Source organism: Planctomyces sp. SH-PL14 (genome assembly GCF_001610835.1).
In the GTDB taxonomy this organism is placed as follows: Bacteria; Planctomycetota; Planctomycetia; order Planctomycetales; family Planctomycetaceae; genus Planctomyces_A.
In genome coordinates, this window is the sequence record NZ_CP011270.1 from 6,077,255 (window position 1) to 6,134,925 (window position 57,671).

Annotated in this window: 37 protein-coding genes and 1 tRNA gene (1 of these 38 cut by a window edge); 22 read left to right on the top strand and 16 right to left on the bottom strand. The window is 66.1% G+C overall.

The window, feature by feature from the left end; translation table 11 throughout:
- A protein-coding gene (locus VT03_RS23275) for a PQQ-binding-like beta-propeller repeat protein (protein WP_075095219.1) crosses the window boundary here: on the top strand, window positions 1-852 show its 3' portion. Its footprint begins 402 nt before the window's first position; only the last 852 of its 1,254 coding nucleotides appear in the window; the start codon falls outside the window, past its left edge; its stop codon occupies window positions 850-852.
- Window positions 853-1,362: 510 nt separating this feature from the next.
- Complete coding sequence (locus VT03_RS23280; protein ID WP_075095220.1) at window positions 1,363-2,415, top strand: alpha/beta hydrolase family protein; 1,053 nt, start codon at window positions 1,363-1,365, stop codon at window positions 2,413-2,415.
- Between the two features lie 353 nt (window positions 2,416-2,768).
- Here the strand turns inward: VT03_RS23280 and VT03_RS23285 are convergent, their stop codons facing one another.
- Complete coding sequence (locus tag VT03_RS23285) at window positions 2,769-4,355, bottom strand: sialate O-acetylesterase (RefSeq protein WP_075095221.1); 1,587 nt, start codon at window positions 4,353-4,355, stop codon at window positions 2,769-2,771.
- Between the two features lie 223 nt (window positions 4,356-4,578).
- On the opposite strand from VT03_RS23285, the gene VT03_RS23290 reads away from it, so the two are divergent.
- Both VT03_RS23290 and VT03_RS23295 read left to right on the top strand, forming a co-directional pair.
- Window positions 4,579-5,481, top strand: coding sequence for a ThuA domain-containing protein (locus VT03_RS23290; protein WP_075095222.1), 903 nt, complete (start codon window positions 4,579-4,581; stop codon window positions 5,479-5,481).
- Window positions 5,482-5,643: 162 nt separating this feature from the next.
- A tRNA-Leu gene (locus tag VT03_RS23295) sits at window positions 5,644-5,729 on the top strand.
- A gap of 19 nt (window positions 5,730-5,748) precedes the next feature.
- Here VT03_RS23295 and VT03_RS23300 read toward each other — a convergent pair.
- Window positions 5,749-6,213, bottom strand: coding sequence for a hypothetical protein (locus tag VT03_RS23300; protein ID WP_075095223.1), 465 nt, complete (start codon window positions 6,211-6,213; stop codon window positions 5,749-5,751).
- 208 nt (window positions 6,214-6,421) lie between these two features.
- Between VT03_RS23300 and VT03_RS23305 the strand changes: the two genes are divergently transcribed.
- Window positions 6,422-6,664: a hypothetical protein gene (locus tag VT03_RS23305; RefSeq protein ID WP_156514709.1), complete on the top strand. Its 243-nt coding sequence runs from the start codon at window positions 6,422-6,424 to the stop codon at window positions 6,662-6,664.
- A 51-nt stretch (window positions 6,665-6,715) separates the two neighbouring features.
- Here VT03_RS23305 and VT03_RS23310 read toward each other — a convergent pair whose 3' ends face one another.
- Window positions 6,716-7,630 (bottom strand): DUF6528 family protein, encoded by a 915-nt coding sequence (locus VT03_RS23310; protein WP_075095225.1) that lies wholly within the window; start codon window positions 7,628-7,630, stop codon window positions 6,716-6,718.
- A 563-nt stretch (window positions 7,631-8,193) separates the two neighbouring features.
- Between VT03_RS23310 and VT03_RS23315 the strand changes: the two genes are divergently transcribed.
- Together VT03_RS23315 and VT03_RS23320 are read left to right on the top strand one after the other, a co-directional pair.
- Window positions 8,194-9,594, top strand: a complete 1,401-nt coding sequence (locus VT03_RS23315) for a prolyl oligopeptidase family serine peptidase (protein ID WP_082846459.1) — start codon at window positions 8,194-8,196, stop codon at window positions 9,592-9,594.
- A gap of 211 nt (window positions 9,595-9,805) precedes the next feature.
- Window positions 9,806-11,662, top strand: coding sequence for a diguanylate cyclase (locus VT03_RS23320; RefSeq protein ID WP_075095227.1), 1,857 nt, complete (start codon window positions 9,806-9,808; stop codon window positions 11,660-11,662).
- Window positions 11,663-12,002: 340 nt separating this feature from the next.
- Here the strand turns inward: VT03_RS23320 and VT03_RS23325 are convergent, their stop codons facing one another.
- From VT03_RS23325 to VT03_RS23340, 4 genes are all read right to left on the bottom strand, one after another.
- Entirely contained in the window at window positions 12,003-14,201 is a 2,199-nt protein-coding gene (locus VT03_RS23325) for an arylsulfatase (RefSeq protein ID WP_075095228.1), read from the bottom strand.
- Between the two features lie 98 nt (window positions 14,202-14,299).
- Entirely contained in the window at window positions 14,300-14,824 is a 525-nt protein-coding gene (locus tag VT03_RS23330; RefSeq protein WP_075095229.1) for a hypothetical protein, read from the bottom strand.
- A gap of 169 nt (window positions 14,825-14,993) precedes the next feature.
- Window positions 14,994-16,658, bottom strand: a complete 1,665-nt coding sequence (locus tag VT03_RS23335; RefSeq protein ID WP_075095230.1) for a sodium:solute symporter family transporter — start codon at window positions 16,656-16,658, stop codon at window positions 14,994-14,996.
- A gap of 599 nt (window positions 16,659-17,257) precedes the next feature.
- On the bottom strand, window positions 17,258-17,620 hold the full coding sequence (locus tag VT03_RS23340) for a hypothetical protein (RefSeq protein ID WP_075095231.1): 363 nt from the start codon (window positions 17,618-17,620) through the stop codon (window positions 17,258-17,260).
- A gap of 910 nt (window positions 17,621-18,530) precedes the next feature.
- Between VT03_RS23340 and VT03_RS33755 the strand changes: the two genes are divergently transcribed.
- The 8 genes from VT03_RS33755 to VT03_RS23375 all read left to right on the top strand — a co-directional run bounded on the left by VT03_RS33755 (window position 18,531) and on the right by VT03_RS23375 (window position 29,652).
- On the top strand, window positions 18,531-18,704 hold the full coding sequence (locus tag VT03_RS33755) for a hypothetical protein (protein WP_156514710.1): 174 nt from the start codon (window positions 18,531-18,533) through the stop codon (window positions 18,702-18,704).
- A gap of 239 nt (window positions 18,705-18,943) precedes the next feature.
- Window positions 18,944-20,920 carry an acyltransferase family protein gene (locus VT03_RS23345; protein WP_075095232.1) on the top strand — a complete coding sequence of 659 codons (1,977 nt, stop codon included), beginning with the start codon at window positions 18,944-18,946 and terminating at the stop codon, window positions 20,918-20,920.
- Between the two features lie 330 nt (window positions 20,921-21,250).
- Window positions 21,251-22,342 carry a redox-regulated ATPase YchF gene (gene ychF / locus VT03_RS23350; RefSeq protein ID WP_075095233.1) on the top strand — a complete coding sequence of 364 codons (1,092 nt, stop codon included), beginning with the start codon at window positions 21,251-21,253 and terminating at the stop codon, window positions 22,340-22,342.
- 554 nt (window positions 22,343-22,896) lie between these two features.
- Window positions 22,897-23,433 carry a formaldehyde-activating enzyme gene (fae, locus tag VT03_RS23355; RefSeq protein WP_075097253.1) on the top strand — a complete coding sequence of 179 codons (537 nt, stop codon included), beginning with the start codon at window positions 22,897-22,899 and terminating at the stop codon, window positions 23,431-23,433.
- A 53-nt stretch (window positions 23,434-23,486) separates the two neighbouring features.
- Window positions 23,487-24,599, top strand: a complete 1,113-nt coding sequence (locus VT03_RS23360) for an RluA family pseudouridine synthase (RefSeq protein ID WP_231870498.1) — start codon at window positions 23,487-23,489, stop codon at window positions 24,597-24,599.
- On the top strand, window positions 24,596-25,471 hold the full coding sequence (locus VT03_RS23365) for a fumarylacetoacetate hydrolase family protein (RefSeq protein WP_075095234.1): 876 nt from the start codon (window positions 24,596-24,598) through the stop codon (window positions 25,469-25,471). Before VT03_RS23360 ends, VT03_RS23365 begins: the two co-directional genes overlap by 4 nt.
- 245 nt (window positions 25,472-25,716) lie before the next feature.
- Window positions 25,717-26,094 carry a BlaI/MecI/CopY family transcriptional regulator gene (locus VT03_RS23370; protein WP_075095235.1) on the top strand — a complete coding sequence of 126 codons (378 nt, stop codon included), beginning with the start codon at window positions 25,717-25,719 and terminating at the stop codon, window positions 26,092-26,094.
- A gap of 120 nt (window positions 26,095-26,214) precedes the next feature.
- Window positions 26,215-29,652, top strand: coding sequence for a M56 family metallopeptidase (locus VT03_RS23375; RefSeq protein WP_075095236.1), 3,438 nt, complete (start codon window positions 26,215-26,217; stop codon window positions 29,650-29,652).
- A 299-nt stretch (window positions 29,653-29,951) separates the two neighbouring features.
- Here VT03_RS23375 and VT03_RS23380 read toward each other — a convergent pair whose 3' ends face one another.
- Window positions 29,952-31,262, bottom strand: coding sequence for a condensation domain-containing protein (locus VT03_RS23380; protein ID WP_075095237.1), 1,311 nt, complete (start codon window positions 31,260-31,262; stop codon window positions 29,952-29,954).
- Window positions 31,263-31,486: 224 nt separating this feature from the next.
- On the opposite strand from VT03_RS23380, the gene VT03_RS23385 reads away from it, so the two are divergent.
- Both VT03_RS23385 and VT03_RS23390 read left to right on the top strand, forming a co-directional pair.
- Window positions 31,487-31,927, top strand: a complete 441-nt coding sequence (locus VT03_RS23385; RefSeq protein ID WP_075095238.1) for a MarR family winged helix-turn-helix transcriptional regulator — start codon at window positions 31,487-31,489, stop codon at window positions 31,925-31,927.
- Window positions 31,928-31,998: 71 nt separating this feature from the next.
- Window positions 31,999-33,333, top strand: coding sequence for an SCP2 sterol-binding domain-containing protein (locus VT03_RS23390; RefSeq protein ID WP_075095239.1), 1,335 nt, complete (start codon window positions 31,999-32,001; stop codon window positions 33,331-33,333).
- 8 nt (window positions 33,334-33,341) lie between these two features.
- Here the strand turns inward: VT03_RS23390 and VT03_RS23395 are convergent, their stop codons facing one another.
- The 3 genes from VT03_RS23395 to purH form a co-directional block, all read right to left on the bottom strand.
- Window positions 33,342-35,348: a tetratricopeptide repeat protein gene (locus tag VT03_RS23395; RefSeq protein WP_075095240.1), complete on the bottom strand. Its 2,007-nt coding sequence runs from the start codon at window positions 35,346-35,348 to the stop codon at window positions 33,342-33,344.
- Window positions 35,349-35,920: 572 nt separating this feature from the next.
- Window positions 35,921-37,564 carry a PQQ-binding-like beta-propeller repeat protein gene (locus VT03_RS23400; protein ID WP_075095241.1) on the bottom strand — a complete coding sequence of 548 codons (1,644 nt, stop codon included), beginning with the start codon at window positions 37,562-37,564 and terminating at the stop codon, window positions 35,921-35,923.
- Window positions 37,565-38,046: 482 nt separating this feature from the next.
- Window positions 38,047-39,624, bottom strand: coding sequence for a bifunctional phosphoribosylaminoimidazolecarboxamide formyltransferase/IMP cyclohydrolase (gene purH / locus VT03_RS23405; RefSeq protein ID WP_075095242.1), 1,578 nt, complete (start codon window positions 39,622-39,624; stop codon window positions 38,047-38,049).
- A gap of 344 nt (window positions 39,625-39,968) precedes the next feature.
- Between purH and VT03_RS23410 the strand changes: the two genes are divergently transcribed.
- Complete coding sequence (locus VT03_RS23410; protein ID WP_075095243.1) at window positions 39,969-41,303, top strand: PQQ-binding-like beta-propeller repeat protein; 1,335 nt, start codon at window positions 39,969-39,971, stop codon at window positions 41,301-41,303.
- 21 nt (window positions 41,304-41,324) lie between these two features.
- Here the strand turns inward: VT03_RS23410 and VT03_RS23415 are convergent, their stop codons facing one another.
- On the bottom strand, window positions 41,325-41,891 hold the full coding sequence (locus VT03_RS23415) for a hypothetical protein (RefSeq protein ID WP_075095244.1): 567 nt from the start codon (window positions 41,889-41,891) through the stop codon (window positions 41,325-41,327).
- Window positions 41,892-42,217: 326 nt separating this feature from the next.
- Here VT03_RS23415 and VT03_RS23420 point away from each other — a divergent pair, with 326 nt between their 5' ends.
- On the top strand, window positions 42,218-46,723 hold the full coding sequence (locus VT03_RS23420; RefSeq protein WP_156514711.1) for an amidohydrolase family protein: 4,506 nt from the start codon (window positions 42,218-42,220) through the stop codon (window positions 46,721-46,723).
- 71 nt (window positions 46,724-46,794) lie between these two features.
- On the opposite strand, the gene VT03_RS23425 is transcribed toward VT03_RS23420, so the two are convergent.
- Entirely contained in the window at window positions 46,795-46,941 is a 147-nt protein-coding gene (locus VT03_RS23425; RefSeq protein WP_156514712.1) for a hypothetical protein, read from the bottom strand.
- Window positions 46,942-47,652: 711 nt separating this feature from the next.
- Between VT03_RS23425 and VT03_RS23430 the strand changes: the two genes are divergently transcribed.
- On the top strand, window positions 47,653-48,603 hold the full coding sequence (locus VT03_RS23430) for a hypothetical protein (protein WP_075095247.1): 951 nt from the start codon (window positions 47,653-47,655) through the stop codon (window positions 48,601-48,603).
- A gap of 813 nt (window positions 48,604-49,416) precedes the next feature.
- On the opposite strand, the gene VT03_RS23440 is transcribed toward VT03_RS23430, so the two are convergent.
- Window positions 49,417-52,941 carry a hypothetical protein gene (locus VT03_RS23440; protein WP_231870499.1) on the bottom strand — a complete coding sequence of 1,175 codons (3,525 nt, stop codon included), beginning with the start codon at window positions 52,939-52,941 and terminating at the stop codon, window positions 49,417-49,419.
- A gap of 280 nt (window positions 52,942-53,221) precedes the next feature.
- Between VT03_RS23440 and VT03_RS23445 the strand changes: the two genes are divergently transcribed.
- On the top strand, window positions 53,222-55,090 hold the full coding sequence (locus VT03_RS23445) for a hypothetical protein (protein WP_075095249.1): 1,869 nt from the start codon (window positions 53,222-53,224) through the stop codon (window positions 55,088-55,090).
- 354 nt (window positions 55,091-55,444) lie between these two features.
- On the opposite strand, the gene VT03_RS23450 is transcribed toward VT03_RS23445, so the two are convergent.
- Window positions 55,445-56,284, bottom strand: coding sequence for an alpha/beta fold hydrolase (locus VT03_RS23450; protein ID WP_075095250.1), 840 nt, complete (start codon window positions 56,282-56,284; stop codon window positions 55,445-55,447).
- Window positions 56,285-56,592: 308 nt separating this feature from the next.
- On the opposite strand from VT03_RS23450, the gene VT03_RS23455 reads away from it, so the two are divergent.
- Window positions 56,593-56,868, top strand: coding sequence for a hypothetical protein (locus VT03_RS23455; protein WP_075095251.1), 276 nt, complete (start codon window positions 56,593-56,595; stop codon window positions 56,866-56,868).
- 109 nt (window positions 56,869-56,977) lie between these two features.
- On the opposite strand, the gene VT03_RS23460 is transcribed toward VT03_RS23455, so the two are convergent.
- Window positions 56,978-57,643 carry a sigma-70 family RNA polymerase sigma factor gene (locus VT03_RS23460; RefSeq protein ID WP_075095252.1) on the bottom strand — a complete coding sequence of 222 codons (666 nt, stop codon included), beginning with the start codon at window positions 57,641-57,643 and terminating at the stop codon, window positions 56,978-56,980.
- Window positions 57,644-57,671 lie beyond the last annotated feature (28 nt).

The window sequence follows — 57,671 nt, forward strand, 5'->3', positions numbered from 1 at the left end:
CGGGTCTATGTCAGCTTCCTCAACGAGAAGCGGATGCACGTCGCCGCCTACGACTTCGCCGGCAACGAGCTCTGGACCGCCGAGCCCGGCGGCTTCTCGAGTGTCCACGGCTACTGCAGCTCGCCGGTCGTCTTTGAGGACTCGCTCATCGTCAACGGCGATCACGACGGCGACGCCTACATCGTGGCCCTCAACCGCGCGACCGGCGAGACGAAGTGGAAGACCCCCCGCGAGAACAAGACCCGCAGCTACTGCACGCCGATCATCCGCGATGTCGCCGGGCGGACGCAGATGATGCTCAGCGGCAGCAAGAGTGTTGCCAGTTACGACCCGCGGTCCGGAGTGCAGCAGTGGGTCGTCGACGGCCCGACCGAGCAGTTCGTCGCCTCGCCGGTCTACGGCCACGGCCTCTTGATCATCACGGGCGGCTTTCCGGACAAGCACATCGTCGCCTTCGACCCGACCGGGACCGGCAATGTGACCGGTGCGCGGGAGACGTGGCACCATGAACGGAGCGGCGTCTCCTACGTCCCGTCGCCGATCCTTGTCGGCGACTACTTCCTTATCGCGTCGGACAACGGGTTCGGGACGTGCTTTGAGGCGAAGACCGGAAAGATTGCGTGGCAGGAGCGGATGGGGCGGCATTACTCCGCTTCGCTCGTGGCGGCGAACGGTCTCGTGTACTTCCTTGATGATGATGGGATCACGAAGGTGGTGCGGCCGGGGGCGAAGTATGAGCTCGTTTCGACGAATGAGCTGAACGCGGAGTGTTACGCCTCACCGGCCTTCTCGGGTGGTGATCTGTTCGTCCGGACGAAGGACGCCCTCGTCTGTATTCAGGGGATGGAATAGTGGCGCGTTGGTGGAATGGTCGTCCCCCAAACCGGGGTCCAGGGGGTAACCCCTGGTGGGGGATGCAAGGGGGCTGTGAGGGAGGCGGAAGGGGTTCAGGCTGAAGGCGGAAGGTAGAGCAGCGCAACTCAGGGTCATTTGGCTCTCATCGGGTCCAGGGGCACCCTGGTCGGGGAGTGCAGAGGGGAGAATCCCCTTTGCCCGCCGGAGGCTTGGCCGTCGAGAGATGTCTGAAGGAGATCGTATCCAAACGCGGGCGCCGTGCCGGATGCCCCCTCACTAACCCGCAGAAATTCCAAAGCGAGCGGTGAGTCCTCAACGCCGGTTCCACAAAGCGGATGTCCGTTGTTTGCCCCGGCAAGGGGGCGGTCCGTGCCAGCGGGACGAGACATTTCGCCTCAGAGGGGAATGCAGGATCGGCGCTTCGTGCGGAAACCGACGGCGTTGGAACGGGGTAAAGCGGACGCCGCCGCTCGTGCGGCGATGTTTCGGCCATCAGCGGAGTCACAGATGTCGGACGTTCGTCTTCCTCGCCGGGCCTGGCTCTATCGTGTCGCTCTGATTGCGATGGCGGTCGGACTTTCGGATGTCCTGGTTGCCGCCGAGCCGGTTGCTCAGCGGGCCGCCGCGCGGGACTCCTTTACGGAGTGGAAGGACGCGAATCCCGACGCTCAGACGATGCTCGACACGATCGTCTGGAAGCCCGTGGCGTTTGAGGTCACCTGGACCGAGTGCGAGGGGCGGGAGTACGAGCGGCTGGTTCGTTTTCCGTCGCCGTGGGAGAGCGGGAGTGCGATCAATGACTCGGTCGCGCTGGCGTGGTATCGGCCGGAGGAGGCGAAGCGGGACGGCGGCGCTATGAAACGGCCTGCCGTGGTCGTCATTCATGAGTCCGGCTCGGCGATGCCGGTGGGGAAGGCGGTCGCGGAGGGGTTTCGATCGCGGGGGCTCAATGCCTTTCTGATTCATCTCCCGCGGTACGGTGAGCGGCGCGAGCCGGGGATCCGTCGCGATCCGGCCGAGATGCTCAAGATGATGCGGCAGGGGGTCAGTGACGTTCGCCGCGCCTATGACGCGGTTCGGGTTCTGCCCGAGGTCGATCCGGAGCAGGTGTCGCTGCAGGGGACGAGTCTGGGGGGCTTCGTGGCGGCGACGGCTGGGTCCCTTGATGGCTGCTACCGGCAGGTGCATATCACGCTGGCGGGAGGGGACCTCTACAGCATGATTCAGAATGGCGAGAAGGATGTCGCCAAGGTTCGTGAGGAGCTGGCTCGGGGGGGCTTTACCGGGGAGGCGCTTCGGGACCTGTTGCGGCATGCGGAGCCGTTGCGGGTGGCGCATCGGCTGGACCCGCAGCGGACCTGGATGTACTCGGCCCGGCAGGATGAGGTGGTGCCGATTGCGAACTGCCGGAAGCTGGCGGCGGCGATTGGTCTTGATAAGTCGCACCAGGCGGAGCTGTACGCCGGGCACTACACGGGCATTCTGTACCTGCCTGCGATTCTCGACATCATGGCGGAGCGGGTGAAGGCTACGGTTTCTGACTCACCCGTGAAGCGGTAGCGATCAATCAACGGTCCTAGCCGGCGCAGCTCTGGCAGCTCAAACCCAACGTGCTACGGCAGCCGGGGTCAAGGGGGCCTCGCCCCCTTGCCGCCGGAGGCGCTTCCATGAGGAACCGTGGTACACAACGGATGTCCCCTTTGTGGTACCCGCTATGAGGACTCCCTCAATCGACACCGCTGGCTTTGCAATCCTCGCGGGTTGGTGAGGGGGGCATCCGACACGATGTCCACGTTTGGACACGCATTCCTTCAGACAGTGTCCGACGGCCAGGCCTCCGGCGGGCAAAGGGGCGTTGCCCCTCTGCACTCCCCACCAGGGTGCCCCTGGACCCGGTGACCCGTCATGGTGCGCTACTTCTTCGGCTTCGCCACTTCCTCCACCAGCGGCCAGTCGTCCGTCCGGAACGGCGATGCCGGCAGGCCATTCGTCCCAAACAGATTCGCCTCGGGATTCTCGCCCCACGCATAACGGACCGCCGTCGGGCTCGGGACCGCTCCGCTCTGCACCACAATGTGGTCCCCTTCCATCTTCGCCTCCGCCCGATGCCACTGCTTATCGGCCCCGGCGATCGCAAACCCCTTCACAAGACCGTTCGGAACCTGCATTCCGTCCGCCGCGTAGCGGAACCGGATCGTCACCTTTCCGCCCTCAATCTGATGGCTCTCATACAGCGGACCGCACGCCTGCGGACCCTTGCGGTGGTAGATCGTTCCAAGAGCCCACATCGCCAGCCGCATCCCCACATCCTGCTTGTTCGTCGGGTGGATGTCCTTGGGGTCGCCGACATCGAGCGTCACCGCCATCCCGGTGTTGGGAAGCGCGAGCGTCTTCCGCATCTCGTCGCGGACAATCACCCAGCCGGTCGTCTGGACCGGCGTGTCGACCTGAATCCGGTAGTTCGGCAGCTGCACCCACGCAAACGGCAGGTCCGCCACGCCCCAGCGGCTCCGCCAGTCTTCGATCAGAGTCCGGAGCTGCAGACCATAGTTCTCCGGCTGCACGCTCGCCGCGTTGTTCTCCCCCTGGTACCACAGGATGCCGCGGATCGTGTACGGAACGAGCGGCGCGATCTTGGCGTTGAACAGGACCGCCGGATGATGCGAGTCGAGCGTCGGATGGACCGGCTTCTTTGGCGCCCGCGGAGTCTCCTTGCCGGTCGCCTTGGCCGCCACCGCCCGCTCCTTCCACTTCGCGAGGGCCGCCTCGTACTCCTTCTGCGCCGCGTCCGGATCGTAGGTCTTCGCCTTCTCGTCCCAGCTCGAGAACAACGGGGTCAGTTCCGGCTTGTCCTTCTGCGCGTCCCAACTCGTCCAGGCCTCAACCGGCGTCCCTCCGACCGACGAGTTGATGAGGCCGACGGGAGTCTTGAGGACACGATGGATCTCCTTGCCGAAGAAGTACGCCGTCCCGGAGAACGTTCCCACGGTCACCGGAGAGCAGATGACCCACGCCCCTTTCCCAACGGACTGCGGCTCCGTGGCGGGACCGGACTCCTCGCGGAACGTGCGGATCAGGGGAAGATTGGCCGTGGCGGTCTCCGCCTTGAAGTCTTTGCAGCGGCTGACCGCCATGGCCATGTTGGACTGGCCCGACCCAAGCCAGACTTCCCCGTACAGGACGTCCTGAACCGTGAGGGTGTTCTTCCCCTTCGCGGTCATGACGTGCGGTCCTCCCGCCTTGTGGGCCGAGAGCTTCACCTGCCACTTCTTGTCGTCCCCCGCCGTCGCTTTGGCCTCCTGGCCATCGAGGGCCACGGTGACTTCTTCGCCCGGCTCCGCCCAGCCCCAGACCGCCACCTCCTGGTCCGCCTGGAGGACCATATGGTTCGAGAAGATGGCCGGAAGGGTGACGTCGGCCTGCAGGGACGAGCCGGACATTCCCGGCAGGGCGGCGACCGCCGCGGCGCCAAGGATAAGCGTGAAAATCGGTCGCGACATGCGTCTCTCCGGTAGGGGGCCAGGCACGCGCCCCGTTGTATCGCCGCCCGGGCGACAATTCGACCGACCGGTCGAGCGCGGACGCCCGGAGCCCGCCGGCCGGGACGGATGTTCGCCCCGCCGATGTGAACCGGTTTTTAACGGCGGACTTTGTCAGGAGTGTGGGATTTTGGTTAACTCCGTGTTTCGATCTCCGATGTTCTCTCTCCCTGCGAGGCGCTCCATGCAACGACGTTCGTTCCTGGCCGGTCTGACGGCCGTCCTGATCGGTCTGACCAGTCCGGCGGCAGAGGCCCAGGACAACGCCGCCGTCAAACCGCTGCGGATGCTGTTCGTGACGCAGAGCGTCGGCTTCAAGCACAGCTCGGTGACCCGCCGGGACCCGGGAATGCTTTCCCCCGCCGAGATCGCCCTCACGGAGCTCGGCCAGAAGACTGGGCTCTTCAAGGTCGACTGCACGCAGGACTGCGCGAACGACTTCAAGAAGGCGATCCTCGAGAAGTACGACATCGTCGGCTTCTACACGACCGGCAACCTGCCGATCGCGGACGAGGACAAGGCGTACTTCTTCGGCGAGTGGATCAAGCAGAAAGGGCACGGCATCCTGGGCTTCCACTCCGCCGGCGACACCTTCCACGACTACGAGCCGTACTGGGACCTGATGGGGGGGACGTTCATCGGCCATCCGTGGGGCTCGGGGAACGTCGTCACGTTCACGGGGCATGATCCGGAGAACCCGATCGCGAAGCCGTTCGGGAAGGAGTTCACGATCAAGGACGAGATCTACATGTACCGCCACTGGCAGCCGGAGAAGTGCCGCGTGCTGCTGAGCCTCGACTACTCCAAGAGCCCGACGGGCTCGGACGTGAACACCGGCTTCGGCTATCACGTCCCTCTGGCGTGGGTGAAGAAGGTGGGGGAGGGGAAGCTGTACTACAACAACCTCGGCCACAACGAGACGAGCTGGACGAATGCCGCCTACCTGGAGTCGATCACGAACGCCGTGAAGTGGTTCCGCGGCGAGATCGAAGTCGACGCCACCCCGAACCCGGAGGTGTCCAAGGCCTATGAGGAGAAGTCGAAGAAGGACTTCGAGGCAGGCGAGTTCAAGGGGAAGGCAAAGTAGGAGGGACGAGGTCTCAGGGGCCAGGTCTCAAGTATTCAGTCAGAGGCCGGCGGAGTCGGTGACTCTGGTCTGGCGAAGAGTCTGTGGGACTCGAACGGCTGAACCGTTCGAGCCCTCCCCTTGAGACTTGTCACTTGAGATTTCCGACTTCCCGCTATCCAGGGTCGCGTGGCGAAACAGGCAGACGCAAGGGACTTAAAATCCCTCATCCCGAAAGGGGTATACGGGTTCGATTCCCGTCGCGACCATTGTCCGTGTTTGGGTTGTTCACTTCATCGGGGCGGGCTCGGTCTTCGTCGGTACTGGTGACGGCGCGGGGTATTGCTTCGGTCCGGCGGGTTCAGAGAACCGCATTCCCCAGTTGCCGTCGTCCCACGTGAGGGGCTGTCGTCTCGCTTCCGTGAACCGCTGGAGCCATTCCGCCTCCGTCATCTTCGGTTCCGACGGCGGCCGTCCCACTGGCAGATTCAGGTGCATCTCGACGACCTCTTCGTCCTGGCAGACCGCTGCGGCGATGAGCGCGGCGTCGGCGCGGCTGGAGATCTGGCCGGTGATCGTGACGTTCCCGTCCTTGACGGCGACTTCCATTTCCCGCGTCCTGATCTTGCCTACTCGCTCAAGCTCCTCGAACGCCGTCGCGAGCCGTTTCGCCAAGGCCAGGTTGTCGGCCGCGGCGCTCTCCTGAAGACCCCAGGCGAGCGAGAACAGAATCAGGATCGTTGTGCGAAGCATGGGCGGCCTCCCTGTGGACTGCCGAAGAGTCTCCGCGAGCCAACCGCCGGGTCAAGAGCGACTTCGCGTCTCCAGCGACTCTGTCTGACCGTCGACGGGTTTCCGGCTCGTTCGGCCCGCTTGGCGTTCTGGCCCTCGGGATGCGCTTTCCGCACCATCGTGTCGGTAAGATGGAGTCCGCAGTCTCCCCCTCACCGAGGACAGTCCGATGATCCCGAGTGCCAAAGCGTTCCCTTGCTGGCTTCCCATGGGTTTCTGTGCGGCGCTGTCGCTGATCGCGCTCGTCACGCACGTCGTCAGTTCGGACGCGTGGGTCACTCCTTTCCTCGCGTTCCTGCCGATGGCGTTCTTCATGTCGGGGGAGAGTGACCGGCAACTGCAGCTGCGGATCAGCGTTCTCGAAAAGCGGCTCGAGGAACTGGAAGGGGCCAAGTCGGCTGCGGCGATGTGAATCCGCGCGGTGGTGGCCATCCGAGGTCCCAGGGACGCAGCGCGGCCGGTCTTACTCTTTGGCCGCGGGGAGCCAGCGGACCTTGTAGAGCCGCTCTCCCGGGACGTCGGTCGTAGTCGGAGGCGTGAGGGACTGGAGGGATGCGGACCACCACTGTTCTTCGCCCGCCTGGATGAAGAAGGTCTTGCCGGAGGCGGGATGGATGGCGACCGCTTTCACGTGCGGCCGGTCTTTCAGTTCGGGGTGCGGGCGGAACTCGCGGGTGTCGCGATTGAACAGCGAGACCGTCTTGTGTGACGTCACCACGAGGTCGGCGGTGCCGGGGACCGGTTGCAGGTCGTGGCCCCCTTCGTCCGGCAGGGGCCAGGTCTGCTCCTGCTTCAGCGACGGAGTCTTCGAGTCCCACGCGTCGAGGCGATAGCGCCGCAGCTCATTGAGCCCGATGGCCCAGAGCGAGTCCCGATCGGCGTCCCAGACGACGCCGTGGGCGGAGAGGAGCGGGGTGGAGCCGATCGGTTCCTCGGAGCGGGAGAGATCGAACAGGACGAGACGGTTCCCTGCCGCGTTCGTCGAACTGGCGACGACGACGCGGTCGGCCGGCAGCAGTTCGATCGAGTGGGCGTTCGGGACGCGGGCGGACCAGCGGACCGCGCCGGAGGGATAGTCGACCAGCGCGCAGCCTCCTCCCGACGAGGTGATGAGGATCTGCCGGCCGTCGCGGATCGGCTTGCAGTCGTCGGTCGTCCCGAACGCTTTCACGAGCGCTGCGGGAAGCGTCTTCTGATCGCGGGCCCGCCAGCTCCATCGCTTCTCCAGCTTCTCCGATGCGGTCGCCTCCGGAGCGATCACGAAGACCTCGTCCATTCCGCAAAGGAGGATGAGGTCGGCGTGCGCCGGTGAGCCGAGCAGGAGCAGCGGAACGAAGAGAACAAGAAACGGGAGAGGGAGGGGGAGGAACCGACGCATGCGAGAAGTCCTTGGGGATCGCTCGGCCGGGCCGGTGAGCCAACGGACGGAGTCGATACCGGATTTCTGCGTCTCGCGGCCGCGTTTGCAATCTCGACCGCCCAAATTTGATCGGGCACCGTGTCCGCCGAAGGGGCGGTGCGGCATCGCGGGCGGGATCAAAACGGAAGGACCTGCCGATCAGATCGGGACCGGACCGGCGGAAGCGAAGGAGAAACGACGCCCGGAGACGGGAACAGAGCGTGTAGGGCCAACCACAGCTCCGCTCAACCATCCCCGGGCAGCTTACACTATCGACAAAACGGGGTCCGGGAATCACCTGATGAACACCCGGACCCTCACAAACGGACAAACCGACCAACCGGTATGCCTGACGGACACGGCCCTCCGGACCGCGACGGTTCCGTGGGGCCGCTGGCCCGCGTGCCGTCAGGCATTCATTGCGGATCGGTAAGGTTTCTCATAGGTTGCTCGCTAATCGATGGGCCGCTCGACAACCCCGGCTTGGGGAGTCCGCTTCGCCCGCCGATCCCCTCTTCTGCTCCTGCGCTCGCGGCCTCTCCATGTCCATCTCTGTCTCCTGCGGCGATTGCGGCCGGGCGTATCGCGTGAGCGACTCCCTGGCCGGACGGACGTTTCGCTGCAAGTCCTGCGGCGCGGCCGTGGCCGTCCGGTCCGGCGATAAGCCTCCTCTCGAAGAGACGGACTTCTCCTCCGACGAGTTCGAAGACATCCCCGCTCCCGCGCCGCCCCCTCGCAAGACGGTCTCGCGGAAGACGTCCAAGAAGGGGAAGAAGTCCGAACCGGCTCTCACCGTCCCGGTGCGGGTGGCGCTGGGATTGATCGGGGGCGGCCTGGGGGTGGCCGTCCTGATCGGCGTGCTGAACGGCCACGGCTCGTCGAACCGTCCGATCTTCGGTCCGGCTCCGTTCGCCACCGTGAACGCCCCGCCGCCCCCCCCGCCGGTTGCGGCGGGACCGGGACCGGGGGCGGTGGCCGCAGCGGTCCCGCAGTCGCAGTTCCGGGCGTTTCCCGAACTGGGGCCCGCTGGAGCGATCGGCGGATCGCCGGTCGGACTCCACCGCGTGGACTTCGCGAGCGTTCCGCAGACCCCCGGCGCGCCCGCCAGGACGATGAAGCTGCGGGTCTATCTGCCGGCGGGCGAGCTGGCCCCGCAGTCGATCCCGATGGTGCTCATCGCTCCCGCGGGGACGCCGATGATGTATGGCAACGACGTCGAGCTCGACAGCGACTATCACAAGGAGACGCTGCCGTACGCCGAGGCGGGGATGTGCGTCGTGAACTATTCGCTCGACGGTCCGCTCAACACCGACAACCCGACGGGCTACCAGTTCCGGGCCGCCCACCAGCAGTTCGACGCGGCCCAGGCGGGGGTCCTCAACGCGCGGAACGCGCTGGAGTTCGCACTGGCCCGCATCCCGGCGGTCGATCCCCGCCGGATCTATTCGGCGGGGCACAGCTCGGCGGCGACCCTCTCGCTGCTGGTCGCGGCGCACGAGCCCCGTGTCGCCGGCTGCATCGCGTACGCGCCCTGCACCGATGTCGCCCTGCATTGCCAGGAGGCCCTGCAGGACCCGGTGATCCGACGAGCGGTCCCCAACCTCGAGGCGTTCCTGGTCCGGTCGTCCCCGAAGACGCACGTCGCCGCGATCCGCTGCCCGACGTTCCTGTTCTACGCGAACGACGATTCGATCACGCCGCTGGCCCGGAACCGCCCGTTCATCCAGGAGCTCCAGGCGAAGAATCCTCAGACGACCTTCGTCGACGTCCCCGTGGGGAACCACTACGACTCGATGATCGACGAAGGGATCCCGCGGGCGATCGCCTGGCTGACCGAGAAGACGCCCGCCCTGCCGGCTCCGCCGGAGGCTCCCGCGTCGATTCCCCCTTCCGCTCCCGCGACCACGACGGCACCCACCCCGGCCGCCCCGGCCGGTTTCTGACGCGATTCCGGGCGTCCCGGGACCGTAGCAATTTCATGCGGCGGCGGTCCGGACGGATGCAATTCCCGGTCTCGGAATGGGTTGCGTCGTAATGTCTCTTCTTTCACTTCTGTAAGATATTGGCCTCGCGGCAAGGACCTGCGAGCTAGGCTTGAGGGCCGTGGGAACGCGGCGTTGCGCCTCTGCGCGTCAACACTTCCTTGAGCGTCGCATGAACCTTCCACTCCCGACTTCCGAAGCCGAGGTTCTCCCGGTTTCGCCGATCACACGGACTGTCGTCGTCTGGTTCCTGGCGGCGACGGTCGTGATGTGCGGCCTCGGCCTGCTGATCCATCGCGGGGTTCAGCACCTGCTGGACGAGGCGGACCAGATTGCGAAGACGCACGAGTTCATTGCGCTCGTCAACGACACGATGTCGCACGTCAAGGATGTCCAGTCGGCCCAGCGGGGTTACCTGCTGACGGGCGAGCGGGAGTATCTGGAGCCGTATCACGTCGCCTTGCCAGTGATTCTCCGCAACCTGGACCGGCTCCGCGAGAAGGCGGGCGGGGATCCGGTGCTGCTCGACATGCTGGCCAAGTGGCGGACGCTGATCGACGATCGCGTCATCGTGGCCCGGAACATTCTGGAGACCTTCCGCGAAGACGGGGCCGAGGCGGCCGTGGCGGAGCTCCGTCTGGGGCAGGGACGGGCCAAGATGGCCGAGGTCCGGGCGATGGCGGCCGAGATCGAGGCGGCGCAGAGCAACCGTCTGGCGGAAGGGATCGCCACGACGGCGGCCTCGACCCGGATCACCTTTCTGATCTCGGTCGGCGGGTTCATCATCTGCCTGGGGATTCTAGGGGGCGTCTTCTGGGTCGTGCGTCGGGAGACGCTGCGGCGGACGCAGACCGAGGAGGTGCTGCAGCAGTCGCACCAGGAGCTCGAGGACTCCCTCGCCGACCTCCGCCGGCTGACGACCGAGACCGCCGTCGTCACGACGATGGCCGACTTCCTTCAGACGTGCCAGAGCCCTAAGGAGGCGTATGCGATCATCGGCCGGAACATCCCGCGGCTGCTGCCGGGGGTGTCGGGCTCGATCGGGATCATCAGCAACTCGCGGAACCTCGTGGAGATCGTTTACTCCTGGGGGGACGACACGACGTTCAGCGGCGACTTCCATCCGGACGACTGCTGGGGGCTGCGGCGGGGCCGGCTGCACAACGTGTCGGACACCGAAGGCTGCGAGCCGCTCTGCGGTCATCTTCTGACGGTCCCTCAGGGATACCTGTGCCTGCCGATGGTGGCGCATGGCGAGACCCTGGGAGTGCTGTCGATCACCTCCACCCGCAGCGGCGGATTGACGGATGAGGAGCAGAAGGCGGCCAGGACGATCGCGGAGCAGGCGTCGCTGGCGCTGGCGAACCTGCGGTTGCAGGAGGCGCTGCGGGTCCAGTCGATCCGCGATCCGCTGACGGGGTTGTTCAACCGGCGGTACCTGGAGGCGTCGCTGGAGCGGGAGCTGATCCGGGCGCGGCGGCAGGACCAGTCGGTGGCGGTGGTGATGATCGACATCGACCACTTCAAGCAGTTCAACGATACGCACGGCCACGAGGGGGGGGATGCGCTCCTTTCGAACTTCGGGAAGCTGTTGTCCCAGACCGTGCGGGGCGAGGACATTCCGTGCCGGTATGGCGGGGAGGAGTTCTGCCTGATCCTGCCGGGGGCGAACGAGAACGTGGCGGTTCAGCGGGCGGAGACGATCCGCGAGGCGCTGAAGAAGATGACGGTGCGGTATCGCCAGAAGCCGCTGGGGCCGGTGACGTTGTCGGCCGGCGTGGCGGTGTTCCCGGAGCACAGCGAGTTCGGGGATGCGATCCTGCAGGCGGCGGACATGGCTCTGTATCGGGCGAAGAAGCTGGGTCGCGACCAGGTGATCGTGGCCGGGACGGAGGACGTGAAGCCGGTGGCGGCATCGGTGTCGCCGCCCGCTCCGAACGATCTTGAGAACGTGCTGCTGGCGGTCATGGGCCCGAACGGAAACGCCTGCTGCCACCACGAGGAGCTCACGGCAACGACGGCGGAATAACCGTCCTTGCCGGCGCAGCGTCTTAGCTCAAACCCAACGTGCCACGGCCGCCGGGGTCAAGGGGGCAACCCCTTGCCGCCGGAGGCACTTCCCTGAGGAACCGTGGTACGCAACGGACGGCCCCTTTGTGGGACCGGCGTTGAGGACTCACCGCTCGCTTCGCACTCCCCGCGTGTTGATGTTAGGGCATCCGGCATGGCGTCCGCGTTTGGATACGGTCTCCTTCAGACATCTCTCGACGAGAGGGCCTCCGGCGGGCAATGGGCATTCTGCCCCCTGCACCCCCTGACCAGGGTGCCCCTGGACCCGGTTCTTGGCGCGGACGCGATCGGCACTTTGCCTACTTCTCCTCCGCCTGAGGCAACACCTCAATCACCACGGACTCGATCCGACCCGAGAACGGATTCGGCGCCTCATACAAACCCACCGCCCCCCCGGCATCGCGGCCGACCTCAAGGCCATCCAGCGGCTTCCTGTCGATGAGCGTCGCAGCGACCGGACCACCCACTTCCTGACCGTCGATCGACAGCGTCAGGCGCCCCTTCGTCGTCAACAACCCCTCAAGCGTGTGCGGACCCTTCAGCGTCTCCGCCCCACTGACATCGAACGCCTGATTGTCCGCCCGGACACGGAACACCGGCTTGCCGTCCACGAGATAGAGGGCGAAACCGATCGCCGCGCCCCCTTGAGCGACAATCACCCCCTGGCCAGGCGCCTCCGCGACCTCGACCTTCGCGGTGACGCGAAGGCCCCGATTGCCGACGGCGGGCGAAGCGGCGCGGTTCAGCTTGTCCCCCGCCTTGAGCTCGAACCGCCGCCGCGAGGGGCCGGTCTCCTCCGCCGACTGCGCGCCGCGCCAGGTGCCGAGCGGCAGGACGTTGGCACGGGCCGCATAAGCATCCCACTGGGCCGCCATCGTCCGGGCCCGCTCCGGCTCCGCGGCCGCGAGGTTGTTGGACTCCGTCCGGTCGCGGTCAATGTCGTACAGCTCCCACGGCTGGTTCTCCTTGGCGACCAGCTTCCATCGGCCGTCCCGGACGGCGCGGTTCCCTTCGTGCTCCCAGAAGAGCGGCTGCGGTCGGTCAAGGGACCGGCCATGGAAGGCGGAGACGAGGCTCACGCCCTCGCGAGGCTTGATCGCATGCCCGTCAAATCCCGCGGGGTAAGCCGCGTTCGCGACATCGACGCAGGTGGCCATGACGTCGATGAGGTGGCCGGGCTGACGTTCGAGCGCCCCCTTGCGGTCCGCGGCGACGGCGGCGGGCCAGCTCATGACGAGCGGGGTCGAGATCCCCCCTTCATGAACCCAGCGCTTGTACTCCCGGAACGGCGTGTTGCTGACGTTCGCCCAGCCGCGGCCGTAGGCGATGTAGGTGTCGGCCGGGCCGGGAAGGACGCCGGGGCCGGTCTTGACCCAGCGGCCGTCCCGGGTCTGCATCGGCGGGAGGATCTTGGGCTGGAGCCCGTCGTCGCCGAGCGGCTTGAGGTCCGACGGCCCGTTCCCGTTGGCATTCCGGCCGATGACCTCCGCGCAGCCGCCGTTGTCCTGCAGGAAGAGGATGATCGTGTTGTCGAACTCGCCGGTCTCCTTGAGGTGCGAGACGATCCGGCCGATGCCGGCGTCCATGTTGTCGACCATCGCGGCGAAGACCTCCATGCAGCGGGCCTCCCACGCCTTGTCGGAGACCGCCGACCAGTCCTCGGCCGGGGGGCTGAGCGGGGTCTCCTGCGGGACGAGGCCGCTCGCCTTCATCCGCTCCAGCCGGGCCGCGCGGTGCGGCTGGTAGCCGTCGTCGAACCGGCCGCGGTACCTGGCGATGTCCTTCTCCAGGGCATGCATCGGCCAGTGGGCGGCGGTGTAGGCGAGGTACAGGAAGAACGGCTTGTCGGCGGACTCGGCGTGGTGCTGGGCCAGGTAGCGGACCGCGTTGTCCGAGAGGGCGTCGGTGTAGTAGTAGGTCTCGGGGCGGTACTCGGGATCGTTGACCGGCGTGACGTACTGGTTCTGGCGGCAGAGGGTCGTGGGGTCGTAGAAGCTGCCGGCGCCGGTGATGGTGCCGTAGAACTTGTCGAAGCCCCGCTGGACCGGCCAGTTCGACTTGTCCCCGTTGGGGGCGATCTGCTCGGTGACGTGCCACTTGCCGCACATGTAGGTGCGGTAGCCGGCGGTGCGGAGGACTTCCGCGATGGTGACCGACTCGCGGTTCAACGTGCCGCGGTAGCCGTCGTGGCCGCGGTCGTTCGTCATGTGCCCGATCCCCGCCTGGTGGGGATAGAGTCCCGTCAGGAGGGAGGCGCGGGTTGGGCAGCAGCGGGCGGTGTTGTAGAACTGGGTGAAGCGAACACCCCCGGCGGCGAGGGCGTCGAGGTTCGGCGTCTGGATCTCTCCGCCGTAACAGCCGATGTCCGAGTAGCCCATGTCGTCGCCGAGGATGACGATGACGTTGGGCCGGCGGGGCGGGGCGGCGGCGGCGGCGTTGGCGATCGGGGCGACGGCTGCGATCAGGGCGAGGCAGATCGTCGGAAAGGGAATTCGCATGGCGGCGCTCGTGGGGCGTCGGGAATCAAAAGTGCGTTCCGCGTCAGGATGATTCCTGGCGGTTCGGGACGCCACCGTGGAGGGAGAGGATCGCCCCCTCAACCCTCGTCGGGATACTCGATCATCGCGAGCTCCCGCGTGTCCCCTTCGATCAGCACCTTGAGATAGATGTACTCCTTGAGGAGCCGGCCCCCTGGCAGCATGCGGCGCATCACGTTCGGAGTCGCAAAGTAGACCTCTTTGCCCTGCGTGATCCGATTCGGAATCCGCAGCGGGATCTGCCCGGCGGTCGTCTGCTGCTGGAGCGCCGCGCCGATTTTCAACTCGTCCTCGTCGTCGCTCTGCGGCTGGAAGCCGTCCAGGCGTTCGCAGATCGTGCGGAGGGACTCGAGGTGCGCGGGAGAGGTGTCGGCGCTCATGGTGAAGACGACGAAGGCGGCCGAGAACGTCGCCCCGTTGTTCCGGTCATAGAGGACCGGATCGGCGAACAGGATACGGGCGACGACGGTCCGTCCCCGCTCCTTCAGCCGCGCCTGCTGCCGGCCGAACTGCCAGGTGATGTAGGCCAGGAAGGCGGCCAGCGCGGCCGGGAGACCGAGACAGACCCACCCCCAGATCGGCATACGTCACCCCGAGGCACTCAGGTTTCGTTCGATCGCCCGACAGCACGCACCAGAACTACCGGAGTCGGCGCGCGGTTTCCAGTGGGTTGACGACGGGGCTCGCTTCGTGGACTCATTGTTGTTCATCGCCGGGTTCAGAAGGGCGGTCGGTGATCCAGGGGCGCGGCTGTTACGAGCGCTCCGGCGGGAGCTTCACGTCGCGGAGGATCGATCGCCAGGTGTAGGCCTGGCCGAGGTGCGGGCGGCCGTCTTCGACGAACAGGCTCAGCAGGGCTGCCGTGAGGAATGTGGTTACGCAGGGGAGGGGAATCGAGAGCAGGATCGTCGGGCCGCGCGGCATCTGGAACGACTCGCTTGTGATGCCGAACAGTTCGCGGGCCACGGCAACCAGTTCCCGCGCCCAGCTCCATGAGACCGAGACCGCGAGGCCCACGGCGACCGCGATCGCGACCGATCGGCTCGTGCACCGCGGCAGGAACATCCCGATGAAGAACATCGCCGCCAGAGGGCCGACGAACAGATTGAAGAACTTCGGCATCATGTCGATGATTGTCAGGTTCTGCGACTGCGAGATGTAGGCGATGAACCCCGCGTTGAGCGACACCGCCAGCGCGATCCACAGGCTGAGCTGCCGTACGAAACCGAGCTGACGCTTTTTCCCCTCGTTTCCTTCATCGCCGGTTTCGTTCGATCGCAGGAGGTCGGTCGTCACGACGGCCGTGATCGAGTTCGCTCCCGACTCCAGCGTCTGGATGGCGTCGCACAGGAAGGCCGAGATGATGAGGCCGGCGCAGCCGACGGGGAGGTGCGTCGCCAGGAACGTTGGAAAGAGCTTGTCGGCTGAGCTCTCGAGCGTCCATCCGCTTGGCAGCTGCCCGGCGTTCATTCGGTAGTACTGCAGCAGGGCCAGACCGCAGAGCGAGAGGAGCAGGATCATCAGGAGGTCGGTGGCGACGTTGATGTAGTAGCTCCGTCGGGCCGCCCCGAGAGAGGGGGTGGAAAAATATCGCTGGAGCACGACCTGGTCGGAGCCGTGCGTGCAGATGGTCCAGAAGAAGTTGTGAAGCATCGCCGTCAGGAGCGTCACTCGGACGGTCAGGTCCATGCTGTAGAGCGGCAGCGGCGGGTGGTGGATGCCGTTCGAGCGGGCGGTCTGGATCCAGTCGACGGGGCTGGTCCCCGTGGCGGCAATGACGCCGCCGATGACCATCAGGGCTCCCAGGACCAGGAGGCCGCACTGGAGGACGTCGGTCCAGATCACCGCCTGGATCCCGCCGACGGCGGTGTAGACCGCGGCCACGATCCCGACGCAGCCGATCCACCAGTAGAGGTCGGGACCGGGGAGCCATTCGAGGTCGGGCCCTTTCACGCGGTCGAGGGCCATTGAGGCGGCGTAGACGACCATGCTCATCCAGCCCATCCGCAGCAGAACGAACAGCGTCGCCCCCAGGGTCCGCAGCCGGCGGCTGAAGCGCCGTTCCAGGTACTCGTAGGCGCTCGTCAGCCCCAGTCGCATGTAGAACGGGATCCACAAGCGCGTCACGACGAGGAGCGAGAGGGGGAGGGCGAGGTACCCGGCGTAGAAGCCGATGCCGTTCTTGATGACTTCTCCGGGCGCGCCGAGGTAGGAGAGCGTGGAGAAGAGGGTTGCCAGGATGCTCAGGCCGACGGCGAACCACGGGATCCGGCGGCCGCCGACGAAGAAGTCCTCGGCCGATCCCTGCCGGCGGCTGAACCAGACGGCGATGCCGAAGGTCACCGCGAGGTAGAGCACGATGGCCGCGAAGTCGAGTCCCCGGAGACCGGTCTGAAGCGGGAGTTCCGACTCCGGCATGCTGACGCTCTCTTCGGAAGAGTGTCCCTTCCCGTCGGCGTAGGGGAGAGGGGAGGGCAGGATACGGCCGCGGCAGACGAGCGAGCTGACGCAGGGGCGATTCTGACGAGTCGCTGCCGATTTGCACCTCTGAAGGGGAACCTCCAGTCGGCGGGGGGATTGGCCGAGGCGGGGGTGGTGAGGGCAAAGTCTCTCGTCGCGCTGGCTCGAACCGCGTCCTTGCCGGCGCAGCGTCTTAGCTCAAACCCAACGTGCCACGGCAACTGGGGTCAGGGGTCAAGAAAACAACACAGGCCCCCTTGCCGCCGGAGGCGCTTCCATGGGGAACCGTGGGACACAACGAGCGTCCCCTTTGTGGTACCAGCACTGAGGACTCCCTCAACCGACACCGGTTGCCTTGCACTCCCCGCGTCATAGGTGAGGGGGCATCCGGCGCGGTGTCCGCGCTTGGACACGATCTCCTTCAGACATCTTCCGACGGCCAGGCCTCCGGCGGGCAAGGGGGTGTGACCCCCTTGCATCCCCTCACCAGGGGCTGGGCCCCTGGACCCCGGTTCGGCTGGGCACGGATGTGAGGCCCCTGCAACGGTCGCTTTGGATCAACGAGAGATGCGCTGAACCGAATACGAACCGGACGACGACGGCGACCACTCCCTCACCGTATGAGGCGTCGGCAGGAGCGGCGGCTCGGCGATGAACGTATCCAGCCGCCGCTCGACCAGAGTCTTGGTCGCATCCGCCTGCCGCGCACGCTCGATCCGGATCACACGGCTCCGGTATCCATAAAACAGCAACCCGATCGCCCCCGCGCTGCCCGAGAGCAGCTCCAGGGGCTCGGGGAGCGGGTCCCCCAGACTCATCCCGACCAGGACGCTGGAGACCAGCGCAATACTGAAACGGGAGACCAACGGGCCGTCCGGGGCGCCATCGGCAGCGGCATGGGACGAGGCGGTTGAGATCATGGACTTCCTCTTCGGGGGGCAGGGGGAAGGGGGCGGGCGGGGCGGAACATCGGCGCGGAACGCAGGGACGGCGCAGCGAAGGAGACAGGCCGGCGATGCTCACCGGTCTCTTCGAACGCGGAATCTGGGCTGGCCGTCGGCGCGCAACGGGAGCGCCGGCACGATTCTCATCGGACTTCAGGAATCCTGGGACAGGGCCGCGGGCCGGTCACCAGCGATCAGGGGGATTCGGATCCTTCCGAAATCGGCACGGTCTCCCTCGCCACGGCACAGAGTCCGCGGTCGGCGAGAAAGGAGGCCGGCGGGTCAAACGCGATCCAGGTTCGCTCCTTGAACGGGATGGCAGGACGATCGCAACGACCGTCGCCCGGGTGGAGGCTGTCGGCATGCAGCCTGACGACAGGAATGAGCGATCGGAATCAGGCCCACTCCGTCCCCGAGCGGAAACCTCTCAGGATTTCCGTCGGCTTTCCCTTGCTTCAAGGAGAACACCTCCAACGTAGATCCTGTTTGAAGTCGATGTCGCGGCGTCTAGCACAATTCTTCAAACCGGGCCAAAAAATCCCTCCAGAATTTCCCGGAGGTTCCGGGTCTTTACGGATTCCCCGGCTCGCACGAGTGAAGGTTGGAGAGTCGGCCGTCACCTCCTCCCGGCCGATGTCTGGGCCCGGGGCGTGAAGGAGCCGCCGCGGATGCCTGCCGACGACCTGCCGGAGGGGCCACCGGCGAGGGATCGGCAACTCCGAATCCATCGACGCGGGGTGCCGCTCCTCTGGGCAGCGGTGCTGAAAAGAGGGGGGACGGCGGACAGCCCCGGCGTCTGCGGCGAGAAGAATTGCAGGGTTCCGGGAATGTTCCTCCGGCGGCGCGGGGTTTGCTTCTCGCGAGGGCGACCCTTTGGAGTATGGGAATGAATTGGCGAGTCCTGACCTGCGGAATCCTGCTCGGCCTGATGGTCTGCCGGGTCGACACGCGGCTCGGCGCCCCCTCTCCGACCTGCATTGAGATCAAGATCGACGAATCGCTGTTCCAGGGCGATCCGCTGGACCCCGCCCCGGTCTATGACCTGTGGATGTGGGTCTGACGAGGCCTGGGGCCCGGCTTCTTCCGGAGCCCCGCTGTTCTGTCTTCCGCAGTCGCGGGGGCCGCCTGTTCTCGCGATTCTCCGACCGGATTCCGTCGTCAACGCCCCGAGGAGGCGAACCGCTCCCCCGACGGCCAGCTCGTTCTTGCCAAGGGTGGAAGGCCGGGGTATGACAAACGCGGGTCCACCGATGCCGACGGCCGACTCCAGGCATACCCGGTCTCCGCGCGCAGGAACCAGTGACCTACCGCCCTGACATCGACGGCTTGCGGGCAATCGCCGTTCTTCCTGTCCTCCTGTTTCATGCCAAGCTCGGCTTTACGGGGGGGTATGTTGGCGTCGACGTCTTCTTTGTCATTTCCGGGTATCTGATTACGTCCCTGATCCTGGCGGACCTTCGCCAGGACCGGTTCAGCTTCCTGACGTTCTGGGAACGCCGCGTCCGCCGGATCCTCCCGGCTCTGGCGGTGATGATTGTCGCGACCGTCGCCCTCGCCTGGCCGATCATGCTGCCGGACGACTTCAAGGAACTGTCGGCGTTCGTCGCCGCGCAGGCGGTCCTGGGGGCGAACTTTCTCTCCTGGGCGCGGACCGGGTACTTCGGCGGGACCGCGGAGACGAAGCCGCTCCTGCATCTGTGGTCGCTCGCCATTGAGGAGCAGTTCTACCTGCTCCTGCCGATCGTGGTCGCCCTCGTGTGGGGCCGCCGTCCCAGGGCGGTCGGCCCGGTCCTGGCGGCCTTCGCGGTCGCGACCTTCGGAGTCAGCGTGTTCCTGACGCACCTCGACCGGGGGGCGAGCTACTTCCTGATGCCGAGCCGGGCCTGGGAACTGCTCGCCGGCTCGCTGCTGTGCTTTGTGCCCGCCCCCTCGACGTCGCGACGGTGGCTGTCGGAAACGGCCGCGGCCATCGGGCTGGCGGCCATTGCCGTTTCGGCCTGGACCTACTCTCCCTCGACTCGCTTTCCCGGTGTCGCGGCGCTTGTGCCGTGCCTGGGGACGGTCGCCCTGATCTGGAGCGGGGCCGATCCGCGGAACCTCGTGCGGCGGCTGCTGGCGTGGGCTCCCTTCCGGGGGATCGGGTTGATCTCGTACTCCCTGTATCTCTGGCACTGGCCGCTCCTGGCGCTCGCCCGGTACTACGCCCTCGAACGGCCCGAGCCCGCCGTTCGCGCGGCGGTCCTGGGGGTGAGCGTTGTGGCGGCGATTGCCTCGTACTTCTTCGTCGAGCTGCCGTTCCGTCATCGCCGGGTCTTTGCGACGCGGCGCTCCGTCCTGCTGGCCGGCGCGGGTTGCCTCGCCACGATGATCGCCGCGAGCCTGACGGTGATCGGGTTGGGGGGGCTTCCGGGACGGTTCCCGCCGCAGGTGGTGGCTTACGCGAACGGCATTGGCGACACCGAGTTTCTCTGGGACCAGGGGCGGGGGGACATCGAGCGGGACGACCTGTTCGAGATCGTTCCGGAGTACCGCAGTCAGCCGGTGCACCTGCTGGTCTGGGGGGACAGCCACGCGAAGTCCATCGTCCCGATGATCCGGACGCTCTGTCGCGAGCACGGCAAGCGGGGGGTGGCGGCGACCTGTGCTTCGACCGCTCCGGTCCTCGATTACGTGAGCGACAATCCGTATTCGCTGCGGGAGCAGGCGCCGGCGTACAACCGCGCGGTCGTCGAGTACGTCGAGCGGAACCGGGTGCCGAATGTCCTCCTGGCGGCGTTCTGGGGGACGTACCCCGTCGCCTTCGACCCGGCGAACCCGAACGCGGACGAGATCCAGTGTCCGCTGGACGAGGGGCTCATGAAGACCGTCCAGCAACTCCAGGCGGCGGGGGCGCGGGTGTGGATCATGCGGCAGATCCCGACCTACATGGCGAACGTGCCGCAGGTGCTGGCGATTGCGGCCCTGAAGGGGGAACCGCCGCATCAGGTCGACCATCCGCTGCAGTGGCACCGCGACTGGCTGGTCCGGCACGACGCCCTGTTTGACACGCTGGAGACGAAGGGCGTGGTCAGCCTCGATCCCGTCGACCTGCTGCTCGACAACGAGTCTTACTGCCGGAATGAGAGCGGGGGGCATTCGCTGTACAGCGACGCGTACCACCTGTCGATCCGGGGGGCGGAATACATCCGGCCGCTGTTTGAGCCGATTTTCCAGGAGCCGGCGGTGGCCGAGGGGAGCCGGAGCGGCGCTCGGCGAGCGACGGCGATCACAAATTGAGAGCTGGGGGCAATCGCTCCGTTACACCTGACCGCTGGCTTTGGAATCCGCGCGGGTTGATGTGGCGGCATACGGCACGGTGTCCGCGCTTGGACACGCGCTCCTTCAGAGAGATCGAGACGAGAGGGCCTCCGGCGGGCAAAGGGGATTCTCCCCTCTGCACTCCCTGACCAGGGTGCCCCTGGACCCGATGAGGGCCAAATGACCCTGCGTTGCGCCGCTCTACCTTCCGCCTGAACCCCTTCCGCCTCCCTCACACGCTGGGAATTTTCATGCTGGTCGCGATACTTCCCGTTTTCCCTTTGAGTTTTGTCCGGAAAGCGTACGGTCATGGAAGCGGGAATCGTCGGTCTCCCGAACGTCGGCAAAAGCAGCCTCTTCAACGCGGTCACCTGCACACAGGCCGCTCAGGCCGCCAACTACCCCTTCTGCACCATCGAGCCCAATGAGGGCATGGTCAGCGTCCCGGACGACCGCCTCGACCGGATCGCCGCCTACTTCAAGCCCCAGAAGATCATCCCCGCCCAGATCAAACTGGTCGACATCGCCGGCATCGTCAAAGGGGCCAGCGAAGGGGAAGGACTCGGGAACAAGTTCCTGAGCCACATCCGCGAAGTCGACGCCATCGTCCAGGTGGTCCGCTGCTTTGCCGATCCGGACGTGATCCACGTCGCGGGCAAAGTCGACCCGGTCTCCGATATGGAGGTCATCGATACCGAGCTGATGCTGGCGGACATGCAGGTCCTGGAGAACACGCTTCCCAAGATCCAGCGGACCGCCAAGTCGGGCGACAAGGACGCCAAGCTGCGGGTCGAGATCATCGAGAAGTGCCTGGCCCGGCTCAACGCCGGGCAGCCGATCCGGGGTGGTGAGTTCGATCCGGCGGAGCTGAAGATCATTGCTCAGTACGGGTTCATGACCGCGAAGCCGATCCTGTATGTCGCGAACGTGGACGATACGGATGTGCTGGGCGAGGGGGACCTGGTGAAGCGGGTTCGGGAGTTTGCGGAGAAGCGCGGGGCGGACGTTGTTCCGGTGTGTGCGAAGTTTGAGTCGGAGCTGGCGGAGCTGGATCCGCCGGACCGGAAGGAGATGCTGGAGTCGGTGGGGTTGAAGGAGCCGGCGTTGTCGGCTCTGGCGCGGGCCGTGTATCACACGCTGGGGCAGCAGAGCTACTTCACCGCCGGCGAGAAGGAAGTCCGGGCTTGGACGGTTCCGGTGGGGGCGACGGCGCCGCAGGGGGCGGGGGTGATTCACACGGACTTTGAGCGGGGGTTCATCCGGGCGGAGGTTTATGCGCTGGATGATCTGGAGGCGCACAAGTCGGAGTCGGCGATTCGTGCGGCGGGCAAGCTGCGGGTGGAGGGGAAGTCGTATGTGATGAAGGATGGGGATATCTGTCACTTCTTGTTCAATGTTTAGGCGGTAGGCGGAAGGCTGAAGACGGAAGGTAGAGGAGCTCCCGCTCCGTTTTTCACCGGGGTCCAGGGGGTACCCCTGGTGGGGAGTGCAGAGGGGCAACGCCCCTTTGCCCGCCGGAGGCCTGGCCTGGCTCGATCTCCCTGAAGGAGCGCGTGTCCAAGCGCGGCCACCGTGCCGTATGCCCCCCTCACCAACCCGCGGGGATTGCAGGGCGAGCGGTGAGTCCTCAACGCCGGGACCACAAAGGGGACGTCCGTTGTGTCCCACGGTTCCTCATGGAAATGCCTCCGGCGGCAAGGGGGCGTGGCCCCCTTGACCCCGGCTGGCGAGTGACGTCGGGCCAGTATCGGGCGCCCGTCCGCCGGGCGCGATGTTCGAACAATTGACGGGCGCGTTCTTCCCTTTTGCCTTGGCGGCGATTGAGATACGCCCTGCCAACCCAATTTCACGTTCACCACCAGGAGCCCGTCACGATGGCCAAGAAGAAGGCCGTGGAAAAGAAGACCGCCAGCAAACCCGTCCCCGCCCCGGCCGGGCCGCTGCCGCGGATCGTCATGCGGACCGGCGAAGCCCTCGTCGAAGTCGAAGACGGACCGGGCTACCTCGCCGCTGAGCCGGAAGTCGTCATCGGGGAACTCGACGGACCTGTCGGCTACGCCATCGCCAACCTGCTCGGCGACCAGATCAAGGGACACTCCCGCGTCTTCGCCATCCTGAACTGCGACTGCCAGGTCCGGCCGACGACCATCATGGTCTCCAAGGTCACGGTCAACAACGAGAAGTACACCAACATCCTGATGGGCTCCGTCCAGGCGGGCATCGCCAATGGCGTCCTCGATGCCGTCCGCGCCGGCGACATCCCGAAGGAGAAGGCCGACGACCTCGGCATCATCGTCTCCGTCTGGCTCGATCCGTCGGTCACCAAGGAGAAGAAGGTCGACCACGAGAAGCTCTTCGAGACGCAGCGGGCGGCGGTCGCCAAGGCGCTCGGCAAGGCGATGCGCGGCGAACCGAAGATCGACTGGCTCCTTGAGAACCAGAACAAGATCACCCACTGCTTCCACGAGCTGGGGATGAAGGGGGATCTGTAGGACGAGGGTCTGGGGACTCGAGTCTAGGGATCGGAAGGGGAGCGCGAGGTTCTGTGAGCGACGAGAGTGATATCCAAGCGGCGGAAGGAGAGGAGTCTCTCCCTTCCGCCTTCGGCCTTCCGCCTGATGTGGCCCCCGCCGAGGCGGACGAAATTGAGCCCTCCGGGTCCGACGACCTCGGCGCGGAGCCGGTGCTCGTGACCGTCGAGGCGCGGGCGCATGGGTGGCGGGTCGACCACTATCTCTCGCGGATGTTCCCGAACTACAGCCGCGTCCTCTTCCAGCGGGCCATCGAAGAGCAGACCGTGATGGTCAACGGCCTTCCCGTGAAGGCCGCGCGGCGGCTGCGGGTCAACGACCGGCTGTCGATCCAGCTCCCCTCGGAGCCGGACAACAACCTGCAGCCGGAAGACATCCCGATCGAGGTCCTCTTCGAGGACGACGCGATCGCGATCATCAACAAGCCGGCCGACATGGTCACCCACCCCGGCAAGGGGAACTTCCGCGGCACTCTCGCCGCCGCGGTCCAGTTCCACTTCGACCAGCTCAGCTCCGTGGCGGGGCAGCTCCGGCCGGGGATCGTCCACCGCCTCGACCGGGACACCACCGGCGTCATCATCATCGCCAAGGACAACCAGGTCCATAACCGCCTGACGCGGCAGTTCGAGCAGCGGGAGGTGAAGAAGGAGTACCACGCGATCGTCCGGGGGACCGTTCCCCGGGACGCGGACTACATCCGGACGCACCTCAAGCCGCATCCCCGGCAGCACGAGCGGATGATCGTCTGCGGTCCGGACGACAACGCCCGCGAGGCGGTGACGTTCTACGAGGTGATCGAGCGGTTCCGCGGATTCACCTATGTGCGGCTGCGGCCCGAGACCGGACGGACGCATCAGCTCCGCGTCCACATGCAGTCGCTGCGGTGTCCGATCGTGGCGGACCGGATGTACGGCGGGAGCGACCGGCTTCTTCTTTCGGAGTTGGTTGCGGCGGAGGATCGCGTCGGACAAGATGCCGAACTGGTCCATCGCCAGGCGCTGCATGCCCGCCGCATCCAGTTCCGACACCCCGCGACGGACCAGTCGCTGCAGTTCGAAGCCCCCCTGCCGGTCGACATGCAGCAGACGCTCGATGCCCTCCGCCACCATCGAAAGCTGCCGTCATGAAACTCGCCAAGGTCCGTCTTGCCGACGGTGCCCGCCGCCTTGCCGCCATTGAAGACCGGACTCTCAAGCTCCTCGACCTTTCTCAGGTCGAAAACATCCAGTGTCTTGCCGACATCCTGCATTCGCCCGACCCCGCGGGGCTCGCGCGGTTCCTGATCGATCCCCGCTCCGGATCGATCAAGTGTGACGAGGTGACCTTTCTCGCTCCCATCGACCGGCAGGAGGTGTGGGCGGCGGGGGTGACGTACAAGCGGAGCCAGGTGGCGCGGATGGAGGAGTCGAAGGCGGGCGGGGGAGCCTCGCACTACGACAAGGTCTATACGGCGGACCGGCCGGAGATTTTCTTCAAGGCGACGCCGCACCGTGTTTCGGGGCCGGGGCAGCCGGTGCGTGTGCGGCATGACAGCCGGTGGTCGGTGCCGGAGCCGGAGTTCACGCTGGTGATCGACCCGGCGGGGCGGATTGTGGGGTACACGATCGGGAACGACATGTCGGCCCGGGACATTGAGGGGGAGAACCCGCTGTATCTGCCGCAGGCCAAGGTTTACAGCCAGTGTTGTGGTCTGGGCCCGGCGATCCAGATTGCCGAGGGGACGCTGAATCTCGCCGAGACGACGGTTGGTGTTGTGATCCAGCGGGGTGGCAAGAGCGTCTTTGAGGGCTCGACGACGCTGGCGCAGCTGCACCGGCAGTTGGCGGAGCTGGCGACGTGGCTGTACCGGGAGAACGAGTTTCCGTTTGGTGCGTTCCTGCTGACGGGGACGGGAGTGATTCCGCCGGACGACTTCACGCTCGAGAACGGGGATTCGGTGTCGATCACGATCAGCGGGATCGGGACGCTGACGAATCCGGTGGTGAAGAACTCGCTGTAGGGGCTTGGAGCGCGGGTGAAAGCGGCCCGAGTGTCTGCGGCCGGGTTGTTAAACACCAAGACACCAAGGAAGTCACCAAGAACACAAAGGTTCGATCTCGTCGATGAGATCCTTGGTGACCTTCGTGAATCTTGGTGTCCTGGTGTTTCACTCTTCTCGACGCCCCTGCGGGACTGCCGGATTTCCTGCTTGACGCGGTCTACTATGTCGATAGTATCTACTAATCGGATAGTAAAGGTGAGGCCGTGTCGCAGATTCGCGCGTCAGAAGTCGAGTCGCAGATCCTGGGGTTGCTGTGGGAGCACGGGCCAAGCTCGGTCCGCGACATCCAGGAGCGCCTCGCGGACGGAAAAGCACGAGCCTACACCACCGTCCTGACCACCATGCAGGTCATGGAGAAAAAGGGCCTGCTCTCCCACGACCGCGAGGGCCTGGCCCACATCTACCGGCCACTCGTCTCCCGCGACGACATCGCCCAGCCGGCGGTCCGGACGCTCGTCCGCAACCTCTTCGGCGGCGACGCGACCAAAGTCGTCCAGACCCTCATCGACAGCCAGGACCTGAGCGAAGCGGATCTCAAGGAGATCCGCCGCATGATCAACGAAGCGGCCAAGAAGAAGTAGCGCGGTCCGCGTCCGGCGCGAGAGGAAACTCTCGCCGCCGCGCGATCCGCCGAATGTCGTTCCCGTTCATTCCGTTCGTCTTCCCAGCTCACCCCCGATCCGCCGGGTGGGAGGCCTCACATGAAAACCCTCCTCGACATTCTCCAGGGCCCGGAGAGCCTGCGGCTCGCCAGCGTCCTGCTCCACTCCCTCTGGCAGGGAGCGGCCATCGCCCTCGTGGTGGCGTTCTGCCTCCGCCGCGTCCCCGCCCACCAGTACGACCGCCGCTACACGATCGCGCTCGGCGGACTCGGAGCCGTCCTCGTCTCGCTGTTCGTGACGTGGTCGGTCCTGGGGGTGAAGTGGAACCTCGTCGGACCCCCCACGCCGGAGGCCACCTTCGTCGACGCTCACGGAGCGCACGCGATCGCGACTGCCGCCCTCGAACCCTCCCCGGCAGGGCACGAAGGCCACGCGGAGCCTGCGTCGCCCGCTCCGGTACCCCGCCGGTTGGCGCCTCCCGCGGCCGCATGGCCGACCATCGGGCCGGTACTTCGATGGGCCCTCCCCTCGCTCCTCGTCGCCTGGGGGCTCGGCTGCCTGCTGATGCTCTTCCGCCTGTCGCGGCAGATCCTCGCCGCCCGGGCTTACGTGGCCGCCTTCCCGGTCCTTGATCCGCGGCTCCTGGAGGCGGTCGAGCGGATCCGGACCGCGCTCGGCCTGCGATGCCATGTGCGGGTCCTGTCGCTCAAGCAGCTCGCCACGCCGGTCGTCTTCGGCTTCTGGAAGCCGCTCCTCGTCGTGCCGCTCTCCTTCATGACCGGGCTGACTCCGGAGCAGCAGTACGCCATCGTCGCGCACGAGCTGGCGCACATCTACCGCTGGGACTTCGTCGCCAACCTCGTGCAACTCCTCGTCGAGTCGATCCTGTTCTTCAACCCGGCGGTCCTGTGGCTCAGCCGCCAGATCCGCATCGAGCGGGAAGCGTGCTGCGACGCCATCGCGATCGCCCTCACGGAGAACCCCGTCGACTACGCCCGGACCCTCGCCGACTGGGCCGACCGGATGTACGTCCCCCCGGCCCTCGTCCCCGCCTTCGCGGAACCGGCAGGGAGCGGCTCGCTTGTCGACCGCGTTCGCCGCATCCTCTTCCCGAACCAGACGCCGCACCTGCGGGTCGGCTGGCTGTCTCTGGCGGCCATGCTCGTCCTGATCGCTTCGGCTCTGGGCCTCGTGGCCTGCGGGACACAGTGGGCGGTTGCCCAGACCGCGCGGGCGCTCTCGGATGCCGAGCGGGTCGAAGTCCTGAAGGAAGCCCGCGCGGCGATCCCGATGGTGGACGACGCGGACCTCCGCACCGAAAAGCCGGTGCGGATCATCGGGACCGTGAAGAACGAGGAGGGAGCATCGATCCCTCACGTCCATCTCTCCATTCAATCGCAGGCGGGGAACAGCGGGTACAGTCTCGGCTCGAACGGCGGGGCCGACGGCACGATCAAGGTCACGATCCCCGGAGGCCGGATCCGGACGGCGATCTTCGCCACCGGCTACGCCCCGGTGATCTTCCCCGAGCGGCGCGAGGCGGGCGGGAGCGAGATCGATCTCGGCGAGGTCGTGCTGAGGAAAGGGCGGCCGGCTCGGATCCGCTTTGTCAATCCGCAGGGGAAGCCCGTCGCCGCCGATCGGATCTCTGCGGCCCCGGCCATCCTGACCTCGTATCCGTCGGCCGACAAGACGGCGGACGCCAATGGGGAGTTCGTTGCGGAGAACGTGATCGACGTCGAGTACAAGGTGGTCGCGCGGGCCGCCGGTTTCCAGCCGATCTACGCCTGGAAAGGGATGCTCCCCTCCGAAGGGGTGACCACCATCGAAATGCTCCCCGCCAAGGTGACGTCCGGCAGGATCGTGGATGAGGCGGGCGAGCCGGTGCCGGGAGTCGCGATCTACTGCCGTGCGGAGCGGTCGGAGAGTCGCCGTCCCGGCACGATCGTCGGCCACTCTTACAGCCACGGGTCGCCGGGGCAGCTCTGGGCGGTCTCCGAACAGGACGGCTCGTTCCGGATCGATCAGATGGCGGATGACTCGCGGATCGAGGTCCTGCTCATGAAGGAAGGAGTCGTCCGCGGACTGGTGGAGGACGTCCACGCCGGCCAGCAGGAGCTCGCCTGGACGCTGGATCCGGAGATTACGCTGCGGGGGCGGGTCGAGGGGGATCTCAACCTGATCTCCAAGGATCCGCGATACCGCTCGGTCTTTTACTCCGTGCTTCGAGACACGAAGAACCAGAAGCGCGACCAGGTCCTGACCGGCAACTTCCGGATCGAGGAGGACGGTTCGTTCACGATTCCCAATCTTGTCCGCGGGACGCTGTCGTTCGACTCGCCTGGCCTGAAGGTCGACCGGCCGGTGACCGGATCGGAGTCGGACATCGTGTTCAAGCTCAAGACCCCCGACAACGCTGGTGGTCAGGAGACGCGGACCGTGACGGTCGAATTCCTCTACAACGGGGAACCGGTCCATCCGGCGGGGCAGCTTGTTCTGGAGTCGTACAACTCGACCCTTTCGCGGAAGCGAGTCGATCTCTCGAAGGGGCCGGTGACGTTTGAGGCTCCGACCCTGGCCCGGGTGCAGATCAACGGTTCGCGGATGCTGGGCTTCATGCCGGCGAAGTCGCTGCGGCAGTCGTTCGAGCCGGAGGAGCTGGCCAGGACGTTGTCGATCGCTGTTGTCCCCGCGGGGATGATTGCCGGGACCGTTCGCGATGCCGATGGAAAGCCGATCGCGGGGGCCAAGGTCGGTGTGCAGATGCCGGAGCGGGCAGGGATCGATCTGCCGGAGACGCTCGAGGCGAACGATGAAGGGGAGTTCGTGCTGAATCCGCTGCCGCTGCGGGGGGACGCTTACGTCTACGCTCAGGTCGAGCGGGCCCGGGTCTGGACGGAGGCCTTGACGGTCGATGCGGCGCATCCCGAACAGCGGATCACGCTGACGGTGCCGCGGCTGCGGGAGGTGGCGATCGAGGTGGTCGATACGGACGGGAAGCCGGTGACGGACGTGCCGCTCGTTCTCGAGTTTGACCGCAAGCTGGGGCGGAGTTCCGTCGGCTCGGGTTACGGGGTCGTGGCGACGACGGGCCGCGACGGCATGGCGCGGATCACGGGGGTCAATCCGGATCTGGAGGACTACGTGCTGTATCCTCCCAAGAACGGTCCGTGGCTGGGCGAGCGGTATCGGCTGACGGGGAAGGTGCCGCAGCGGATTGTTCTGAAGCGGGGGCACGTTCTGACGGGGCGGGTCCTGGACGAGAACGGTGCGCCGGTGCCGGGGGTGACGATGGGGGCTTCGTGTGCTGAGGATTCGCGGCCGGAGAATGCGCTCTATTACTTCACGGCGGAAGACAAGACGGATGAGGAGGGTCGGTTCCGGTTTTCGAATCTGCCTGCGGCGCCCGTGAGTGTGACGGCGCACGGGGTTCAGGAGCCGCCACAGCTGCCGCCGGGCCGTCAGTTCATGCCTGATGTGGACGAGGTAACGATTCAGGGGAAAGTCGCGGATTGGATGAGAAACCGCGATCGGTAGTTGCGTAAAGAGCCGGGGTCAAGGGGGCCACGCCCCCTTGCCGCCGGAGGCATTTCCATGAGGAACCGTGGGACACAACGGATGTCCCCTTTGTGGCACCGGCGTTGAGGACTCCCTCAAACCACACCGCTCGCTTCGCAATCCCCGCGTGTTTGTGAGGGGGCATCCGACACGGTGTCCGCGTTTGGACACGTGCTCCTTCAGACATCTCTCGACGAGAGGGCCTCCGGCGGGCAAAGGGGATTCTCCCCTCTGCACTCCCCGACCAGGGTGCCCCTGGACCCCGGTGAGCTGGCGCACTAGCCGCAGCCCAGCAACAGGTGATGTCGCAGACGTTCCACCAGCCTCTCCGCCATCTCCGGCGGGTCCAGCGGATCACGCACAAACGCCGCCACCCCCAACCGCCCGTGCAGCGTCCCGACAAGCCAGCAGTACCGCGTCCCCACCCGCGTCTGGCACGTCGCCGTATACAGCTCCCGCGGACGAACCCCGCCATAGTCCTCCGCCATCGGCAGAACACCCGTATTCGAAACGATCGCGTCCGACGTACACAGCAGCGGATGCTTGTCCGCCGCCGGCGCCAGAAAGGTCCGGGCCACCCTCGAAAAACCCCACGGCGGAAGACCGGTCCGCCCGATCGCCCCCGTGAGCGACGCGTGATACGCCCGGGCAAACTCCCAGAACGAACCACTCGGCCGCCCGTGCCACGTCTTCACCCAGTAGATGTAAAGACCCAGCTGCTCCGGCGCGACCGGAACCGGCTGCCGCCGACGCAGGTCGATATTGGTCTGAAAGGCGACACGGCGACGATCCGGCAGAACCTCAAACGCCACCAGCAGCGCCGCGGCACACAGCGCCGTATTGAGCGTCGTCCCATTCGCCTTGGCGGCCTGCAGGATCGCTCGGGTCTCGTCGGCGGAAAGACTCCCGAACCGCGGGACCGTCCGCTGGAGACTCCCGGCATGGGCGGCTACCGGGCGAGGGTTTCGGACAAGGTTCTTCGCCTCCTCCGCAAAGAACCGCAGCGTCGCCGCCGTTCTCGCTCCGGCTGGAAGAAAGGTCTCGAGAGGCGGGGCGATCGGCCGCGGCTCCGGGGCCGCGGCCTCGGAGTGTTCCAGGTCGGCGTAAGTCTGCAGCAGGGTATGGAAGAACGGCGCGACACCCAGCCCGTCGCAGATTGCATGATGGATCCGCAGCACGAGCTCGCAGCGATCCTCGCCCGCCAGGACCGTCAGACTCCAGAGAGGCGAAGACGATACCTCGCCTCCAGCCGGAGCGGGTGCGGGAAACGGCTCGTTGATGAGCCGCTCGGCGGCCGACCGCCACTGGTTCTCGTCGACGCGCGGAATGATGCGCAGGTCCAGCGCGACGTCGCGAATCGGCGCGAGGATCGGGCGGCCATCCCCGCCGGTCACGATCGTGCTGGAGAGAAGCGGCCAGCGTTCGGCCAGCCGCTGCGCCGCCTTCTGCAGCCTCGGGAGATCGAGCTTCCCTTCGCACACGAGCGGGGAAACCTGAGTGTAGGTCCCGTACCGGGCGCTCCCCCAGGCGAAGAACGATTCCAGGTCGCCAAGCGGACGGTGCGGCGGATGATCGGGCGAAGGACTCACGACGGACCAGAGCGGAAGGGAGCCGGATGGGACAGGAAAGAGCAGGGGACGAAGCGGTGGGGACTCTCGCCCAGAGCGGTCGAAATGACAAGAGGAATGCCGAGCTCGTGCCGTGACGGAACGCGGCCCTGGCTGCCGAAAACTTCCGAAAGACATGCCGGGAGCCTCGCCCTCCCGATCCCTTGGATCTTGACCGCAATGAAAGATGCATATACAAATAAATCATGGCGAAGTTCGAAGACATGGTCGATCACGTCGCGGAGCACTGCGCCGGACTGCGGGTGCGGCTGCTGAACCGGGTTGTGAGCGGCCTCTATGACAACCACCTTCGCCCGCTGGGACTGCGGGGGAGCCAGTTCAACATCCTCGTCGCCTCGGCCAAGATGAAACTGGCCCGGCCCGCCATCATGGCCGAGGTGCTGTGCATCGATCCGACGACGCTCAGCCGCAACCTGGAACGGATGCGGGCGCGGGGGTGGTTGGAGCAGGTCCCCGATCCGGAGGACGGCCGGGCTCAACCGTTCCGGCTGACCGACTCAGGGCGGGAGATCCTGCGGAGGGCGATCCCGCTGTGGGAACGGGCTCAGGCGGAGACCGAGGCCCTGCTGGGGGAAGCGGCCCTGGCGGCGATCCGCCGCGGGAGCGAGGCAGCCCGGGCGGGCTGACGCGATATGAGGGAATCCGATTCGGCAACGCTTTTGTTAGAAACTTGCATATACACACAAGTGGGCGTCCCATGAAACTCGAAGACCATCCCACCGTTCGGAAGCTGATTGACCGCCCTCGGCTGGTGTCGCCTCCGCCGGCCCCGCTCGACGCCGAATGGCTCAAAGCGCTCGCCCGCGAGTGCGGTGCGGACGACGTGGGGCTGGTCGAGCTCGAACGGCCGGCGCTCGCGGACCAGCGGGAGGAGATTCAGGCGCTCCTCCCGGGGGCCAGGACGATCCTCAGCCTCGTCCTGCGGATGAACCGTGAGCCGATCCGGACCCCGGCGCGGTCGCTTTCGAACCTGGAGTTCCACCACGTCGGGGACGAAACGAACGAGGCGGCCCGCCGGATCGTGGAGGCGCTTGAGGAACGCGGCATCCGGGCCCTCAACCCCGCCATGGGCTTTCCGATGGAAATGGACCGTTTCCCGGGGAAGATCTGGACGGTGTCGCACAAGCCGGTCGCCGTCGCCGCCGGGCTCGGGATGATGGGGATTCACCGCAACGTGATCCATCCCCGGTTTGGCAACTTCATCCTCCTGGCGACGGTCGTGATCGCCGCCGAGGCGACCGCGTACGATCAGCCGATCGACTACAACCCATGCCTCGAGTGCAAGCTGTGCGTGGCGGCCTGTCCCGTGGGGGCGATCGCGCCGGACGGGCACTTCGACTTCTCCGCGTGCTACACGCATAACTACCGGGAGTTCATGGGGGGCTTCAACGACTGGGTCGAGACGGTGGCCGACAGCCGGAACGGCCTCGACTACCGCCATCGAGTCGGCAACGCGGAGTCCGCCTCGATGTGGCAGAGCCTCTCCTTCGGACCGAACTACAAGGCGGCCTACTGCCTCTCGGTCTGCCCGGCAGGCGAAGACGTCATCGCTCCTTATCTGGAGAACCGCCGTGAGCATCTGGAGACGGTGGTCCGTCCGCTGCAGCAGAAGGTCGAGTCGATCTATGTCGTCCCCGGCTCGGACGCGGAGGACCATGTCCGCAAGCGGTTCCCGCACAAGACCGTGCGGAATGTCCGCGGCAGCCTCCGCCCCCGCTCGATCGAATCCCTGTTGTCGGCGATGCCGCACGCCTTCCAGCGGGAGAAGGCGGCCGGCTTCCGCGCGGTCTACCACTTCCGGTTCACGGGGGAGGAGCCGCGGGAGGTGACGATCCGCATTGCCGACCGGACGCTCGCCATCGAGCCGGGACTGGTTGGCCGGTGCGACGTGCGGGTGACGGTCGACTCCCGGACCTGGCTCAGGTTCATCGCGAAGGAGATTTCGCTGTTCCGGGCCCTCATCACATTCCGGCTCCGGATCCGCGGCAACCCGCTTCTCCTCGCCCGGTTCGGCCGGTGCTTTCCCTCGTGATGCCCCGCTCAGTGGCGGTTGTTCTGCTCGATCTCGGCCGCGATCCGCGCGAAGGCGGCTGCCCGCGGGTTCTTCTCGACGACCTTCTGCGAGATCCGCCCCAGCTCCGCTTCGAGGTCTGTCGCCCGCTCGATCTTCTGCCGGACGCGTTTCACCTCGGCCAGCTTTCCCACGGCCTTCCGGTAGAGCGGGCTCTCTTCGACGACCTCTTCCTTGAGCAGCGTCACCGCCTCGTCGAGGATCTTCTCGGCGGCGTCCGGCTGCTGGAGGGCCATGTAGATGTCCCCCAGCTCGACGAGGGCTTCGAGCCGCTTCCGGTCGCGGGGGCTGATCTGCTCCGCCAGGGTCTCGGCCGCCATCGTCAGGGCCTTCTCGGCCCGTTCGGCCTCGTCGGCACCGTAGAGTTCGGCGAGCGCCACGACCGTCCGGGCGACGTCGGGATGATCGCTCCCCAGCCGCCGCGACAGGATCCGGCCCCCCTCTTTGACGAGCGTCTTTCCCTCATCGTCCTTCTGCATCGCTCCGTAGAGCGAGCCGAGTTCCACGAGCGCCTGGGCGTACTCGGGATGATCCTTGCCGAGCTCGTTGCCGATGACCTCACCGGCCGACCGGAGGGCCGCTTCGGCGAGGCCGTACTCTTTCATGTCGCGGTAGAGCCGGGCCGCTTGGACGAGGTGCCGGGCGTACTCCGGGTGTTCCGCGCCGAGGTAGCCCGCGGCGACCTGGGCCGCGACGTCGACGAGTTCGCGAGCCAGCTCCGAGTTGTCCTGTCCCTGCTGGACGCGGGCGAGGTCCTGGAGGGTCTGGGCGACGAGGGGGTGCCGGTCGCTGAACTGAGCTCGGAAGATGTCGAGGGCTTCTCCCAGGAGCGGCTCCGCGGCTTTGAGACGGCCGCGTTCCGCGCTGATGACCGCGAGGTTTCGGAGGGCGACGCCGTACTCGGGGTGCGTCTTGCCATAGGCGGCGAGCAGGATCTCCGCCGCCTGCCGGCTGTCGCGCTCGGCCCACTCGGACCGGCCGAGGGCGTGATAGAGGGCCGACTGTTCCAGCAGGATCGCGGCGAAGGCGGGATGTCCGGGATCGACGCCGCTGAGGAGTTCACGGGCCCGGTCGAGTTGCGGCTGGGCGTCCGGGATTCGGCCCTGCCGCCGGGACAGCTCCGCTCGGTTCTTGTGGAGCATCGCCAGCGGGACGGCGTACCGCTCCGGCTCGGCCGCGTAGATGGTCTCGATCGCCTCGTAGGCGGCGCGGGCTTCGTCGTAGTTCGCCATCAGGACGCAGACGCTCGCCTTGACCCCCAGGGCCTGCGCGTAGACGGGGGTGTCGGTCGCCTCCTTCTCGCGGAGGACCGCGAGGGCGCGGTCGATCACCTCGGGAACATTCCGCACGGCTCCGGCATCCCGCAGCGCGGAGGCGTAGCCGATGAGGGCCACCGCCTCATCCCCGCTTCCACTGCCGTACCGCTCGGCGGTTCCGGCGACGACCTTCTTGTGGAGCGCGAGCGACTCGCCGAAGCGGCCCGAATCCTGGAGCAGGTTGGCGAGGTCGATTTCGAGGGTCAGCGTCGTGGGATGTGTCTCGCCTCGCGTTGCGACGAGTGTCTTCAGGGCTCGACGGTAGAGAGCTTCGGCCTCCTTCGGTCGTCCGGCGGAGTGGCACAGCTCGCCCCAGCGGCCGCAGGCGAAGGCGGTGACGTAGTGGTCGGGCCCCCACAGGGCCTCCTGGCCGGCGGCGCACTTCTGGGCTGCCTCGATGGCCAGGGGAAGGTCCCCCTCCGATTCGAACCTGTCCCGGTCTCCCGCGAGGTTCCCTGCCGCGCGGTGCTGCTCCATCTGGGCTTCGGAGAGGGAGTCGAGGAGGGCGAGGTACTCCTCGGCGGTGAAGAGCTGTGTGCGGGCGATCCCCAGTTTGGGCCGCGTGTCCGGGACGGTGCGGAACTCCTGGGCCGGTGCTGAGGGGCCAAAGAGGGGGACGAGAGCCGCGAAGCCCACGAGGAGAAATACGAAGCGGCGCATCCCTGCGGACCCCGTCAGAACGGATCAGAAGACCCGGCTTCTAACACCGCAGACGCGTTCGGGTCAATTCGGAGATCGGCGGGCCTGGGGAACGCGAGGGTATTCGGCGAACTGCAGTCGGCCGGGGAGAGAGGTTGATCCCCCGGTTTCGACTCGCCATCCTTGCCGGATGGACTCCCATAGCTCAAACCCAACGTGCGACGGCAGCCGGGGTCAAGGGGCCAAAGAAACAACACAGGACCCCTTGCCGCCGGAGGCGCTTCCAGGAGGAACCGTGGGACACAACGGACGTCCGCTTTGTGGGACCGGCGTTGAGGACTCACCGCCCGCTCTGGGATCCCCGCGGGTTGGTGAGGGGGCATCCGGCACAGTGTCCGCGTTTGGACACGTACTCCTTCAGGCATCTCTCGACAGCCAGGCCTCCGGCGGGCAAAGGGGATTCTCCCCTCTGCACTCCCTGACCAGGGTGCCCCTGGACCCCGGTTGCGTCGCAAGATCGCTCGTCAGACCATCATTCAACAGACACGCCCGGAGCTTGGGGCGACTGCATAGGACGGCAGAAGTTCGGGTTTCTACTTCGCCGGGTTCATCTTCGTCAGCAGCGGGGGCATCTCGCCTTCGTCCCGGATCGCCCACAGATGCTTCTGCGAGGCGACATAGAGCGTGCCGTTCGCGGCCGTCGGGACCGACCAGACCGGAGAACCGAGGCGCATATCCGCCAGGTGCTTGAGCTCCCGGCCCGCCGCCAGGACCGTCAGGCCCCGCCGCGTTCCGAGATAAACCTTGTTGTCCGCCACGAACGTCGACGACCAGACTTCGTCCTTCGTGTCGTAGACCCACTGGACGCGGCCGGTCTGGGCGTCGAGGCAATGGACCTTGCCGGCGTGTTCGGCGACATAGACGAGGCCGTCGCGGACCGATGGAGTCGAGAGCGTCCGGCCGATCCCTTCGTATACCCAGACGGTCTCGACCGTCGACTTCCCATCCGCCTCGCGGCGCGGGCGGATGCAGGAGACCGCCCCCTTGCCGCGACCGTGGAGCGGATCCTGGCCGATCGTTACGTAGACCAGTTCGCCGTCAACGACCGGCGATCCGATGATCTCGCTGGGGCTGATGAGCTCCCCATTGGCGAACAGGTCCTTGGCTCCGCCGCGGACGAGGGCCCAGTAATCGATGACCTTGCCGCCCCGTTCGCGGTAGCCCTTGGGGTTGGCGTCGAACTTCCAGAGTTGCTCGAGCGTTTGGCCCGGCTTCAGCTCCTTGAGGGGGCGGAAGCCGTAACAGAAGCCGTCGCCGGCACCGAAGACGATCTCCTCTTCGTTGCCGACCTTCAGCAGGGTGGGGGAGGCCCACTGGCCGTGGAAGACGGCGGCGCTGATCTTGCCGTCGTCCCGGGCGAGGAACTCGCCGGTGTCGCGATGGAGGGCGATGAGCGACGCGGCGGTCGGGAGGACGACTTTGCCGTCGTAGACGCCGTTTCCGGTGCAGACGTAGACGACGTCGCCGTGGATCAGGACGGAGCAGTTCGTGGCGTCGTGGGGGAAGACCGGGAGGTCCCGGACCATGTCGAACCGCCACAGGATGTCGGCGTCGGTGGGGCGAAGCTCGACGGCCGGATCGTCCTGGCCGACGGAGAACTTGGCTTCGTCGAGGAACGGGCCCTGGTTGCCGTTGTCGAGTCCGCGGACGTCGAGGCACAGGACCTCGCAGCGGTTGGTGACGAGGTAGGCCCGGCCGCGGTCGACCGTGACGGTCGAGCAGATGCCGAGGTTCATGGCGTCGAAGTCTTCGCTGACCTTGGCGCGGTCGATCTCGATCTTGGGGACGACGAGTTTCCAGTCGAGTTCGCCGGAGTGCTCGTCGAAGCACATCAGGACGCCCCCTTCGGTCACTTCATAGCGGGGGTCTTCGAGGGTTTCGTCGTTTGTTCCGATGAAGACCTGTCCGCCGGCGATGGTGGGGGCGGAGTAGTTTTCGCTGCCGATGCGGGCGACCCAGGCGACGTTCTTGGTGGATTTGACGTCGACGCCGAGTTTTTCGCGGGTGCGTTTGCCGGGGTCGAAGCGTTCGGGGAGGTGCGTCTCGGAGGACGCCATGTTGCGGTGTGTGCCGCCTCCCCATTGGGCCCAGTCGGCGGCGAGGGCCGGGACGGTGAGGAGGCCGAGGAGGACCGCTCCGCCGAGGCGGGAGGAGAGGCGGGGGAGGGGCGAGGTCATGTGTGGGAGGTCCGAACCGCGGCGCACGTTCAAAAACGTTCCCAACAGCATCCACAGGGTGGCATCGTGGGGCAAGTCGGCGGGGTGTCGGGTGGTGGGGGTGAGCTCAGCTTGGTGTGACAATCGGAATAATCAGGCGCTTTGCGCAAGCTGAACCGGCCCAACCGGGTCCAGGGGCACCCTGGTGGGGAGTGCAGAGGGGCAACGCCCCTTTGCCCGCCGGAGGCCGTCTCCTCGAGAGATGTCTGAAGGAGGGGGTGTCCAGACGCGGACGACGTGCCGTATGCCCCCTCACCAACCCGCGGGGATTGCGAAACGAGCGGTGAGTCTTCAACGCCGGTACCACAAAGCGGACGTCCGTTGTATCCCACGGTTCCTCACAGGAGTGCCTCCGGCGGCAAGGGGGCGTGGCCCCCCTTGACCCCAGGCTGCCGTCGCACATTGGGCTTGAGCTATGGGAGTCACGCCGGCAATGACGCGTCTCAGTGCTTGAAGTGGCGACGACCCGTGAAAATCATCGACATGCCGTGCTCGTCACACGCCGCAATGACGTCCGGGTCCGCCTTCGAACCACCCGGCTGAATCGCCGCCGTGATCCCCGCCTTCGCCGCCTCGTCAATCCCATCCCGGAACGGGAAGAACGCGTCCGAAGCCACCACCCCGCCACGACTCTTCTCGCCCGACTTGTAAGCCGCGATGTGCGACGAATCTAGCCGGCTCATCTGACCCGCCCCGACACCGATCACCATCCCCCCCTTCGCAAAGACGATGGCGTTCGACTTCACGTGCTTGCACACCTTCCAGCTGAACGCCAGATCCGTCAGCTCGGCGGCCGTCGGCGCCCGCTTCGTCACCACCTTCCAGTCCCCCTGCGGATCGGCCTGGTCGTCCCGGTCCTGCATCAGCAGGCCGCCAGTTACGCGGCGGTACTCCAGAATCGTCGGCTGCGGCAGCAGGAAACCCGGCAGCTTCAGAAGGCGGACATTGTTCTTCCACTTCGGCTTCGTGGTGAGGAGGGCGAAGGCCTCGGGAGCGTAGTCCGGAGCAATGATCGCCTCGATGAACCGGTTCGGCTCGCACAGCCGCTCGGCGGTCGCGAGATCGACCGGCCGGTTAAAGCCGATGATCGAACCGAAGGCGCTGATCGGGTCCCCTTCGTACGCCTTGTCGAACGCCTCGGCGAGCGTCGCCCCGATCGCACAGCCGCACGGATTGTTGTGCTTGATGACGACCGCGGCCGGCTCCTCGTATTCGCGGGCGATCGCCATCGCGGCGTCGAGGTCGAGGAGGTTGTTGTAGGAGAGCTCCTTGCCGTGCAGCTTCTCGGCCGCCGCCAGCGTCGCCGGCCCGGCGTTCGGCTCGACGTAGAACGCGGCCTTCTGATGCGGGTTCTCACCGTAGCGGAGGGTCTCGCGGCGCTCGAGGGCGATGGCGATGGTCGGCGGGAAGATCTTGTCGGTTTCGGTGCCGGTGATGCCGGCGAAGTAGTTCGAGATCGCCCGGTCGTAGCGGGCGGTCATTTCGAAGGCCGCGCCGGCGAGCTCGCGGCGGAACTCCGGCGTGAGCTGTCCCGCCTGGAGACCGGCGATGACGCGGTCGTACTGATCGGCCCGCGTCACGACGCCGATGTAGGCGTGGTTCTTGGCCGCCGAGCGGATCATGCTCGGGCCGCCGATGTCGATGTTCTCGATGGCATCTTCGATCTTGCAGCCCGGCTTCGCGACCGTCTGTTCGAACGGATAGAGGTTCACGACGACGAGCTCGAACGGAATGATCCCGTGAGCCTCGATTGCCTCGGCGTCTTCCTTGAGGTCCGGCCGGCCGAGGATCGCCCCGTGGATCCGCGGGTGCAGCGTCTTGACCCGCCCGTCCATGATTTCCGGGAAGCCGGTGTAGGACGAGACGTCGATGACGTTGAGCCCCAGGTCCTTCAGGAACTTGGCCGTTCCGCCGGTGGAGAGAATCTCGAAACCGAGCTGACCGAGGGCCTGGGCAAAGGGGGCGAGACCCGTCTTGTCACTGACGCTGATAAGGGCACGACGAGGCCAGGCGCGGCTCATGGGAACTCCGGACACGAACGGACGAACAAGGACGAACGGACCAAGGGGCACAAGGTATCGGCAGCGGGGGAGACGTGAAAGGATGGGGGCGGGAGAGTGCTTCGTGAGAATTGCAAACTGAGATGTGGGGCGTGTGCAAACCCTGCCGATGACGCGTCCCCCGTATCTTGGCTCGAACCGCGTCCTCGCCGAACGGACTCCCGCCCGCTCAATCCCAACTCTCCACGGCAGCCCGGTCCAGCGGGACGCTGGCTGGATGGCTGGACGGGGGGGAGGGGGTTCGGGAGACTGGCGGGCGGTCGGTCGTGTGGCCGGCGGTGGAACCCCATTCGATCGAGAGTGCGATGCGCGGCCTGATCCGAAGCGTGACCTCCCTGGTGTGCGGCATCTCCCTGGCCGGTTCCGGCTCACTGTGCGCTGGGGCGGAAGAGTGGCCGCAGTGGCGGGGACCGGAGTTCACCGGGATCTCGACCGAGACCGGCGTCGCCACGAGCTGGTCCGCCAAAAAGAACGTCGCCTGGCGTACGGAACTCCCCGGCCCCGCCGGCTCCACCCCGTGCATCGCCAACGGCCGCCTGTTCCTGACCACCGCGGCCGGCGAAGACCTGTACGTGATGGCCTTCGACCTCAACGGCAAGGAACTGTGGCGGCAGAAGGCTGGCTCCGGAAACCAGGACGCCCGCGTCGACGAGGGGAACTCCGCGGCTCCGTCCCCCTGCACGGACGGCAAGCACGTCTGGGCCTTTTTCGGCACGGGGATCCTGGTCTGCTACGACCGGGACGGCAAAGAGGTCTGGAAGTTCGACGTCCAGGACCGCTACGGCAAGATCGATATCCAGTTCGGGATGACGTCGACCCCTGTGCTCGACGGCGACTTCCTGTACCTGCAGCTCATCCACGGCAACATGCGGACAGACTACACCGTCGGCAAGGTGGTGAAGCTCGAGAAGAAGACTGGCAAGGAGGTCTGGGCAGTCGACCGGAAGGCGGACCCCAAGGCGGAGTGCAAGCACTCCTATGCGTCCCCTTTCCTCTTTGAAGACGGAGGATCGCGGAGCCTGGTGACGCACGGGGCGGACTGCACGGTCGGGATCGCCCTGGAGGACGGGCGCGAGCTGTGGCGGCTGGACGGGCTCAACGGCCCGTCGCGGTTCAACGCGAACTACGACGGGACGCTGCGGTTCGTCGCTTCGCCGGGGCTCTCCAAGGACGCGCTCATCATTCCGAGCGCCAAGAAGGGGCCGGTCGTCGCGATCAAGACCCCCAGCCAGATCCAGGGGAACATCACCAAGTCGGACTCCGACATCCTGTGGACGTATGAGCGGACGCCGGACGTCTGCTGTCCGCTGATCGTCGACGGCCGGGTCTACCTCAACATGGATGCCCGCTTCGCCAGCCTCGACGTCAAGACCGGCAAGGTGATCTACGAGGGGCGGATCCACAGCGCGTCTTACCGCGGCAGCCCCGTTTACGCCGCCGGCCACATCTACTGTGTGGCCCGGGACGGCGTGATCACGGTCCTCAAGGCGGGGACGGACGACCTGCAGGTGGTGGCGGAAAATACGCTTGACGAACCGATCTCGGCTTCGCCAGCGATCACGGAAGGGATGATGTATCTACGGACGTACAAGGCGCTCTATGCGATTCGCGACGGGGCGGTGACGCGAGCCGCGAAGTGAGTTTCCGTCCGTACCGAGTGGTCACGAACCGGTGGCCGGAGCCGCTTTGACGGCGGAGATGGCGCCGTTCTTCTTGAGGTCTTTGCCGAAGCTCAGCTCAGCAGTGAGCTTCGTGGACTTGAGGCCGGTGACCGTGACCGTCGGGGGGGTGCTGTAGCCGGAGCCGCCTTCGGTGATGACGATCTGCTTGATCTGGCCGTTCTCGACGATGGCGTGGCCTTTGGCCGGTTTGGTCGGCCACATTTCGCCTCGTTCGCGGCGGTAGCGGTAGTAGTCGGAGACTTCGTCGAGTCGCTCGTTGGTGATGCCGTGCGGGCCAAGGACTTTGAGGAGGGCTTCCTTGTTCTTGCGGGCCTGGGCGCCGGAGGGGGGGCCGTTTCGGGAGGGGGTGACGCCGCTGAAGGCTTCGCGGAAGACTTCGGGGGTGACGCCGAGGCCGCCGGCGACGAGGGCGACTGGGCGGCCGTGGTCGCGGGGGTCGGTTTCGTGTCCGCCGCCGAAGGTGAGGGGAAGTTCTTCGGCGTGGGCCATTGCGGCTGCTCCCCAGAGGGCCAGGCTCAGGAGGGTCAAGTGTGCCAGGACTTTCATGATGTTGTTGCCCGCTCGTGTTGTTGAGTGTGTTGTGCTCTTCACGTGGTCTTGAAACACCGTGGGCGGCAAACCGGACCGCGAAAGTTTTCCGGCTGTCTCGAATCACGTCCTTGCCGGCGAAGCGTCCATAGCTCAAACCCAACGTGCCCCGGCAGCCTGGGGTCAAGGGGGCCACGCCCCCTTGCCGCCGGAGGCATTTTCGTTGAGGAACCGTGGTACACAACGGACGTCCCCTTTGGGCAGTCCGGTGCCGCGCTTGCGTCCGGTCGGCAAGACCTCGAAAGTACAGAATCCCCGAAATTGCCTCCGTTCCCACGGTTAGCATGCCTGTGCGTCTTCTCGTCCTGGCGGTCTCCTGCTCACTTCTCGTCTCGACCGCCTGGGGACAGCCTCCGCGCGAACGACGCGGCGGATTCCAACGGACCATCCACGCCATCCGCGACGCCCGGATCGTCGTCTCCGCCGGCGAAGCCGCGATCGAAAAAGGGACGATCGTCATCCAGGACGGCTTCATCACCGCCGTCGGCGACGAGGTCGCCATCCCCCCCGGAGCCCACGTGATCGAAGGGGCCGGACTCGTCGTCTACCCGGGCTTCATCAACGCCCTCGCCGACATCCCGCTCCCGCCCGAACGACAGCCCGCACCGGGGGCCGGCCGGAAACTGAACCTCGAACAGTATGCCCTGGCGGTCACGCCGCCGGACAACCGCCGCGGACTCACGCCGGAGTTCCCACTCTCGAGCCGGCTGACCTGGGACGAAGCAGGACAAAAGCCGTACCGCGAAGCCGGGTTCACCACGGTTCACGCAGTCTGGGCCGCTCCCATCGCCGCCGGGCAGACCTGTCTCGTCACGACCTCGGGAGCACCGCTGCGGGAGAGCCTGATCGCTGATCCCGTCGCCGCCACGTTCCTCCTCGCCCCGCCCCGCGGACGCGACGACGAATCGACCCGCTACCCGGCGACCTTCATGGGAGCCGTCGCTCACCTGCGGCAGGCGTTCCTCGACGCCGAACACCACGCGAAGCATCGGCAGCTGTTCGACGGAGGAGCGGGCGACCTGCAGCGGCCTGTCGAAGATGCAGCCCTGGAGACCCTGACCCGCGTCCGCGCGGGAGAACTGCGGGCGCTGTTCCTCGCGCGGCTCAGCCGCGATCAGGACCGCCGCGAGGTCGACGAAGGAGCCCGGATGTTCGGCTTCCTCCCGTCCAATACGGAGCGGGACCGGATCCGGCGGGCGATCGCGTTCGCCGGCGAGCAGGGGCTCGATCCGATCCTTTCGGTCGGGACCGACGCGGCAGAAGTCGTGGACGAACTGGAGAGCCGCGAGCGGCCGGTGATCCTGGAACTCGATCTGGGGGAGGAGCCGGAAGAGCCCAAGGCCAAGCCCGAAGACGAAGCCAAGGCGATTCGCGCGGACGTTCCCGCTCCGCAGCGGCAACGGGAGTACCTCAAGGCGGAATGGAAGCGGCACGCGGGAGCCGCCGCGGCGCTGCATGAGGCGGGGGTGTCGTTCGCTCTGGCAACGCGGGGGCTCAAGCAGCCGGGGGACCTGCTCAAGACCGTCCGGATCCTGATCGAGCAGGGGCTCGACGAAGCGACCGCGGTCGCCGCGCTCACGAGCGTGCCGGCGGAGCTCCTGGGGCAGTCGGCCCACATCGGGTCGCTCGCCGAAGGGCACTGGGGGCACGTCACGGTCCTCGCGGCGCCGCTGAAGGAGAAGCACGCCAAGCTGCGGTACGTCCTCGTCGACGGGGCGCTGCATGAGTTCAACGCGCCGGAGAAGGAGAAGTCGTCGAAGCCGGCCGACAAGCCGACCGTGCACCTCGACGGGACGTGGCAGGTTCGGATCGATCAGGGAAATGAAAAATCGACGTCGGCGACGCTGGAACTCGCCCAGAACGAGGCGGCGCTCTCCGGGGGTTTCACGAGCGACCAGGGGGCGGGCCGGGTCTCGTCGGGGAAGGTGACCGGGAAGAGTTTTCGATTCACCGTCGAGATTGGAGCAGGCGAGAAGACGCTGACGCTGAAGTTCGAAGGCGAAGCTGAGGATCAGGACGGTGAGCAGCGGTTGAAGGGCAAGCTCGTCCCGCCGTTCGGGCCGGAGACGACCTTCACCGCGACGCCGAAGACATCGAAGAACAAGACGGAGAACGAGGCCAAGCCGGAGTCTTCACCGGAAGAGAAGAAGCCCGCGAATCCGATCTCGCTGTCGATCGACGACGGCGAGCCGGCGATGGCGAAGGAGGCGTCGAAGCCGGAATCCGCGGATTCGAAAGAGGCGACGAAGAAGGGGAAGGCCAAACCGGCCCCGCTGCAGCCATTCGATCCGGAGCTGTTCCCGACGGAGCTGCCGCCCGACCGCGAGCGGCCGATCGACCGGACCGAGGGGAACCTGTTCGTCCGCGGGGCGACGGTCCTGACCGGGACCGGCGAGACGTTGGAAGAGGCTTCGATCCTGATCCGCGAGGGAAAGATCGCCGCGATCGGGAAGGATCTGGAGCCGGATGAGGGGATGCGGGTCATCGACGCGCGGCGGCACTGGGTGACGCCGGGGCTGATCGATACCCACAGCCACATCATGTTCGACGGCGGTCTCAACCAGGTGAACGAGGGGACGCAGTCGATCGTCTGCGAGGTCCGGGTTCGTGACGTGATCGCCACCCGCGACGTGGCCGAGTACCGGGCGCTCGCCGGTGGTCTCACGACCGCGCGGCTCCTGCACGGCTCGGCGAATGCCATCGGCGGGCAGGATGCCGTCGTGAAGCTCAAGGTTGGGGACGGACTGGATGAGCACCTCGTTACGGATCGGCCGCTCGGCGTGAAGTTCGCGCTCGGTGAGAACGTGAAGCGGAACCCGAACCGGTTCCCCCACACGCGGCTCGGCGTCGAGGCGACGCTCAAGCGGGCGTTCTTCGAGGCCCTCGACTACCGCCGCGAGTGGATCGCCTACGAGAAGGCGAAGAAAGCGGCCGGACGAAAGGGTGACGAGATCCTCCCTCCCCGCCGCGACCTGCGGCTGGAGCGGCTGGTCTCGATCCTGAACGGCGAGACGCTGATCCACTCCCACTGCTACCGCGCGGACGAGATCCTGATGCTGCTGCGGACCGCCGACAGCCTGGGAATCCGGGTGCAGTCGCTCCAGCACGTTCTGGAGGGGTACAAGATCGCCCCCGAGATCCTGAAGCACGGGGCGAGCTGCAGCACGTTCTCCGACTGGTGGGCCTACAAGGTCGAGGCGTACGACGCGACGGCCTACAACGCGTCGCTCCTCAACGAGGCGGGGGTCAGCACCGTCATCAAGAGCGACAACGCCGAACTGATGCGGCACATGAACTTCGAGGCGGCCAAGTCGCTCAAGTACGGCAACATGCCTCCCGACGACGCCCTCGCCATGGTGACGCTGAACGCAGCCCGCGAGATCGGGCTCGACAAGCGGATCGGGTCGATCGAGGTCGGCAAGGACGGAGACCTGGCGATCTTCAGCGGGCACCCGTTCAACACCTTCGGCAAGTGCGTGGCGACGGTCATCGAAGGGGAAGTCCGGTACGAGCAGGCGAAGCAGCCGACCGCGATGTCCGAGGCGGGCCGCAAGCGGGCGGCTCTGGCGCCGAAGCTCGTGATGGCGGCGGACGAGGTCCGGGCCAAGGCGCTCGTGATCCCTGAGAGCGAGAGCGGCGTCTATGCCATCGAGAACGCGACGATCCATCCGGTCGAAGGGCCGGATGGGATCGAGAACGGGACGCTAGTGATCGCCGACGGCAAGATCCAGGCGGTCGGCCGGGACATTCCGGCGCCCGAGGGGGCGACGATCATCAATGCGACGGGCCTGCACGTTTACCCGGGGCTGATCGATTCGGGGTGTCTCGTGGGGGTTCACGAGATCGATGCGCTCGACGTGGGCCAGGACCACTCGGAGAACGGGCCGTTCCAGCCGGACCTGACCCCCTCGACGGCGCTCAATGTCGACTCGGAGCTGTTGCCGGTGGCCCGCGCGGGGGGGATTACGGCGGCGCTGATCCGGCCGCGGAGCGGGATCATTGCCGGGCAGTGTTCGCTGATTCAGCTCAGCGGGTGGACCGCTCCCGAGATGACGATCCGCGAGGCGGTCGGGCTGGCGATCAACTGGCCGACAAAGGCGGAGGAGATCGATTCGCTCAAGGAGTTCTTCCGCACGGCCCGGCGATATGACGAGCTGCGCGCTCAGGAGAAGCCGGGGAAGGAGACGATGGTCCGCGATCCGCGGTTTGAGGCGATGCGGCCGTATCTCAAGCGGACGAAGCCGGTCTTCGTCGAGGGGCATACGCGGAAGCAGATGGCGGAGGCACTGCTGTGGGCGGAGGAGGAGAAGCTGCGCGTGGTCCTGACGGGGGCGACCGATGCCTGGAAGCTGGCGGCGGAGATCAAGGCCCGGAAGGTGCCGGTGATCCTGGGGCCGGTGATGCGGCCGCCGCTGGAGGGATGGGACCCGTTCGACGCCCCGTATGCAAACCCCGGGCGGTTGTTTGAGGCCGGCGTGCCGTTCGCGGTCCGCTCCGACGAAGAGGCGAACGCCCGCAACGCACCGCTCGAGGCGGGATTTGCGGTGGGGTATGGGTTGCCGGAGCGGGAGGCGCTCAAGGCGGTGACGCTCGGGGCGGCGAAGATCCTGGGTGTCGAGGGTGAGCTCGGTTCGCTGAAGGCGGGGAAGCGGGCGAATGTGATCGTGACGGACGGTTCGCCGCTGCAGCATTCGACGCAGTTCAAAGCGGTGTTTGTCAGCGGCCGGCCGTATGCGCCGGAGAGTCGGCAGACGCGGTTTTATGAGAAGTACCGAGAGCGCTTGAAGTAGGTCTCTTTTGATCCCCGGGTCCAGGGCAGGGGCCCAGGCGGGGGGAGGATCGGGACGGGACCTGCGGCGGATCAATCCGCCGGATCGTCGCGCGGCGGACGTTCGTCAAACGGTATGAAATCATCGATGACGCCGCTCGGGAGTCCTCCATGCTGCGTAGCCACGTTGAAGGCAAACGGCGGCGGGTAGAGGAAGTGTCCGAAAATCCAAACGGACATCCAGACCGTCGGATAGACGGCAATATGGCAACACATATCGACAACCCGCCCGATCCGTTCCACAGCCCTAGCCCCGTCGATGGATTCGGCCCGACCCCATCACGACTCGGGACATTCTGCGAATCAGGCGGACTTTGGCAAGGGCGTTTCGTTCGTTTTTTAGTCGCCGTTCAGGGAACGTGGCTTCGCGGAATTATGGGCTGGTCAAAGTGAGGCTTCGTCCGGCCTGCATCATTTGAATATGCTCTTCGGACGCGTGCCGGTTGGCATGGTTCGGCCAGGACGGGTGGCACGCCACGGAGACTTTGCGAAGGGGCGCGGCCGACGATCGGCGAAGAGTTATCAAATCTGGCTTGACCACGCCCTTCGAAGACACAGGACCTGCCACCCGACCCGCTTGTCTGGCGCTGCTGACCTACCTGTTGTTCGTCAGCCGGCTTGCCTATCACGAGTTCTCTCGGTGATCGTCCGGTGTCTGATCGATCTGTCGAATGTCCTTGCTGGCGGTACGATCGACATTCCTGCGAGACTTGTAGCGAGCAAGGAGCAGCTCAGAGGGCACTTCGCCGCGCTGGAGTCCATGCTCCGACGCTTCGAGTATGAGAACAGGTGGACGAATGGGGCGAGTGACCTATAGACGTACCCGACGGAGGGGACGGCAAAGCCTCCACTTGATCGCGTTCGAGTGTGTACCGGCGTGGAGAGGATGAGGTGGAGTTCATGAAACGCCCTCGAGACGTTCGCCTGAAGCACGGCGGCCGATGGATCCTGTCCCCACTGTGCGCGGCGGTCTTCTGCGTGTTGTCAGCTGATGCTCACGCCCAGGATCCCGTCCGGCTCTATGTCGACGGAGTTCTTGACGACGACAACGGAGCCGGAATCGCGGGCCGCAGTTTTCTTGTGCTGGCGGCCGATGCGCTGAGAGAGGTCTCTCCATCGCAATGGCAACCCAACGCCGTCGAGGCCTCGGACGTGTCGCTGGCCCTCCTCTATGGCGGGCAGTTCATGATGGCCGGCAGGGACGACTCCGTCCGCACGCCTGAGGCAGCGGAACAGATGAAGCCGCGGGCAACGTGGTTTCTCGGGTTCATGGAAGGCAGAACCCGGGTGGCTGTTCCCCGCTGGTGGAAGGACGCGCTTCTTTCGATCGAAGCTCCGGAGACGGCGAAACAGGGACACGGCGTCTCGTTTCGAGATCTGGAGGACATCATTTCCCGGCAGCAGAAGCTTGCCGTCGAAGAAGCCCCTAAGGGAACGTTCCGGCTCAAGTGTGATGCGAGGGAAATCTCCATTTCCGATCATGTCCTGGAGCCGACCGGAATCAGCATGGCAGGGTCTCTCGGCTTTGGAGACACCATCGCAGCCACACTGGCTGATGACACTTTGTGGCTGGCGGTGTCCTCTGACAGCTCGTGCTCCCTTGTCTCCGTGGACCTGGGCGAGAATCAGGTCCATTGGCATCGCAAGGCGTGGATGGCCGTTCCGACACCGGCTGGCTCGAGCGGTATGGGCGTCGGTCCAGGGTGGGTGAGCCTGGTGCGGGCAAAGAACGAGATCGCCGTGTTCGGCGGAAATCACGATGGTCTGTACGCGAACTCATTCGACGCAACGACGGGAGTTCCCCGGTGGCGATTCTTTACTGGTCGACTTGGGATGAACTGAGTCACGTAGGGTGCGGTGAGTCTTCGAAACGCTTCGGGACAATCGCCAAAGGAGCTGGTGCGTTTCGAAGTGCCTCAACGCACCCTGCGAAATGATCCCTGCCGCATCCGGCAGCGATCACTCCTCGTACGACGAGCCTGAGTTCGTGGCTTTGCGGACCAGGACGCTCAGGGCGATGAGCGCGAGTCCGCTGACGGCGATGGCAGTCCCATGCTGCATCCGCTGCCGGCTCTCAGGGGTTGGGGGGCTCCGAGGCACGCCGTGGAGAACGACGCCGAAGGCGAGAATCAATACCCCAACAGAGACGACCGTCCAGAAAACGTACCCTGGTCTCATTCCTATCCCTCCGTTTCATGCCGGAGAGCGCTTGGGCCAGATCTTACGGTCGCCGGGCGAAGAGGGTAGGGCGGTGAGGTACCGCAGCGCCGCGAGCGGTTGACAGCCGGGGACGCGTTTCCTCGTCTGCGCACCGTCGCTAAGGCTTTGAGGGGCAGCGCCGCAGCCGGTCCGGCTCACAAGCCCTGCTGGCCCAATGCTGCCGGCAGGGACCGAAGAGGCGGATTGTTGCCGTGCGCCGTTCGTCCTCTGCCGTCCCTGACGGGACTCGGACGGTGGGCCGGTCTGTGTCCCCCCGTTGAAACGGGGGGCTATTCTCGGTCGTCCCTGACGGGACTCTCGTTGTGGCCCCGCCTATCTGGGTGCATCTGTGTGGATCCGCGGCTCGATTCCTTCCGGGGGACCGTGGCGGGGCGTTGAACGCGGAATCAGGGGGCTGACGCCCCCCGCTCGCCTTTGCGAAGACGCCCGCGATGCCTACTTGTACTTCTTCGACGGGCGGAACGTCGGCTGGCGGCCGAGGGTGCCGATCAGGTCCTGGAGGAACGCCGGGCTGGAGACCCGCTGGAGCTCCGTCTGGGCGTTCTCGAGGTCGGACGGCCGGGCGAGGCCGTCGGCGATCTTCTGCCGGAGATAGTCCACCTTGCGGCTCCACAGGGCCACTTCCTGACGCTGCTTGGCGGTCAGGCGGGCCTGGTACCAGTCGCTCTTGAGGACGTTCTCCTTCGTGAACATCGCCCGGATCGACGGGTCCCGCTCGTCTTTCCCTTCGTACTTGCCGTGGGCCATGATCGAGAGCAGGGCCTTCAGCGGCGGGCAGGCTTCCTCGATCGAGTCGTCCTCGAAGTACTGCTTCGCCACCCGCTCGTAGGCTTCCATGATGTACAGGATGCCGTCCGCGTAGGAGTCCTCGTCCTGCGTCTCCGGCTCCAGGATGCTCTTGTTGAACACCTTGTCCGGGTTGTCGAAGACGCGGCCGAAGAACTGCCGCACGAAGCGGTCCGTGATCCGGTAGCCGAGCCGGCGGGCCGGGATCTCCTGGCCGGTCTTGGCCCACTTGAAGTCCGGGACCGCCTTCAGCAGCCCCTCGCGGATCAGGTACTTCGGATCCCGTTCCTCGGCCGAGAGCCGCGACCAGACTTCCGGCATCAGGAGGCTGATGTCGTGCTCGAAGAGAGCGTGCGGGCCGATGTGGCCGGCGGCGGTCGAGTACCCGCTGACGCCGGTCAGGAGGGCGCTCAGGAGCGCGGCGTTGAGGTCCGACGTGAACAGGAGGGCGTTGAACGGCCCCTTCGTCAGCGAGCCTTCGGATCCCGCTCCGGTCGTCGACGGGCTCTTGCCGGTCAGCGAGCAGATGAAGTCCATGAACAGCTCGGGGAGCTCCTGGTAGTGCAGCGGCGCGTAGACGGCGAGGCTGCGGATCCCCTTGTCGTGCTCGGGCGGGTTGTTCCGACGGCCGGAGAGGACGGCGTCGACCGGCATGTGGACCGGCTGGGCCGCCTTGAGCTTGCGGAACAGCCGCGTCCCCATCTCGGCGACGTACTTGTTCAGCGGCACGACCATGTCCGGCCGATCCTGGAGGTAGCGCGGGTTCTTGGTGATCCCGCCGCCGATCCGCCGCGGATTGGCGGAGCAGACGACGTAGCCGCTCTCTCCCTTGGTGACCGACTGCAGGAGGTCCTTGACCGGCGGCGTGAAGGCGTCGAAGTCGACGACTTTCTCCACCATCTGCTCGACGGCGTCCCGGGTCAGGGGCTCGTAGTTCGAGATGAAGTTCACGTTCCGGCGGGCCAGGTCCGCTTCGGCCTGCTTGTCGAGACCGCGGTGGATGGCGTCGTCCGGACGCTGGAACAGGCGGTACTCGCAGTTGATGACGAACTTCGAGCTCGCCTCCATCGGCCGCGATTCCGTCGGGGCGGCGGTCAGGCTCACGTCGCGGCCAACGACCTGCGACGGCGGGACGACGACCGAGGCGCTGATGTCGTCCTCGGTCTGGACTTTGGCGGCGGCGGCGAAGTCCTGCCGGACCTTAAAGGTCCGCCAGCCGTTGTCCTCGGTGATCCCGACCCGGAGGTAGGTCCCGACGATCCGGCGGTTATCGACCTTGAGTTCGTGCCCGGCGCTGCCGTTGACGACGTCGACCGTGAAGTGCTTCCGCCAGTCGCTTCCCCAGTCCGGCTGATAGAACCGCTTGATGGCGAAGACGATGGCGTAGATGTGGTCCGGGATCGACTTGAGGTACTTGTTGTACGCCTCGGAGTATTCGTCCGACGGCGTCAGGAGCTTGATCACGCTGCCGAGCGAGCGGTCCTTGCTGAGGATCGGGCGGCTCGGCTTGTCGCCGGAGCGCTTCTTCCGCAGCTCGTCGGACTTCCAGCGGTCGGCGTTGTCCCGCTCGAAGATCGATTCGACGATCTTCATGTCGTTCTCGTAGTCGGCGACGTACACCGACCCGTACTGCATGTAGTCGACGAGGGACTTGCTGATCTCGCTCTTGCCGCCGCCGCTCACCGTGCAGGGCTTGTGGATGAAGATCCCTTCGCCCGCGGTCCCGATGAGCCGCCAGCTCGGGGCGCCGGGATGCTTCTCCATCCGCAGCTTGTAGCCCGAGGGGGACATGTAGACCCGGCCCGGGAGGAGCGGGATCGACTGCTCGGAGCCACCCTTCTTCCAGACGATCGTCTGGCGGTGGATGTCGGCCAGGGCGTCTTCCGGGATGTAGAACAGTTCCGGGAAGAACTTGTCGACGCCGTAGCCTTCGGGCTTCACGTCCATCCAGCCCGCGTACTCGCGGCTGACTTCGTCGAAGGTCGCGCCGTTGTAGCGGCGGCTGTTGAACTGGAAGCTGTCGCCGAGGTTCCAGCTCGGGAAGCAGAGGGCTCCGCCGGCGTGTTCCTCTTCGGCGTTCCCCATCAGGTTCGTGGCGTAGCTGATCTGGGTCTTGATCTCCTTCTTGCAGTAGCCGTAGTAGGAGTCGCTGATCAGCGTGACGATGACGCCGTCTTCCGTGCGGCAGGTGATCTTGAAGGCTTCCCCTCCGTTGTAGAGCTCGTCCTCCTTGTCCCAGCACATGCCGTCCCGCTTCTGCCGCTCGGTCGCCTTGCTGGTGTGAGGCAGGCCGACGTCCTTCTTGAGGACCTTCGTCAGGTGCGGGGCGAGGATGATGCAGCCGGTGTGGCCGGACCAGTGCTCGAAGTCGAGGCCGGAGTCGTTGGCCGAGATGAACGGGTCGCCGGCGTTGCCGAAGATCGACTCCACGAAGTCGGCGTTGCTGACGAGCATCCCCGGGGCGAAGAAGCGGACTTCCATCGACCGTTCGGGAGAGAAGCCGGGGACTTCCGGCTGGACGACCGGCCGCAGGAGAAGCGAGGTCCAGGTCCGGGTCAGGTCCGGATCGGACATCGAGGCGGTCTTGTCATGGACCGAGAATGGGACGACGAGCAGTTCCGGCGGGGCCGCGACCGCCCGCTGGAACAGGGCGGCGAAGGTCGCCTTGGGGACCGCCTTCTTGTCGTCGGCGATCGCCAGGCCCCCTTCGGTGACGTGGAACGTCCCGACGGTGGTGCGGCGGTCCTTGAGGGGGTTGTGGAGCACGCCGTTGACGACGCGGTACGACGTGATGAGGCCGCCGTCGAAGACGTCCTGCTTCTCCGGGAGCGAGAGCTCGCGGGCGATGCCGTGGCGGTCGAGGATGAACGAGGGGTTCGGGAGCTTGAGCGGAGCGGTCAGCCCGACGTCGGCGAAGTGTGACTGGAGGAAGTCTTCGATCCGCTGGTCGGCCGGCGAGCGGTAGTCGCTGAGGACCCGCTGCTGCTCCTGCATGTGGTCGAGCAGCCCCGACGCGAGGGCGATCAGCTCGGAGCCTTCGCCGTCGGGACGGGTCGGCAGGCCGGAGGCCCGGAGTTTGAGATTGATGTACCGGAGCAGCTCCTTGCGATCGGATGCGAAAGCGTCAGGAGTGCGGGCGGGATGGAATCCAAGCGAGAGAACGGGGTCGATCATGGAGTCAGTTTGGTGACGGACGTTGAGCGGCTGGAAGGGGATTCCTAGGGCGAGGCTAAGCAGGACTGTACCCGGAGCGACCGGCGATTGAAGCGTCCGCCCTTGGCGGCGGGGGGCCGTCGCTTGACTTCGGTCGGTACAGGTCGTCCAGACGGAGTTTTCGGAATGGTCACATGAACGAAACGTGATCCAGGCTTGTTCCGGCGACGGGACTTCTCATCATTCTGGTTCTTCCCTCCGTGATCGTACCGGACGTTGTGGCGTCCCTTTCCGATTCCCGATGGCTTCTCCGCGGCGGTTCTGGTTTGTCTTTGTCCTGATCGCCGTGCTGATCGGCGGGATGGAGCTTCGTCGCTGGACGAATCCCGAGACGCGGGCCGCGGCTCTCGACGGGTGGCTGGCCGGGAGTCCGCCGGACTTCCTTCCGTACGTTCCCCTCTTTGTCCTGACACCGGTCTTCTACGGCATCGTCCGGAAGCGACGGGTGGGCGGGGCGGGGGCAGGGGCGGCGGCGGATGCGGCAGTCGAGAGTGACCCGGAGGGGCGGGAGGCCGGATCGCTGGGGGTGTCGATCGCGGCGTCGCTGCTGGTGGCGGCCGCGGCGTTTGGCGTGAGCGTCTGGTTCGGGCGGCCGCTGGAGGGGATGCCGCCGACGTATCACGACGAGTTCAGTTACCTGTTTCAGACCGAGACGTTTGCGACCGGGCGGACCTCGTTCCCGAGCTTTGAGCCGAAGCCGGAGCTGTTCGATCAGATGCACGTCCTCAACGAGGGCCGGTTTGCGAGCCGGTACTTTCCGGGGGCGGCGCTGTGGGACCTGCCGTTCTATCTCATCGGGCACATCTGGCTGGCGCCGCATGTGGCGCAGGCGATCGTGGCGTTTGCGCTCTTCTGGGCGGGGCGCGATCTGAGCGGGTTCGGAGTGGGGCTGACGGCGTCGGTTCTGGCGGCCGTGTCGCCGGGACTGGTGATTTTCAGTAATACGCTCCTGGCGCATCATCCGACGCTGGTCGGGCTCTCGCTGTTTCTTGTCGCGATCACGCGGTTTCGACGTTCGCTCTCGCCGGGGATCGGTCTGCTGGCGGGGATTGGTCTCGCCTACGCGATGATCTGCCGGCCGATGACCGCCGCGGGGTTTGCCCTGCCGTGGGGGATCTGGTTTGCCGTCCTGCTCGTGACGGGGCGGGGGGGCTCGACCTCGGATGGTCTTCCGGCGGGGCGGCTGACGATGGGGCGGCGGGTGTTGCTGGCGCTCGTGCTCGGCGGGCCGCTGGTGGCCGGCATGGGGGGAATGCTGGTTTACAACCGGTCGATCACCGGGAGTCTGACGGTTTCGCCGTATCAGCTTTACACCGACATCTACACGCCGCGGCATGTGTATGGGTTCAACAATGTGATCCGCGGCGAGAAGAAGGTCGGGCCGAAGGTTCTGGAGAATTATGACCGCTGGGCGGAGAACCTGACGCCGGAGCGGGCGGCCCGGAATTTTCAGGTGCGGATCATCACGAGTTCGCAGGGGACGCTGGGGATTGTGCCGCTGGCCTTTGCGGTGGCGTGGCTGCTGTTGAGTTCGAGGACGGCGTCGCTGGACTGGTGGCTGGTGTCGATGTCGGTTTTGTCGCTGCATGCGGCCCATGTGCCGTATTGGCTCGATGGGATCATGGGGTGGCACTACGTGTTTGAGTCCGCGCCGATTCTGCTGTTGCTGTTTGCGGAGGCGACGCGGCAGATCCGGGGGCTGTGGCGGCGGGAGGCGCATCCGGGGATGTGCGCGTGGTGGTGGGGGCTGGCGGGGATTGCGGTGGCGGTGAATGTGGTGACGGTGCCGGCGGTGTGGCTGGGGACGATCCCGCGGGGGATGGGTGAGCTGGCGTTTTCGCGGCGGCGGTATGCGGAGGTGGAGCGGTTGTTTGCGGCGCGGACGGAGGGGCGTCGGGCGGTGGTGTTTGTTGTGCCGGATCCGGCGGACCGGCATATGGACTATGTCTATAACTCGCCTGGCTTGGATGGTCCGATCTTGAGGGCGAGGTATCGGCCGGAGAGGGAGAGTCTGGAGGAGCTGGTCGCGTTGTTTCCGGATCGGGACGCGTACCGGTTTGTTGTGTCGTCGGGCGAGATGACGTTGTTGCGGCGGAGCGAGACGCGGTAGATCGCATCGGTCAAGCTGCGGTGATGTCTTACCGGGTCCAGGGGCACCCTGGTGGGGGATGCAAGGGGGCAACGCCCCTTGCCCGCCGGAGGCTTTGGCCGTCGAGAGATGTCTGAAGGAAGGCGTGTACAAACGGGGACAATGTTTCGGATGCCCCCCTCACCAACCCGCAGGGATTGCAAAGCGAACGGTGAGGATTGAGGGAGTCCTCATAGCTGATACCACAAAGCGGACATCCGTTGTGTCCCACGGTTCCTCACAGAAGTGCCTCCGGCGGCAAGGGGTCGCCCCCTTGACCCCAGCTGCCGTCGCACGTTGGGTTTGAGCTAAGACGCTATTCCGGCAAGGACACGGCTATTCCTCGTCGTCTTCCTCCAACTCCATCTCCGGCGGCTGCGACGACATCCGACTCACGAAGTCCGAGATCGCCCGGTTCACGACGTCGGGTGCCTCCAGCGGCGACATATGACCGGCACCGGGGATCTCGACAAACATCGAAATCGGCATCTCCTCCGCAATCCCCCGCATCTCCTCCGCCTTCGAGATCGCGTCCTCACTCCCCACGATGACAAGAGCCGGAATCTCCATCCCACCGAGCTTCCCCGACACGTCCGGCCGCGCCGCCATCCCCCGCGCCGCCGCCGCAATCCCCTCAGGGGCTGTCCGACGAATCACCTCCCGCGTCTCCTGCACCATCTTCGGCTGCTCCTGGTGCGTCCGCTCCGCAAACAGCCGCTTCGGCATCGCCTCCGCAATGAACCCCGGCCCCTCCTTCACCACCTTCTCCGCCGTCTCCAGCCGCGTCTCCTTCTCCTTCGGCGTATCGGCCACCGCCCGCGTGTCACACAGGATCACCCCCGCCAGACGCTTGCGATGCCGCTCAATGAACTGCCACGCCACATACCCCCCCATCGACAACCCGCAGAAGTAAACCGGCTCACTGATCCGCAGCGCATCAAGCAGCCCCGCCAGATCGTCCGCCATCTGGGCCATCGTCACCGTCCCGGCCGTCACTCCGCTCATCCCGAACCCGCGCAGGTCCGGCGCAATGACCCGCATCTCATCTTTGAGGTCCGCGATCTGATACTGCCACATCGTGTGGTCGAGCGGAAACCCGTGGACCAGCAGCAGCACCGGCCCCCGCCCCTCGTCCACATAGTTGAGGTCCGTTCCACTGATCGAGACGCTGGGCATGGGAGACTCCGGAGGCTGAGGTTCGTGGAGGCGTGATTCCGTATCGGGTCGCAACCGGACAGTATTCCGAACGCGGCCATGCGGTCCAAGGACAGGACGGACTCAACCAGGGATGGCCGGGCAGAGACCGCTTCGGTGCAATTCTCGTGCATCCGGCGGCAGTCCGGTGGAATTGGCAAATCTTGATGAACTGCCGTCCGAACCTGCCCAGGCCGGGATCGATTCCATATAGTTGACGCTAAATAAAGCAGGCAGGCCGACCTAAGAGCCTTACCCCGAAGAGTTTCCCCCTCGAACGCAGCGGTCGCATGGCGAAGCGGAAATCGAGCAAGCTGGCTTCTGGAACACCGATTCGAATCCGCGACGGGGTCACCATGCCCGAGTTCTCCGAACTCTCCATCGCGGGATGGACCGGGGAGGTGGTCGAAGCGACCGGCTCCGGCGACAAGCTGAAGTACATCGTCGAGTGGGACGCGGCCACGCTCACCAAGATCCCCGACGCCTACAAGCAGCAGTGCGAGTCGCAGAACCTCTGCACCGAGATGGCCTGCCTTGGGGCAGCCGACGTCGAAGAGGTCGGCTGATTCTCGCGAGGCCGCTCAGAATCCGTGTTCATCTGTGGCTGTTTTAATTCTTGGCCACTGATAAACACAGATGCACACGGATGGGAGACGGTCGCAGGCGACGCGATCGCTACATCGAGAACGGGCTGCCCGGAAACGCGCCCGGGAAGGCGTCCATGACCTGCTTCAGCCGGCCGAGGGCGCGGGTGTAGCGGAGGCTGGCGGCCGGTTCGGAAATCTCGAGCAGACGGGCCGCTTCCCGGTTGGACAGTTCCTCGAAATGCCGGAGAGCCAGGATCTCGCGGTCCATGTCGTTGAGGGTCTGGAGGGCGGAATCGAGCCGCTCCGCCGCCTCCTGCTTCGCCATCGCCTCGCTCGGCGAGGTGATGCTCCCCAGCAGCTCGAAGTGGATCGAGGCCGAGGTCGAGTTCGAGTCCCAGCCGGCGTCGAGCGAGCGGTCCCGGGCGGCGCTGCGGGCCTGGGCCCCCAGGTGTCGACGGTGGAGATCGATCAGCGTCTGGCCGAGGATCATCCGCAGCCAGAGGAAGATGCTGTCCGGGGCGTCGCGGAGGATGTGCTTCAGCCGCTGCTGGGCGGCGATGAACGTCTCCTGCAGGATGTCGTCGATGTCGATCCGGCCGTTCAGCCGGGGATCGAGGCGGAACATCGCGATCCGCGAAAGCCGCGGACGGTAGGAGGTGAACAGGTGGCCCAGCGCCTTCTGGTCTCCCGCGACCGCCCGATTGACGAGCTCGACGTCATTCTCGGAGGACGAAGGGGACGGGGAAGACTGCATGAAGCAATGACGAGGGTGCGAGGGTTCC

Excerpts from the sequence above, each read along its gene's own strand:
- VT03_RS23280 (WP_075095220.1), top strand. The coding sequence starts at position 1,363 with ATGTCGGACGTTCGTCTTCCTCGCCGGGCCTGGCTCTATCGTGTCGCT.
- VT03_RS23285 (WP_075095221.1), bottom strand. The coding sequence starts at position 4,355 with ATGTCGCGACCGATTTTCACGCTTATCCTTGGCGCCGCGGCGGTCGCC.
- VT03_RS23290 (WP_075095222.1), top strand. The coding sequence starts at position 4,579 with ATGCAACGACGTTCGTTCCTGGCCGGTCTGACGGCCGTCCTGATCGGT.
- VT03_RS23300 (WP_075095223.1), bottom strand. The coding sequence starts at position 6,213 with ATGCTTCGCACAACGATCCTGATTCTGTTCTCGCTCGCCTGGGGTCTT.
- VT03_RS23305 (WP_156514709.1), top strand. The coding sequence starts at position 6,422 with ATGATCCCGAGTGCCAAAGCGTTCCCTTGCTGGCTTCCCATGGGTTTC.
- VT03_RS23310 (WP_075095225.1), bottom strand. The coding sequence starts at position 7,630 with ATGCGTCGGTTCCTCCCCCTCCCTCTCCCGTTTCTTGTTCTCTTCGTT.
- VT03_RS23315 (WP_082846459.1), top strand. The coding sequence starts at position 8,194 with ATGTCCATCTCTGTCTCCTGCGGCGATTGCGGCCGGGCGTATCGCGTG.
- VT03_RS23320 (WP_075095227.1), top strand. The coding sequence starts at position 9,806 with ATGAACCTTCCACTCCCGACTTCCGAAGCCGAGGTTCTCCCGGTTTCG.
- VT03_RS23325 (WP_075095228.1), bottom strand. The coding sequence starts at position 14,201 with ATGCGAATTCCCTTTCCGACGATCTGCCTCGCCCTGATCGCAGCCGTC.
- VT03_RS23330 (WP_075095229.1), bottom strand. The coding sequence starts at position 14,824 with ATGCCGATCTGGGGGTGGGTCTGTCTCGGTCTCCCGGCCGCGCTGGCC.
- VT03_RS23335 (WP_075095230.1), bottom strand. The coding sequence starts at position 16,658 with ATGCCGGAGTCGGAACTCCCGCTTCAGACCGGTCTCCGGGGACTCGAC.
- VT03_RS23340 (WP_075095231.1), bottom strand. The coding sequence starts at position 17,620 with ATGATCTCAACCGCCTCGTCCCATGCCGCTGCCGATGGCGCCCCGGAC.
- VT03_RS33755 (WP_156514710.1), top strand. The coding sequence starts at position 18,531 with ATGAATTGGCGAGTCCTGACCTGCGGAATCCTGCTCGGCCTGATGGTC.
- ychF (WP_075095233.1), top strand. The coding sequence starts at position 21,251 with ATGGAAGCGGGAATCGTCGGTCTCCCGAACGTCGGCAAAAGCAGCCTC.
- fae (WP_075097253.1), top strand. The coding sequence starts at position 22,897 with ATGCGGACCGGCGAAGCCCTCGTCGAAGTCGAAGACGGACCGGGCTAC.
- VT03_RS23365 (WP_075095234.1), top strand. The coding sequence starts at position 24,596 with ATGAAACTCGCCAAGGTCCGTCTTGCCGACGGTGCCCGCCGCCTTGCC.
- VT03_RS23375 (WP_075095236.1), top strand. The coding sequence starts at position 26,215 with ATGAAAACCCTCCTCGACATTCTCCAGGGCCCGGAGAGCCTGCGGCTC.
- VT03_RS23385 (WP_075095238.1), top strand. The coding sequence starts at position 31,487 with ATGGCGAAGTTCGAAGACATGGTCGATCACGTCGCGGAGCACTGCGCC.
- VT03_RS23390 (WP_075095239.1), top strand. The coding sequence starts at position 31,999 with ATGAAACTCGAAGACCATCCCACCGTTCGGAAGCTGATTGACCGCCCT.
- VT03_RS23395 (WP_075095240.1), bottom strand. The coding sequence starts at position 35,348 with ATGCGCCGCTTCGTATTTCTCCTCGTGGGCTTCGCGGCTCTCGTCCCC.
- VT03_RS23400 (WP_075095241.1), bottom strand. The coding sequence starts at position 37,564 with ATGACCTCGCCCCTCCCCCGCCTCTCCTCCCGCCTCGGCGGAGCGGTC.
- purH (WP_075095242.1), bottom strand. The coding sequence starts at position 39,624 with ATGAGCCGCGCCTGGCCTCGTCGTGCCCTTATCAGCGTCAGTGACAAG.
- VT03_RS23410 (WP_075095243.1), top strand. The coding sequence starts at position 39,969 with ATGCGCGGCCTGATCCGAAGCGTGACCTCCCTGGTGTGCGGCATCTCC.
- VT03_RS23415 (WP_075095244.1), bottom strand. The coding sequence starts at position 41,891 with ATGAAAGTCCTGGCACACTTGACCCTCCTGAGCCTGGCCCTCTGGGGA.
- VT03_RS23420 (WP_156514711.1), top strand. The coding sequence starts at position 42,218 with ATGCCTGTGCGTCTTCTCGTCCTGGCGGTCTCCTGCTCACTTCTCGTC.
- VT03_RS23425 (WP_156514712.1), bottom strand. The coding sequence starts at position 46,941 with ATGTCCGTTTGGATTTTCGGACACTTCCTCTACCCGCCGCCGTTTGCC.
- VT03_RS23440 (WP_231870499.1), bottom strand. The coding sequence starts at position 52,941 with ATGATCGACCCCGTTCTCTCGCTTGGATTCCATCCCGCCCGCACTCCT.
- VT03_RS23445 (WP_075095249.1), top strand. The coding sequence starts at position 53,222 with ATGGCTTCTCCGCGGCGGTTCTGGTTTGTCTTTGTCCTGATCGCCGTG.
- VT03_RS23450 (WP_075095250.1), bottom strand. The coding sequence starts at position 56,284 with ATGCCCAGCGTCTCGATCAGTGGAACGGACCTCAACTATGTGGACGAG.
- VT03_RS23455 (WP_075095251.1), top strand. The coding sequence starts at position 56,593 with ATGGCGAAGCGGAAATCGAGCAAGCTGGCTTCTGGAACACCGATTCGA.
- VT03_RS23460 (WP_075095252.1), bottom strand. The coding sequence starts at position 57,643 with ATGCAGTCTTCCCCGTCCCCTTCGTCCTCCGAGAATGACGTCGAGCTC.